The following is a 55,424-nucleotide window of genomic DNA, read 5'->3' as shown; positions in this document are numbered from 1 at the left end:
CGATCAGTCTGGCGAACATCACACCGAAGGCCGGCAGCAACGCGATCTCGCCGAGTGTCTCACCGAAGCCGCCGAGGACCACGTTCGACTTTGGGGCAGGTGGCGCGGTAGTCGGCCCGCCAGGCGGGGTCGGTTTGACGCGCCCGCCCGGCTTGCAGCGCGGCCTCGTGGGCACTGACGGTGATCGTGCGGCCGGTCTTCGCGGTGGTGCACTGTGCGGCCGGCGAGCAGGCGGCGCAGGCGGCGCCGAAGTTGGCCGCTTCGGCGTGCCGCTCGCGGGCGCGGATGGGGGCGGTGTGCCCGGCAGGGCAGGTCACGGTCTGCGTATCGAGGTCGGTGTCGAAGCGGTCCTTCGGGAAATGGCCTTTCGCCGCTGCTGGCGGCTGCACCTTCAGTCGTTTGTAGATGTCGGCGCCGTCCAGCCGTTCCAGCAACTCGCCCGTACCGTAGGCCGCATCCCCATACACCCGCCGCCAGATCTTCATCCGAAGCTTCGGCTTCGGCTTCGGCTTCGGGGAGGCAGGATGTCGGCCAGGAGAGTCTCGGCAGCCTCGGCGTCACCGCTGTTGCCGGAGCTGACGTTGGTGGCGGTGATGCTCTCGCTGTCCGGGTCGATGGCGATATGCCCTTTGTGGCCGTCGAAACCGTGGGCTTGGGTTTTGTGCCCGTGGCGGGTTTCGGGGTCGACGGTGTAGATGACGCGGTCGGCCGCGACCCTGCGGGCGATCCGCAACACCCCGTCATCATCATCGGTCAGGTCCTGGCCCAGCACCTTGGCCAGCAGTCGTGCCGCCTTGTCCGCGTCCTCAGCGATTTCCACGCCGTCGAGCAGCGCCAGCATCGCGAACCGGTCCTGGGCACGGGAATCGATTAGCGCATCCCGGGCGGCCTGGTCGTCCCAGTCGATCAGCGGTTTCGCCGTACAGACATAGTCGTCTTCGGAGGTGACAACGGCGCGCAGCCGGGCGGCCAAGTCGGCACCGGCGGCCGTCAGCAGACCACAGATCGCCGAGCGGATCAGGGTGATGGTGTCCATCGTCGCGACCCGCGTCATACAACGGGGTCGAGTTCAGCACCCGCCTCCGGCCCACCAACCCCGCCTCGCTCGCGACATCCAGCACTGCCTCGAAGATCCGCTCCGGCCGAGCCGAGCGGGCCAACCGGGCCCGCATGTCCATCAGCACCGTGTGCACGAAACCGGGATAGTCGAAATCCAGACCACCCGCGGCGTACTTCCAGCGGGCGTCGAAAGCGAACCGCTCGACCGCCTCCCAGTCCAACAAACCCTCAATACGCTGCAGCACCATCAACCGCAAATTGGGATGCGCTGAGATCATTGCGGATCCTGACCGCTCCGTACCAATCTGATCTGCGATCGCACCCGCACCCTCAACCGACTGTGCGAATCACCCTTGCCGTTCCGCACCGTCGAACCAGTCGCCTGTCAGCTGGTCAATAGTCCCTCCGGCCTCAGCGTCAGTGCTGTTCTCGAACCGTGCCTTGAGCAGATGAGCGTGTTGTTCGATCAGCAATGCGTGGAGTCGGCGGGCCGCGACGGGGAGATAGCGGCCGCGGACGTGTGCTATTCCGATGGTTCGTTCGGCGCCGGCGTCTGCCAGGTCGGTTTCGGGTGGGCTCCAGCGTCGTTCTGGTCCGGCGGCCGGGGGCAGGACGGCGATGCCCAGGCCGGCGCCGACAATACCTCGGACCGTTGGTACATCGGCCCCTTCGAACACGATCCTTGGCCGGATTTTCGCCTCCGCGCACAGTGCGTCAGTGATCTTGCGTAGCCCGTAGCCGGCCTTGAGCGCCACAAAGGGGCGGTCTCCGACATCGTGCAGATGTGTCGGCCCCTTCCAATCGGTTCTGGTCTCTCCGGGAGGAGTCACCAGTACCAGTCGCTCTGTCCATAGTGGAGTCCATTCGACACCGGGGCGTTCGGGATCGGGAGAGGTGAGGCAGAGATCGACCTGACCGCTCTCGAGCATCGTGACCACGTTCTCGGCCCCGCCTTGTGAAAGCAGGAATCGGACCTTGGGGTAGGTAGTGCGGAATTTCTGCACGAGTCTTGGGATCAAGGTTGGTCCGAGGCTGGGAACGAACGCCAGGGCGACCTCGCCCTGATCGGGATCTGTCGCGTCTGCCACTGCCGCGTAGCCGGCTTGTAACGATCGCAGTGCGTCCTCGACGTGTGTTCGGAACAGGTGGCCGTAGCGGTTGAGTCGCACGACTCGCCCCTGTCGATCGAACAGCGGGACCTTCAGCTCGTCCTCGACTCGACCGATCGCCTTGCTGATCGCTGACTGGGACATGTGCCGGGCGTCGGCCGCGCGGCCGAAGTGCTCTGTGCGGGCGCAGTCGAGGAAGACGTCCAGGTCTCGGAGCTCCATTGCCAACTCATTCCTGGTAGGAATCAATTCAAGGAAAATACTTCACTAGACGCAATGATAGCTGCCTTTTAGCGTCACAGACACAGTCACAACGACGACGTGTGAAGGCGGGAACCTCATGACGTTGGCCCAGACCGAGCGCAGCATTGCGGACCTCGTCGAGTACTACTTCGATCAGCCGTGGAGCGACGGGCTTCCGGTTGTTCCCCCTACTCCTGAACTGGTCGAGCAGATGGTCGACGCCCTCGGTGGCGATGGCTCGGTGGTCGAGGCGCGGGTTCCGCCGCGGTGGGGGACGCTGACGCGTCAGGTCCTCGCGGTGAACATGGTGCTGGCCGGCTGCAAGACCGACTACGCCCCGGTGGTGAAGGCTGCGGTGCAGGCCATCTGCGATCCCCGGTTCAACCTCAACGGAATCCAGGCGACCACTCACGTGACTTCGCCGCTGTTGGTTGTCAACGGTCCGATTCGCAGCGCGATCGGCATGAACTCAGGCGGCAATGCTTTCGGGTCGGGGAACCGCGCCAACGCGACGATTGGGCGCGCGATCCGGTTGGTCATGCTCGCTGTGGGTGGCGGCATTCCGGGAGATCTAGACAAGAGCACCCTGGGGCATCCGGGCAAGTACACGTTCTGTATTGCCGAGAACGAGGAAGTGAGCCCCTGGGCGCCCTACCACGTGGAGCACGGTTACGCCCCGGAAGACAGCACGGTTTTCGCGATCGCGGCGGAAGCGCCGCACAGCGTCACCAACCACGTGTCGGATGACCCCGAAGGCATCCTCGACAGCATTGCCTCGGGTATGCGCACCATCGCTCACAACAACAGTGTGCTGGGCGGTAGCTGCACGATCGTGATCGGCCCAGAGCACGCGGAGACCATCAACAGTCATGGCTGGACACGGCATGACGTGCGCAGTTACCTGTGGATGAACAGCGCGAACAAGTTTCGCGAGATCGCGCACGACCACCGCTACGGCAAGGTGTACAACCGCAACCTGCCCAAGTGGTACCGCCGAGATCTCGACTCCCCGATCCCGATCGTGGAGACGCCCGACGACCTGCACCTGTTTGTCGTTGGTGGCCTTGCCGGTCGCTTCTCTGCCGTCTTGCCCGGCTGGAGCCGGGCCACCGTGCCGGTGCTCAAGCCGATCGAGAATGCCACCGGCCAAACCCCACATCCAGCCGACGGACCTGACTGTTCCGACGGCACCTGCCGTCTCTGACAGCTCACTCGTTGCCCCAAGAACGGAGAACCACCAATGGACAACGCTGTCACCTTCGATCCGACCGGAGTCGTCGAGTCCGCTCGACAGTCGCTGACAGCTCGGGTATCCGAGATCAAGGGCAGGAGACTTGCTGTCCTGAATAACACCAAGTGGAACGCATCGAAGTTGTTGCGCCTGTCCGTCGCCGAGATGGAAGAGCACGGTGCGAAGTTCGACAGCGTACGGTACTACGACAAACACCACTTTTCCTCCGACGCCGATCCGGCGCTGCTCGATCAAATCGCCGCCGAGAACGACATCGTCCTTACTGCCATTGGCGACTGTGGCTCGTGCACCTCCTCGTGTGTGAACGACGGCATCCAGATGGAGTTGCGCGGCCTGCCCAGCGCCGTGATCGTGACCACTGAGTTCGAGCGCGAGGCTGGCCTCCAGAAGCGTGCGCACGGTATGGACGACCTCGAGCCTGTCGTGATCACCCACCCCATCTCCTCGCTCGCGCCGGACCTGCTCGGCGGTCGCGCACGTGAGGTGGCCCCGCAGGCGCTGTCGATCTGGACTACCGGCCGCCGCCCCGCCGCCAAGGTCTGACACCGGACGGGAGCCGAAATGCCCGAAGAAACACCGGAGAATGTGGACGTTCTGGTTGTGGGCGGCGGTCCGGCCGGATTGACCGCCGCGATCTACACGGCCCGGGCCGCGCTGAACGTGATGGTCCTGGAAGGTGAGCCGTCGTCTACCTCGGATCAGCCCGGCGGCCAGTTGATGCTGACCACGGATGTGGAGAACTACCCAGGATTCCCTGAGGGGGTGACGGGTCCTCAGCTGATCGCCGACCTGCGCGAGCAGGCCACAAAGTTCGGTAGCCGCCTCGTGCAGGGAAAGGCTGTCAGCGTTCAGCTGACGCAGCCGCCGTTTCGTGTTGAGGTCAGCAGTGACATTGGAAAGGTCATCGCGCGATCGGTGATCGTCGCAACCGGTTCACGAACCAGGATGCTCGGGCTGCCTCGCGAGGACCACCTCGTCGGGCGAGGTGTGTCGACCTGCGCCACGTGTGACGGGTTCTTCTTCCGGGACCGTGACATCGCGGTGGTCGGCGGAGGGGACTCCGCGCTCGAAGAAGCTCTGTTCCTGTCTCGGTTCGCGCGAACCGTCACGATCATCCACCGGCGCGACGAGCTGAGAGCCTCGAAGATCCTGCAGCACAGGATGGAGCGGGAACCCAAGATCTCGATGCGTTGGAACACGGTCATCGACGAGCTTTTCGGGAAACAACAGCTCGCCGGACTGCGCCTCCGAGACATCCGCACGGGCGCCCTCGATGTTCTCCCAGTGACTGGCCTATTCCTGGCGATCGGCCACTCACCGAACACCGCGGTTTTCGAAGAACATCTGAAGCTCGACGCCGACGGCTACATCGTCACTGAGCGCGGCACCTCGACAAGCGTGCCAGGCGTATTCGCCTGTGGCGACGTGCAGGATCCAGTGTATCGCCAGGCGATTACTTCGGCCGGCAGCGGATGCATGGCCGCGCTCGACGCCGAGCGCTGGCTCGGCGACTCCGACCACGACCTCGCATTCGAGCCGGCTGCATCGACGGCCCTCACCCCCGGGAGCGTGTAATGAGCGACCAGACGCCCCTCGGCCCGATGGAGCTCCTAGCACTGGACGAGCTACTCGGCGACGAGGACAAAGACATCCGCGACACGGTCCGCCGATTCTGCGACGACCGGGTACGGCCACATGTCGCGACCTGGTTCGAAGACGGGCGCCTTCCGATTCGGGACCTTGCGCTGGAACTGGGTGAGCTCGGATTGCTGGGTATGCACCTCGAGGGTTACGGATGCGCGGGCACCAGTGCCACCGCCTACGGACTGGCCTGCCACGAGCTCGAGGCGGCCGACTCCGGCGTCCGTAGCCTGGTTTCCGTTCAGGGGTCGCTGGCGATGTTCGCGATCCACCGCTTCGGTTCCGAGGAACAAAAGCTGCAGTGGCTTCCGGAGATGGCGGCGGGCCGGGCGATCGGCTGCTTCGGGCTGACCGAGCCTGACTTCGGCTCCAACCCGGCCGGCATGCGCACCATCGCTAAGCGCGACGGCGGTGACTGGATCCTCAACGGCACGAAGATGTGGATCACCAACGGATCGGTTGCCGACGTGGCCGTGGTCTGGGCACAGACCGACGACCGGGTGCGGGGATTTCTCGTCCCCGCCCGTATCAAGGGGTTCAGCACTTCCGAGATCACCCGGAAGATGTCGCTGCGTGCATCGGTCACTTCCGAACTCGTTCTCGACAACGTAAGGCTTCCTGCCGAAGCGATCCTTCCCGGAGCCGCAGGGCTTTCCGGCCCGCTGAACTGTCTGAACGAGGCGCGGTACGGGATCGTGTTCGGGGCACCCGGGGCGGCGCGGGAGTGTCTGGACACCGCCATCGACTATGCCATCAACCGTCCGGTGTTCGACCGACCGCTGGCCGGCTTCCAGCTGACCCAGGCCAAGCTCGCGAACATGGCTGTGGAACTGGATAAGGCCATGTTGCTTGCGCTGCGGCTGGGTTCCCTCAAAGACGCGGGGCGCATCACCCCCTACCAGATCAGTGTCGGCAAGCTGAACAATGTTCGCGAGTCACTCGCGATCGCCCGCGAGTGCCGGACCATTCTCGCCGCGAACGGAGTGACCCTCGAATACCCGGTGATCCGGCACGCCAACAACCTCGAGTCGGTCCTCACTTACGAAGGCACATCGGAGATCCACCAGCTCACCGTGGGGCAAGCGCTGACCGGTATCGGAGCGTTCAAATGACGGGGATCGGTGCATTGAGCGGCCTTCGCATTGCCGATTTCAGCCGCGTTCTGTCAGGCCCCTACGCCACGATGCTCCTCGGCGACATGGGTGCCGAGGTTATCAAGGTCGAGCACCCTGTGGCGGGGGATGAGACCCGTTCCTGGGGCCCTCCTTGGTATGCGGGTCAAGCCACCTACTACCTGGGCGCGAACCGCAACAAGACGGCCACGGGGATCGATCTGGGCACCGAGTCGGGCCGGGCACAGGCCCGGGCCCTGATCGGGCAGTCCGACGTAGTCGTGCAGAATTTCCGACCCGGCACGATGGAACGCTTCGGCCTCGGCTTCGACCAGCTCGCCGCAGAGTTCCCCCGGCTCGTCTACTGCTCGATCAGCGGATTCGGGTCCGCCAACGGCGCGGACCTTCCCGGTTACGACCTGATCGTCCAGGCGGCCGGTGGCCTCATGAGCATCACCGGGCCTGACGAGGAAACTCCCATTAAGACCGGCGTGGCCCTGGTCGACGTGATCAGTGGCCTGCACGCCGTCACCGGAATCCTTGCCGCACTGCGTTACCGCGATCACACCGGCGTCGGCCAGCACGTCGAGGTGAACTTGTTTTCCTCCTTGCTGTCGGCACTCGCTAACCAGGCGGCCTCGTACGTCGCCACCGGGCACCTCCCAAAGGCGCTGGGCAATCGGCATCCCAGCATCGCGCCCTACGAAACGATGAACACGGCGGACCGGCCGCTCGCTGTCGCCGCAGCCAACGACAAGCTGTTCACGAAACTGGCCCAAGCAATCCAACGACCGGATCTCATCAGCGACGAACGGTTCGCCACCAATCCCCAGCGAGTGGCCCACCGCGAGCAGCTCGTCAAGGAACTCGAGAAGACGCTGACCCGTGCACCAGCTGACCACTGGTTCGCTCTGTTCCGGCAAGAAGGCGTTCCCTGCAGCCCGATCAACGGCCTGGACCAGGCCTTCGAACTGGCCACTTCGCTCGACCTTGACGCCGTCGTCTCGATCACATGTCCCGACACCGGCACAACCTACCCACAGGTGGCCTGCCCGATCCGGCTGTCGGAAACCCCGGCAACCTATCGCCTCGTGCCCCCGCCGCTGCCTGGATAGGAAGGAGAGAGCAGCCACAACGACAGGCGCAGCACTAGCCGCACACCCAAACGTTCCTCTTCCCACATTGGCCACCTCCTTACCCCAGAAATGTCAGCGTCGACACTGGGAGCGCCAAGCGCAACCGAGTGTCCTTCCATCCGGAGGACCCACCCATGGCAGGCTCAATCACCGGAGTCAAACGTCCAGTTCGGCAATTATTTGCCGGCGCGGTTAGCCATTTCGTTGAATTCTACGATTTCATCGTCTATTCGTATGTCGCGATCTATTTCGCGAAAGAATTCTTCCCCTCATCGGGCTCAGAGCTGGCCCCTCTGCTGGATGCCTTCGGCGTCTTCGCGGCGGGCTTCCTCGTCCGGCCGATCGCCGGTCTGGTGGTCGGCGTCTTCGCAGATCGCTATGGGCGCCGAGCAGCCATGAGCCTGAGCGTGTGGATGATGGGCGCAGCAAGCCTCCTTATCGCGCTTACCCCCACATACGCTCAGATCGGCATCGGCGCGCCCATCATGCTCGTATTCGCTCGAATCCTTCAGGGCTTTTCCGCCGGTGGGGAGTACACGTCGGCTGCGGCCTTCCTCGTCGAGTCCGCACCCGAGAACCGGCGCGGGCTGTTCTCCAGTTTCATGTTCGTCAGCTCCAGTCTTGGCAAGTTGGCCGCGATCGGCCTGGTGGCGGCTGTGGCCGGGATTCTCGGCGACGAGGCCATGCGGAGCTACGGTTGGCGAATTCCATTCGCATTCGGTGCGGTAGTCGCGGTCGTCGCCTGGTGGATCCGTCACCGATCAGAGGAGACCCTTGCTTCCACCGCGGCATCGTCCACGCAAGAACAACCTTCCAAGCCGGGGTTGCTCGAGGCACTGCGTCGGCACCCGGTGCAGTGTATTCAGGTCTTCGGACTCGTCACCGGAATCGGCGGCAGTGTCTACCTCTGGTCTACCTATTTCCCAACCTACGCAGCCATATCGGCTCACATTCGACCGTCTGCCACGATGATCGCGGGCATGATCGGACTAGTCGTCTACACCGCCGTCACGCCCCTCGTGGGCCTGCTCGCCGACAGAGTCGGCACCCGGCCGGTCCTGTATATCTTCGCGATCTCGACGGCGATCGCCACTGTCCCGCTGCTTCAGCTCACCTCGGCCGGCTTCGGCGGAGTGCTCGCCGCGCAGATCATCGGCCTTGTGCTCGTTTCTTTCGGAACCTCGATCATGGCAGCGGTTCTCGTGCAATTGTTCCCGCAGCGCTTTCGCGTCACGGGAATGGGCGTCCCGTACTCGCTCTCGATCGCGATATTCGGTGGCACAGTCTCGACGATCGGGACAGCGTTGGCTAACGCGGGAGCCGAAATCTGGTTCGGCTGGTACATGGCCGGACTGTCGGTGATCACCCTGGTCACCACGCTCAGCCTGCGTGGCAACCGGCGGCGCGACGTGCCCGAGGACGGGCAAGCTCATGTCGCCGACGATCGGAAAGCGCCTGCGGAAACTGGCAACACCCGCCCAAGCGAGGTCGGCTGAGATCGGGCGGAGTCGCGCCCCGCCCATCCCCCCACCGGTAGCCCGGGTATTCACGCGGCTCGGAGCGCCACGGGGTTGTAGATGGCGGAAGTACCTGTCTCATAAAGGAATCTTGGGCTTGGGGCAAGCAGGCAATAGGGTTCTTGAGTCACATCACGACGAAGGAGGCCCCCATGTTTAAGTATGATGCCAACCACTCCGTGGGGATGACCTCGCGCCGGAACCGGTCGATGATCGTGCGCCAGACAGCGACCGGTGAACGACTCAGGGTGGCCCGCACCGCGATCGATCGGGCGCTGGCGCACCACACTAGCTATCGGTGTGACTTCGCCGTCAATTCCCGGATCAACAATGGAGATCGGTTTCGGAATAGGCGATCTGCGCGATCGCTTGCTCTGGTGAGCTGACCGTGGGGGACCACACCACGTCCGATGTGGATCACATGGTCGCGGCTCTCGCGCCGCGGCTGATGTTGTTGGCGTTAATGCTTGAAAACTGCAATGTCACGGAGGCCGCGGATCGTCTCGGGATACCCCAACCGACCGCCAGCAGGTGGCTCGCGCAGATGGGCCGCGAGCTTGATGCTCCGGTGGTGGTGAAGTCCGGTCGGCAGGTGCGCCTCACGCGGGCCGGTGAACACCTCGTGCGGAGTGCCGTTTCAGCGCTCGCGGATCTGCGCAGTGGATGTCGGCAGTTGATCGAAGAGCGCGATCCAGGTCGTGGACAGATTACCTTTGCGTTCCTGCACACGATGGGCCAACGACGGGTGCCGGACCTGTTGCGTGTGTTTCGCCGACGACATCCGCAGGTGCGTTTCGTCCTGGCACAAGGCTCGGGCGAAGAAGTTCTCGTACAGCTGGAAACCGGGCAATGTGATCTCGCCTTGAGCACGCACCACCCTGGTGATCTTCAGTTCGAGCAGGTCGTGCTCGACGCACAGCCGGTCGTTGCGACAATTCCGAAGGAGCATTGGCTGGCGCAGCGTTCCCACATTCGGATCGAGGAACTCGCCGATGAGCAGTTCGTTGGCCTCAAGGCGGGCTTCAGTTTCCGGAACTTCACCGACGATCTCTGTTCTGGCTCAGGGTTCATCCCCCGACTAGCCTTCGAGGGCGAGGAGGTCGACACCGTTCGCCGACTCGTTGCAGCCGGACTGGGTGTGGCTCTGCTCCCAGCTGACGAAGATTCGGTGCCGGACGAAGTGGTGGAAATTCCGTTAAACCCTGGAGTCTTCCGTGAGATCGCTCTGATGTGGCGAGCGCACGACAGCCTCGCGCCGGCGGTGCGTGAGTTCCGCGATCATGTCCTGCAGACCTATCACATATCCTGACCGCGCAGTGGATCTCGATGCTGTGGCTGGTCTCGTTGAGGTCGCCTGGGTGGTTCTTCCCTCCACCGGCCGCACGTTGCATCCCATAGGCATAGGAGATTCCCGATGAAGACCATCGGTGTTGTCAGTGGTATCGCATGGCCGAGCTCGATGATCTACTACCGCGTGATCAACGAGGCAGTCTCGCGACGCCTGGGCGGCAACGGCCTTCACTGCGCGGACCTCGTGATGGCACAGAACGACTTTGAACAGGTCGAGCTCCACCAGCGCATCGACCGATGGGACGTCGTCGGTGAACTGCTCGCGGAGCAGGGACGCCGGCTCAAGGCCGCAGGTGCCGATTTCTTCCTGCTGGCATGCAACACGGTCCACGTCGCTGGTGACATCGTCGAGAACGGAGTGGACCTGCCCTTCCTCCACATCGTCGACCCCACCGGCGAGCAGTTGATCCGACAGGGAATCCGCACGGTCGGCCTGCTCGGCAGCCGCTACACCATGACCGGCACCTACTTCGTGGACCGGCTCAAGCAGCGTTACGGCATGGAAGTTCTGATCGCCGAAGACGAGCACCAGGACAACGTCCACAACGCGCTCTACCAGGAGCTCGCCAAGGGGGTCTTCCTCGACCAGACGCGCGACAAATTCCGGGCGGCCATCGCAGACCTCGCCGCGCGCGGCGCCGAAGCTGTAGTGCTGGGCTGCACCGAGTTCGGGATGCTGGTGAGCCAGGAAGACAGCCCTGTGCCACTGCTGGACACCACCGTGGTTCACGCCGAGGCCGCCGTCGAGATGGCGTTCGCCGACGAGCCGGCCGTTGAGGACGCGATCATGGCGGTGCCCAAGTGACCGTCGCGTCTCCTCCCGCGATGACTCCGGAGCAGCGCCTTGCGGAGCTGGGGCTCCAGCTTCCGGTCCAACGCCCGCCGATCGCCAACTTCGTGCCGCGGCAACAGTGCGGCGACCTGCTCTACCTGTCCCGATCAGGGGTCCAAGAACGAGGCCGGGACAGTCAGCGCCGGCACGCTCGGTGCCGAGTGCTCCATCGAGCAAAGGAGTGCCGATGCTCGCCAGGTCGCCCTGCAGATTCTCGCCTCGTTGCGCTACGCGCTCGGCTCGCTCGACCACGTCGAGACGATCATCAAGCTGCTGGGCATGGTCCAGGCCACCGCCGACTCCACGGACCATCCGAAGGTGATCGATGGCTGTTCGGACCTTCTGATCGAGATCTTCGGCGAGCGCGGTCGGCATGCCCGCTCAGCCGTTGGCATGTCCTCCCTGCCGGGAGGCCTGACCGTCGAGGTCGAAGCCATCGTCCAGATCAAGTCGGACGTCCAGGTCCGGAGATTCGGAAGGGAGTAGGTCACGTGTCAGAGGTGGTGCAGCCCTGGCAGCTAAGGGCGAGCTTCGCGCAGCGTTTGTCGACGTTGTACGGCACGGAGGTCCCGGCCTACAACATGCTCTTGGAAGTCAGCGGCGAGGTCAACGCGAACGTGCTTCGTCAGCAGGGTGCCGAGGCCGAGCGTCTCGGCAGCATCGACCGGGTGACGGCGGAGCGACACGGTGCCATCCGGGTCGGTACCCCGCAGGAACTCGCCGAGGTGGCCCGGATCTTCGGTGCCCTGGGCATGTACCCCACCGGGTTCTACGACCTGCGCGACGCCGTGCCAGCGCCGATCCCGGTTGTCTCCACGGCATTTCGTCCGGTGGACTCCGTTGAGCTGGCGCGAAACCCCTTCCGGGTGTTCACCTCCATGCTGGTGCCGGAAGACCGCCGGTTCTTCTCCCCGGGCCTGGGGAAGCGACTGTCTCGGTTCTTGGCAGCACGGACGCTGTTCCCCGATGAGCTCCTGGCGTTGGCCGATCACGCCGAGGCCGAGCAGGGATTGCCGCAGGCTGATGCGGAGCGTTTCCTCGAGCTGGCGGTCCAGGCGTTCGCCCTGTCTCGCGAGCCGGTCGACCGGATCTGGTACTCCGAGCTCGAGGCTGTGTCCAGCGTCGCGGCGGACATTGGTGGTGTCACGACTACGCACATCAACCACCTCACCCCTCGAGTCCTCGACATTGACGATCTGTACCAGCGCATGTCGGATCGCGGCATCACCATGATCGACCGCATCCAGGGCCCGCCACGCTGGCGGGGCGCCGACATCCTGCTCCGGCAGACGTCCTTCCGTGCTCTGGCCGAGAGCCGACGGTTCCGCGAGCCGGACGGCGCCGTGGTCGAGGGCAGCTTGCGGGTTCGGTTCGGTGAGGTCGAGGCACGGGGCCTTGCACCGACCCCGGTCGGCCGGGACAAGTACGAAGCCATGATCCTCGAGACAGACCGTCGCGCGGTCAGCGACCCAGAGCGCTCGAGAGCGGAGCACATGGCGCAGGTCTGGCGGGAGCAGTTCCCGACGACCGAGCTGGACCTGGCCCAGCAGGACCTGGCCTACTTCACGTTCCGGATCAACGACGCCCGCCCACGCGACGGGCAGCCTCCCACCAGCCTGGCGACCCTGCTCAGCGAGTCGTGGATCATCGCCGAGCCGATCGTCTACGAGGATTTCCTGCCTCGGTCGGCGGCAGGCATCTTCTCCTCGAACCTGACCAGCCAAGGTGAGGTCGACACCTCCGCAGGCGAAGCGCCGCGGGACCGCGCCTGGATGTCCGGGGCCATCGCCCGGGACATCGCCGACCCGTCCGATCTGTACGCCGCTCAGCGCGACGCATCCCTGGAGCAGATCCAGCGGGAGTTCGGCCTGCAAAAGATCAACTAGATCGCCGACAGAGGCTCGCATGTGCACCGAACGCGCGTGAGGGGGCATCCAACACCAACGGGTAGGAGAACATGCGTGATGGCGAACCACAGCGATGGCATCGGGAGTGCTCTTGCAGCCCTGGCCCGCGAGGGCGTGCACGAGGTGGACACCTCCACACGTCGGCGGGCGGAGTACTCCTCGGACGCGTCCTTGTATCGGGTGCTTCCGTCCGCTGTGGTCTTCCCACGCCACCAGGACGAGATCGACGCAGTGGTCGAGGTATGCCGGTCGGCGGGCGTGCCGTTGACCGCCCGCGGTGCCGGTACCTCGATCGCGGGCAACGCGATCGGTGAGGGCATTGTCGTCGACTTCTCCCGCCATCTGAACAGAGTGCTCTCCATCGACGCGGAGTCCGCCGCCGCAGTGGTGGAACCGGGCGTTGTCCTCGACGACCTGCAGCGAGCGGCCGCCGTCCACCAGCTGAGGTTCGGGCCCGACCCGTCGACCTACAACCGCTGCACGATCGGCGGGATAATCGGCAACAACGCGTGTGGGTCGCGAGCCTTGGCGTACGGACGTACGTCGGACAACGTGCACGCACTGGAAATGGTCGCCGGCACCGGGGAGCGCCTGCCCCTTCCCAACGCGCAAGGCATTCACTCACCCACGCTCAGCTCGGTGGAGCATGTGGTCAACGCGCGGCTTGAAGTGATCCGCACCGAGCTCGGACGGTTCGGGCGCCAAGCATCGGGATATGCCTTGGACCACCTTCTTCCCGAACGTGGCTTCGACGTCGTCAAGGCCGTGGTGGGGACCGAAGGCACCTGGGGCCTGTTGCGTCAAGCTACTGTGCGGTTGGTGCGTCCCCCAGAGCACACGGCACTGGTGCTGCTGGGATATCCGGACATGGCTACCGCCGCTGATGACGCGCCCGCTTTGCTGAGATTCGATCCGGTGGCGGTGGAAGGGCTGGACGCCCGGATCGTCGATGTCGTCGGTCGTCGCCGGGGCACGGCGGAGATGCCTGATCTGCCGCGCGGCGAAGGGTGGCTGTTCGTCGAAGTTGCCGGGGGCAGCCGCGCGGAGCTCGAAGCCACGGCCAACTCGGTCATCCGCACCTCAGCCGCGATCGAGGGGCGCGTCGCCACTTCACCGGCTGAGATGTCTGCCATCTGGAAGATCCGTGAGGACGGCGCGGGGCATGCCGCGCGCATCAATGAGGCGAGGCCCGGCCTGGCCGGGTGGGAGGACGCCGCCGTACCTCCCATCAGACTCGGTGCATATTTACGTCGGTTCGAGAAGCTGTTGGGCGAGTTCGGGCTGAGCGGTGTGCCGTACGGCCATTTCGGTGACGGTTGTGTCCACGTTCGCATCGACTTCCCGCTCGGGGAGTCCAACGGCAAGCGCGTCTTCCGCGACTTCCTGGTAGAGGCGGCCAAGCTGGTGGCCGAGCACGGTGGGTCCATGTCGGGAGAGCACGGCGATGGTCGCGCCCGTGGCGAGCTGCTGCCGTACATGTATTCCAACGCAGCGCTCGAGGCTTTCGCCGCTGTTAAGGAAGTCTTCGATCCGGCAGGCATTCTCAACCCCGGTGTCATCGTCCGGACACGGCCCGTCGACGCAGATATGCGTCTCCCAGCGGCCACACCGATTCGGGCCAACCTCGGGTTCGCCTACACCCAGGACGCTGGGAAGCTGGACTCGGCAGTGCAGCGCTGCACCGGGATCGGCAAGTGCCGTGTCACATCGGGAGGCGGTGTCATGTGCCCGTCTTACCGAGCTACCCGAGACGAGAAGGATTCCACCCGGGGTCGTATCCGCGTGCTGCAGGAGCTGGCCAACGGCTCTCTCGAGAAGGGCTGGCGTGGGCCCGAACTGATGGAGGCCCTGGACCTGTGCTTGTCGTGCAAAGCGTGCTCGTCGGAGTGCCCCACGGGCGTGGACATGGCCGTGTACAAGGCCGAAGCGTTGCACCAGCGCTACAAGGGGCGGCTCCGCCCCGCATCGCACTACGCCCTGGGATGGCTGCCGTGGTGGTCCCGGATCGCCTCTCGGGCGCCCAAGGTTGTGAACCGGCTCATGGCATCGCGCTTCTCCAGCTTGGCCAAGCGGATGGGAGGTGTGGACAGCCGGCGACCATTGCCAGCCTTCGCCGAGAAGACCTTCCGTTCGTTGTTCGCCGAACACCCACATCAAAGCGGCACTCCGGTCATGCTCTGGGTCGACACGTTCACCGAGCACTTCACCCCGGCAGTCGCCGTGGCCGCGGCGCGGGTCCTCGAGTCCGCGGGCTACTCGGTGTCGATTTCGCCTCGCGGGACGTGCTGCGGTCTCACCTGGGTCTCGACCGGCCAACTCGGTGTGGCTCGTCGGCTCCTGGCGAAGAGCATCCGATCGCTCGCGCCGGTCGCCCAGAGCGGAGTGCCCATCGTGGGTCTCGAGCCTTCCTGCGCCGCGGTATTCCGTGGGGATGCGCAAGAGTTGCTCGGTGACGGCGAGGACGTCGCCGCGGTCTCTGGGAATGTCGTCACATTGGCTGAACTGCTCGCAGGCACTGAAGGTTGGCGGCCACCGCGCCTCGACGGCGTCAACGCCGTGATGCAGCCGCACTGCCACCAGCGTGCCGTGATGGGGATCGACCGCGACCGGCAGCTGCTGTCCGAGGCCGGAGCCAAAATTTCGACAGTAGACGGATGCTGTGGTTTGGCCGGAAATTTCGGTGCCGAGCGCGGTCACTACGATCTGAGCATCGCGGTGGCACGCAATTCGTTGCTACCCGCCGTTGAAGATGCACCAGAGGGCGCGGTAGTGCTCACCGATGGCTTCTCCTGTCGAGTCCAGCTCGACCACTTGGCGCAAGCGGGCGGGAAACATCTCGCTGAACTGTTGGCAGATCACCTGACGGCCGACGGTATAGATTCGAACGAGGGCGAAGGGCGTGCCCGCCGCCAGCGCTAACAACTCTCGTTCCCCCGAGATGCATACGAGAAGCCGAGGTTGTGTCACCCAACTTGAACGGGATCACGGCCTCGCGTCCGTGTTGATGCTGTGAGCATCGCGATGCTCACAGATGGTGCAAATGACTGCGCTGGGGCGGGGTGGGCGTCGCGCTGGCGGGTCGCGACGAGTCCGTGGCCCGGATGCCGTTCTACGACTTCGGTGCCCGCGCTGGACGATTCGGCATTCTTCACGCCGTTCATGCCGCACTTCGATCCCCGGTTCGGTCGCCCGTCGGTGCCGTTGGAGACCTATCTGCGGTTGATGTTCCTCAAGCACGTTACCCAGCGGCGCGCAGTCGAACACCGACCGGGTTTCGCAGACTCATCAAGTGGCGCACCGGCTGCGAAGGACGGATCAGCCACCTCAAACACCACTACTCATGGAACTGCACCCGCCTGGACGGCATCGACGGCGCCCGAACCTGGTGCGGCCACGGCGTCCTCGCCCACAACCTCGTCAAAATCGCCACGCTGGCCCACGCCAAGAGCGCATAACCCCTGCAGGACAACCCGCCCCACCCGGCACCGCCGTACCACTGACCCGCCATCCGACCGCAGCAGCGAACCCCTGCGCAGTCCATCACCACCACAACGACTTTTTCAAGTCGAAGTAGCTAGTGTCCTGCGCCGGAAATTCGTGAGATATATTTGTGCAGGGTGTTGAGGATCTCGTCTGCGGTCTTGGTCCAGGCGAAGGGTTTGGGGTCGGCGTTCCAGTTCCGCGCAGCGCAACACAATCCGCGCCCGCACCGCCAACCGCGACGACCCCCGGGACCATCGATGGAGCTGATCACGCTCGTCATCACTCAAAACGAACTCGACATCAGAATCCGCCATTCACGGACCATATCAAACTAACCAACGAACTTCCAGCGCAGGACACTAGTGCAACGTCCGCTTGTTCATTGGACGCCTGTCGGCGGCCTAGGTTCACTCGAACCGCGCGAAACCTGGGTGGAGCCAATGGACAGGACGGCCCCGGCGGGATCGCCCTGCTCGACCACACCTCGTTCGAGGTACTTGGCCGCTGGGAGACCGACCGCGGCGACCAATATCTCGCCTACGACGTGTGGTGGCACCTCAACCACGATGTGGCGGTGACCAGTGAGTGGGGCACGCCGTCAATGATCGAGGACGGTATCGTCGGCGAGCTGCTGCTCGGCCGCAAGTACGGCCACGCCCTGCACTTCTGGGACTTGCGGCGCCGACGCCACCTGCAGACCGTAGACCTCGGTGACCAGTACCAGATGCCGCTGGAGCTGCGGCCGGCGCACGATCCCACCAAGACCTACGGATTCGTCGGTGTCGTCATCAACGTCGAGGACCTGTCGGCTTCGATCTGGCTATGGCAGTGGGATGGCCAGGCCGCAACGGTCACCAAGGTCATCGACATTCCCGCAGAACCTGCCGACCCGGAAAGCCTGCCGCCGCTGTTGCAACCCTTCGGCGCGGTGCCTCCGCTGGTTACTGACATCGACCTGTCGGTGGACGACCGGTTCCTCTACGTCTCGGCCTGGGGTACCGGCCAGCTGCTGCAGTACGACGTCTCCGATCCGCTGCACCCCACGCTCACCGGATCGGTCCGGATCGACGGCATCGTCAACCGGAGCGCACATCCGGCAGCACCAAGTCTGCCGCTGGCCGGAGGTCCGCAGATGGTCGAGGTGAGCCGGGACGGGAAACGGGTCTACGTCACCAACTCCCTGTACGGCGCGTGGGACGACCAGTTTTACCCGGACGGCGTCGGAGCCTGGGCGGCCAAGCTCGATGTCGACACCGAGTCCGGAGGGCTGAGCTTCGACACCCAGTTCTTCCCACACGGCGAGGATTTCCGGGGCCTGCGCGTACACCAGATCAGGTTGCAGGGTGGGGATGCGTCGTCCGACTCCTATTGCTACCCGTGACCGGCGGGGAGATCGCCGCGTTGCTCGCGCTCGGCGCCTTCCACGGACTCAACCCGGCGATGGGCTGGTTGTTCGCGGTCGCACTCGGCTTACAAGAACGGAGCCGGACCAAGCTGCTGCGGGTGCTGCCCGCGATCGCGACCGGTCATGCGGCCGCGGTCGCGATCGTCGCGATGGCCGTCGGAATCTCCGGGTCGGTGCTCACCGGGCGGGTCGTCGGGATCGTCGGCGGCTTGTTACTCGTCGGGTTTGGGCTGTGGCGGCTGTTGTCCCGCAGACACTTCCGCTGGGTGGGTATGTGCCTGACAGGATGGCAGCTCGCGGCCTGGTCGTTCCTGATGTCCTCAGCACACGGTGCGGGCCTGATGTTGTTGCCTGTGTTGGTCGAGCGTCCGGCTCCGGTCACCCACCAGCATCATCACATGCCAGCGACCACGGTTGGGTCAGGTGGGCTGGCCGACGCCGTACTGCACGCCTCGGTGGCGACGGTGGTGCACACCGTTGCCATGGTCGTGACGGCTGGCGTGGTTGCCGTGGTCGTCTTCGAGTTCCTCGGCCTGCGAATCCTGCGATTCGCCTGGATCAACCTCGACCGTGTGTGGGCGATCGCGCTGCTGGGGGCTGGCGTGGCTGTCCTGTTCACCAGTTGAGCGGCTGGGGTACTGGCAGAAGGTCATTGCTCACACATTGATCTTGGACGCCCTCCTCCCATGTCCGCATCGCGGCCCCACTTCACATGATCTTCACGGAATCAATCATCTAGAAATGCAGCCGCAACGTGAGTGATCCGGCTGCGACCGGCTTTTGCCGGGGCTGAACGGCCGCACACACTGAGCCACATCCTCGTGCATTCCCACAAGCATCACCGCAGGAGGGACCCGGCGCTAGCGAAAAACGACATCAACGCCGGCGGACGATGGTCACTAACAGTGGTTACAAATAGGGGTCACAAACAGTGGTCACTGCGTCACGATGTGATCGAAGTTGGGTGGCGGGCCCACCGTGCGGCGCAGAGTGTCAATCACCCGGCGCTGGTTGTCATACGGGCCCGAGATGTAGCACGGCTTGCCCTGGTTGCCAAAGGTGATGCCGGACGGGCCTTCCCAGGTACCGAGGTGGTCGGCGGCCTTCAAGAAATCGGCATAGGGTTCGAAACCGAGGCCGCGCGCGTACTCGACGGCGCCGAACACGATCTCCTGTGCGAGTTCGATCGGAGCCTCCTTCCAACCGTTCGGGAAGGGTCTGAAGTATTCCGGCAGGAACTGCCGCAGGGCGACGTCGTCGGTGATGTCCGGCCCGAACGTGTTCTTGACTCCCAGGCAAAAGACGTCCACCAGGTATCCGCACACCGACACCTTGTCCCAGCGGTGCCTGCGCGCAATCAGCACGCTCACCAGCCCGCCGGTGTCGTCCTGTGCTGGTTCAATCACGTCGGGTCGGCCGACAACGGAAAGTCCCTGGCTCCAGCCCACGTTGATCCAGCAGCCAACGAGTTCCGGCAACTCGGCCGTGGCGCGACCTTGCGCCGCGACGGCACGCACCAGCGGAGCCACCGCAGACGGACGTACATCAAGAGCACGGGCGATTTCCTTCGGCGACTTGCCTTCACTGCGTAGCCGACGTACTTGTTCGAGAAGCTCGGTCTTTTCCACGGGACGGGACCTTATACCCGGTAGCTCGCGGCGCCGCACGGTCGCCACGACACCGTCGGGCACCTCGGCGATGTCGCCAACCCTCCCAGCATTCCAACCACGCAAAGGCCCGATCTCCGGCAAGTCAGCGCAAATCATGTTCGGTGAACGATGCCACGCTCGACAACAGCAACGGAGAGCATTACTACCGAGTGGCAGATACGGTCCTTCCCGTGACGGTCGAGCAGGAGCACCCGGCTACACCAGCCTCGACTTCCCAGGCCTCCGTTGCGTCCAATGATCAACGAGCCAGGTGAAGGTCTTCGGCGTGGGCGGCCACGACGGTTCCCGTGGCGCGGTTAACGGCTTTCCGGGCTCCGGCAAAGCTTGCAGAAATCTCAAAGTCCTGCGGTGTCGAAACGTTGCATCAGGCTCGGCTTGCGCCGGTGATCTTCCCGAAGTTGTTGGTAGCGTTCGGCGAACTTCGGTTCGTCGCCGCTCCGTGCACTGAGAGCATTGAGATCGATAAGGAGACTGACGGCCGCGTCGTATTCACGCTGGTTCTTGGTGGCGATCAGTGCATCCACCCGCTTCCACGCGGCTTCCTCGTCAGCGGCGAGCGCATCAAGCCGCTTCTCGCGAGCGACAGCGGCCTCGCGCTCACGGCGGGCGCGCAACCCTTCGGCGCGGCGAACCTCCTCTTGCAGCCTTTCGGCTTCGCGCTCCGACGCTGCCTCCAACAGCTCACCGACTGTGCGGGAACCTGCCACAGGCGAAGTCGCGTGCAGACCACGATAGCGCCGTCGGAGATCGGCAATGCCACTTCCATCGCCATTGGCAGCGCGGACGAGGAGCGCGTCTTTTTCTTTCTGCGGCATGCTTTTCACGAACTTGGCGAGCCCGTCGTCCGAAGGCCTGGCGCCGAGCGGCGGGCTGGCTTGTGCCGCAACGGCCAGCAGGTATTCATCGATCCGAAGGAACTCCACCAGTGCGCGCTGCGATCCGGTCAGCTTCGACAGCCCAGCGGGAACCGGAGGTTCGACCTCTTCGGCATCGATGTCCTCCCAATCAAGGTAAAGGCCGATCGTCGCCAGCCAAGCGAGATAAAGAGCACGGTAGTCGCCACCAGCCAACTCCTCGCGGATCGCAAGCATGGCCCCCAGCTTCGGATCGCTGGTGTATTCCCACTCGCCGCTTTCGTCGCGGTACGTGAAGCTGAGAATGACGTGGTCACCATGCTGCCAAGCGCTGGTCAGGTCGTCATCGACGCAGTACGGCTGCGCCGTCTCGAGATCAAGCAGCCGTGCGGGCAACCGAACCATCAGTTGCCGGTCTCCCCAGTTCGCGAAGTAGAGGAAAGCGTCGAAGTAACGCTCCATCAAAACGCGCGGACTGCCTCGGAAGTCGCTCCAGTGATACTCGTTGACGAACCTGGTCGCAGAAATGTCGGCCCGACTCGAAAGATCCCGAAGTTCGAGCTGCTGCTGTTCATCAAGCGGCTGATCAACAGCCAAGAACTCGTAGTACTGGTACTCGCTCACCGGTGCCCCGTGCTGCTGGAAGGTTGATCGTTCCTCGCCTGTGCAGGCTACGCGCCACCAACCCACCCGAGTCACGTGGCCAAGCGGGCTGCGTCCGCGCGGTTCGGGGCTACGAGAGCCGGTTCTGTAATGCCGGGACGAAAGTCACCCACTACGACGATTTGAACGTCAGCACGGCCCCACCGCGATCCTTCGAGTCCCTGACGCCGACAAGCTTCGCTGTTCTCGCCACCTCGACGCAGTTCGAAGTCGATCCTGACCTGCTTGACTTCCGCCACTCCGCGCGGGACCAATCCATCACTGTCGCTACCTCCGGAAACACTCTGAGGTTCAGCCGAACCGCTCAGCCTTGACGGCGGCTAAGAACGAGGCCCAAGCCTGCGACTGGAAGGCCAACGTCCCCCCGTCCCGGTCCTTCGTATCCCGAACCCCGACCACGTCGGTGCCAGCGCCAACCTCGACGCAGTTGGACTGGCTTGCGCTGCGAGTCGACTTCCGCCAGTGGGCGACCTCGACGCACATACCGCCATGTCCGTTGCTGTAGCTGGACTTCCGCCAAGTCTGGGACGTCACACTCGTCACCCCTCTAGCTCGTCGGCCCGTGCGGCGATCAGCTTCGCTGAATCGGCAGGACTCATCGCCACCCGTTGGAGTGTATCCAGCACGTTTGCGTAGTCGGCAACGTCGGCTGGCTCGTCGAGGAAGGCACCCAACCGGCGTTGCTCCAGGTGGACGATCGGTCGAGCCTTCGGGAATTCGAGCAGCACGAACGAACCTTCAAGACCGGGATGGGCTGCGACCTCTTCTGGGATGACCTGGATCATCATGTTTCGGCGCTTGGCGATTTTCGCGACATAGCGGAGCTGCTCAGCCATTACGCGTGGGCCTCCGACTACTCGTCGGAGCACACCTGCGTCGACGAAGGACCGGAACGCGACGCCATTGGGCTTGGTGAGGATCTCCTGACGGCCGATGCGAATCGCAACGCGTGTCTCGATGTCAGCGGGCTCCACACCGCTGCCACGCATGACGGCTCTTGCGTAGTCGCTGGTCTGCAAAAGCCCAGGTACCAGAATCATGTCGAGACAACGGATCAGGCTCGCGTCGCGCTCGAACTCAAGCAACCCGGTGAGCTGCTTCGGCAAGCCTGGAATGCCGGTCTCCCACCAGCCAGGCTGGTCCTGTTCGCGCGCGAGCTTCAGTAGACGGTTACGGTCCTCGCCTGTCACGCCGAGTATGGCGAGGATCGCGGACACGTCGGCTTCGGTGACTGTCTTCGTGCCGTTCTCGATACGACTCATCGTCGCCTTGGACAGGCCGAGTCGCTTCCCGACCTCCTCCTGCTTGTAGCCGCTCTGGTTTCGGAGCTGCCGCAGTTCGGCTCCCAGGCCTCGCGCACGAGCACTGCCATTCATGTTGAGCAGCCTAGATCCTCCGGTCGAGGATCTCGTTCACCCAGATCGGGAATAGATCAGTTTCAGAAACTGACGATAAATTCTGAGAAGATCCCAAGGAGGTTTTCGATGAGTGACTACTTGACCTACGTCTGGCGCCCGGTCACGGGTGGTCGCCACGCGTTTCCCATCGCAGCAACGAAAGCTCCGCAGGAGGAGCAGGTGAAAGCGTTCTGCGGAGCAGAAGCTAACGCGGCGGAGCTGCACGACCGGTCCGAAGTGGACTGGATTCGGGAGGACACCTGCATGCGCTGCTGGCACACCCTCACCACCCGCCTGTGACCACCCGAGGACGGCGCAATTTCGCGAGAAATTGACCGTCACCCCGGATGAACGCCAATTTCTCGCGAAATTGACACCCCTCGACCAACCGAAGGAGAACCACCGATGTTCTGGATTCAGCTCAGCACGTTCGTCCTGTTCAACCTGCTGATCCTCGCCCTGCTCACCACCCAGCTACCAGCAAGAGCCATTGCGTTCTCAACAGCCCAGCACGCCGGAGGCGGCGAAGGCGCCTATACGGTCTGGCACCTCATAGCCGATATCGAAGCCGAAACTCGCGCCGCCGCTGCAGAACACCGGACGGAACCAGAACATCCCCACATACCACCCCGCATTCCCCACCACAGACCCCGACGAACCCACCGGGCGTCACCATCTCCGGGCCTGACACCCAGACCGGGCCGGTGCGATGACCTTTCCCCGACCTCCGCCGCACCGGCCCGCGCCCGGTGGCGGTGCGAATACACCCTCCCGCGCGCCCGGTCACCGACCAAAAGCGTTCCATTGGAGTGATCTCGCCAAGAATGGTGTGGGGGGCTGTTTCTCGGTGTTCCGGTGTGATCGACTCGGGATCCGGTTGGGGGTGCTCAGGACGAGGGCAGGTCGTGGGGCCCCTGGCAGACGAAATCCGACGAAAGATGATCTTCGACCAGAGAAGGACCCACTGGTCACGTATCCTGCCAAACTCGATGTCCCCGTGTACTGGTCCTGTTCGTCAGCAGGCTCCAGGCCGCCGAACACCCGCCGCCGGGGCACTCGGCGGCAGCGCCAACAACTCTTGCCGCAGGTCCGCGGCCTGGTCCCCGACTTCCCGGTTCTTTGGGCCCCGGCCAGCACCGCGAACGCGGTCACCGCCAGCGCCGAACCAACCCGATGACGCCCCCCGCGCGGCTTGCGCCCATCAGGCACCCTACCCAGCATCTCCACCAGTGCGCCCACACCAGCAACTCCGACATCATCGACGCACCCGATCCACCGGCAAAAGGAGAACGCGACTCCCGGACATGCGACATTGACAACGGTGACCTCTCGCGCTGCGATCATGCTGGTGTAGAAACTCGCATCATTGCAGGCCAGACGCCCGGCTTCACGCGAAGATCACAGACTTTGACGTTCCCTGCCTCCCCAGTTCCCGCCGCCACTATCTGAACGTTCCGCGCCCCATACGCCGGGGAGTCCCTCACGGCTGCAATCCAGGACCTACACCGCTTCCATTGCGTTCACCCCGATCTCGAAGGGATCGCCGCTCCCTGCCACCACCCTCATTGGCGGATGAGTAACGACGCCGCAGATTTCGCCTCACGCTACGGACCGCTCAGTCGCTCCCCCCTACCAAGGGCTTTCGATACTGGTTCGACCCCACAGGTTTCCCCACAACGCCCCAGTCTGCTACCGGGCCTCCTGGCAGCTACCCGAACCGGACTTAGGAGTCGCGCAGATTGGGGTGGCGGAGTCGGCCCGGATGTGACGCAGGCACGGCCTCGGTGATCATGAGGTTGCTGACGCCCCGTGATCACTGGAGAGACCGTGCCTGCCGTTCCATCATGGCTTACTGACCCCTTGTGGGACCAATTCGCCGCGCTGTTGCCCGCCCGGCCTAAGTTCGCCACTGGGCGTCCGCTGCGTTGCCACCGCCGCCGCATCCCGGACCGAATCGTGTTCGACAAACTGCTGCAAGTGCTGCGGTTCGGCTGTCCCTACCAGGGCATTGCCGACACGACCTGTTCGGCGAGCACCATCCGCAACCCCACGATGAATGGATCAAGCTGGGTGTCTTCGCCCAGCTCAGACAGATCGTACTGGAGGCCTACGACCGCATCGTCGGTCTCCTGCTGGAAGACGTCTCCGTCGACGGGTGTATCACCAAAGCCCCTGGCGGCGGCGAGATCGCCGGACCTTCTCCGGTCGACCGACGCAAACAAGGCATGAAACGTTCCCTGTTGGTCGAGGGCTACGGCATCCCGCTCGGGCGCGAACTGGCCGGGGCCAACCGCCACGACTCCCCACTGCTGGCACCCACTCCGGACCACATCTAGAATTCCATAACCGGTAAGGTGATTAGCACATCTGACAGCTTGCGAACTAGGAAAATTGGCTCAGCAACGTTGATCACACGTCTGGGTTCTGGTTAGGCTAGGCAGTGTGACGGCATACTTCGCAAAGCAGCTACTGGGTTGGAAGGCGAGCAGAAAGAACAAGCTCGGCTGGAGCTTGGTCCCCAACAGCGCGGACGTAGACAGCGCTGAGTCGCTCCGACTGGCCGCCGGTGTCCTCGATGCACTTGGAGTAATGTCTGGGGTGCCGTCGAAGGTACCTGCTAGTCCGGGCAGCCCGTTGGAGCAATGCGTTGAAACAGATTTAAAACACGAACTACCGCGACTCGATGTGGGGCGTCACTGGGAAGTTCGAAACGGAGCCCTCATTACCGAGTTCGCCCAGTACACTCACCTCAAGGCAGTGGACGCACTAGTTCAGGAAAACCCAGAGCTGCGGATAACGATTGGTCGCGACTACCTGATCCGACCTGACGTCACAGTTGCCCTGCAGGATCTCGATGTCTTGGGGTCGCCTTCTTTTCTTCATGCAGCAGTGTCCTGCAAATGGACCATTCGATCGGATCGTGTCCAAAACATTCGCCATGAATACAGCCAAATGACCAGACACCGGCGCGGGCGCCAGCCGCACCTCGTTGCCGTAACAGCGGAGCCCCTTCCCAGCCGCCTCGCGTCAATCGCGCGTGGTACTGGCGAAGTCGATGCTGTCTACCACATCACTTACGAGCAACTGGATAAAGCTGTTTCAAATATTGCAAACGAAGATCAAAAAGCCGCATGGAAGGAGTGTGTGGGGCAACACAGGATCCTGCCGTATAGCACGTTGGCTAAGACATTGGCTCGATGGTGAAGGGCGACTAAAAGCGACCCTTGGTAACCTACGCCCACTTGCGGGCACGGTAAACCCGGTACCCTCTTCGTTGTGCGGACCCGCGCCCATGCAGCTGCGAACATATGGAGAGGCCAGGATGGAAGTAACTTGGGAGACATCTCCGGACCAATATCCACCGGAGGCATACGCCCCCAACGGCGAACTCTGGTGGCGACTCACGACCGCTCCGGGCAGGAGTAGGCAGCGATTTGGCGCGGAGCAAAAGATTGCCGCCTGGCTAGCCTTCAATCGCCAGGTCGGCGAGACCTTTACGATGCGAGCCCTCCGCGTTGCACTCGGTAACAACGAGATCCCCGACGATGCCGAGCACCTGAATTGTCGGCTTCGGACACTTCGCAACCGCGACGGGTGGGAGATACCGTCGCAAAGAGATGACGGCTCACTTGCACACAACGAGTACCGCGTCAATAGGGTTGGCTGGCATCCAGGCACTGACTTGCCTCGCCCACAGAAAGATCTCCCTTCTGACAGTACTCGACGAAAGGTACTGGAACGAGACAGCCGAATTTGCGCAATATGTGGAATTGTCGCCGGTGAACCTTATCCAGATCTTCCTGAAAAGAAGGCCAGAATGACAATAGGCCACAGGATTCCCAGCAAGAGGGCAACGAGCGCCGCCACTGTTGACGAACTGCAGGCTGAGTGCGCACGCTGCAATGAGACCGCACGGGATGAGATTCCTGATCCCGTCACACTTCCCGAAGTCATGCCGTCCATCCGAAACATGAAGCGCGCCGATAAGAGCGAGCTGCTGCAGTGGCTCGAAAACGGCAGAAGAAGGTCGGAGGTCGAGGCTGCTTACGTAACGACCCGTCAGCTTTCCAAAACAGAACGCGAACGCCTAATTGTCAAATTACGTGCTATGGTTGGACAGAAGTAAGCAAGCTAGCGGAGAAGCCGCCCAACTTACTTCAGACACATGTACAACACCCGGGCGGCTACTGCTTCACACATTACAATCCAAACCCAGACTCATACACAAGAACTGAGAGCGTTATTCACGTGAGTTACCAGCCGAGTCGATAGAATTCGAGCGCCGTGACGATGCGGATGATGTTGGAGAGTTCAGCGAGCCGCCCTCGGTACCCGGTGGCAAGTATCTTCCAATTCTTTAAATGTGCGAGGCATCGCTCGACGGCAGATCGTAGCGATGAGATCGTTTTGTTGTTTTTCTTATCTGCCGCCGAGAGTTCGCCGCCTTTCGGCTTCTTGCGAGGCGTAATCGCGCGAGTTCCCTGATAGGCAGGGTCTCCGATGAATGAGGTCTCGACTAGAAGATCTTCCCAGCCGGACTCGGTGAACGCCTTTCGGTCGTGCATGGATCCGCATAGAGGCGTCGATATTCCCAGCAGACCTCCCTCCGTATCGGCGGCGACCTGGATGTTCAGCCCAGCACGGCGACGTTTGCCGGAGTAGTTGTCCTCGTGACCAGCACGGTTACCGGTCGGCACATCGGTGCCATCGACCAGGACGAGCCGGCCACGAATGGCCTCCTCGAGGTCTGGCACATGCAGACACAACGCCTCTCCGATCAGCGGCAGTATGCCTCGATAGACCCGCGATACGGTCGGCTGACTGACGCCGAACAGATCACCCACGGCCGCCTGGTTTAAATTCTGTCGGACATACACCAGGGTGAGCGTGACCGCGCGATACAGCCCCACCGTCGGAGGCCACACTTGTTCTTTACGGCACTGGACGATCTGCCAGATCCGGGCAACAAACTCCTCAATCTGGTCAGCAACAAGCCCCGTAGTAGACTGGTAACGCAACGGCTCCACCTGTAAGTCGTGTTCTGTGAGAAGAAAACGATCTTACTCGATTGGGGCCGTTGCCCTATTTTTAGGTGATCAAGTCGCTAGAATAGCGCTCTGAATTTATAAAATCCGCGTCATTCAACTTATAAGCGCTCTGCGCTTCAAGAACAGATCGTGTCTATCATGGTTATCCTGCCCGACGAATGCCTTAAAACTCCCCAGTTTATAATAAGACTTGTTGCCGCGAATTTTAATCTCGATTTCAAAGTCCCGGCTTAGCAAGCCGATTCGGCGCTCAAACTCGGCGCAGTCAGAGATCTGGGCCGCTTTCATTAGACGCTCAGGGGTCGTAAAATCATGCGAAGATCGGAGCGCCTTGTACACCGGATCATGATCCGATGTTTCAAGTTTCCGCGGATCTCCTTTATGCTGAAAGGCGTCGATAATGGCATCGCCAACAGTACGCGCCACCGGCGGAGGAAACGCGTTTCCGATTTGACGGTAGCAAGACGTCTTACGACCTGTGAATTCCCACTGGTACTCATCCGACCAGCCTTGGATGCGCGCAACCATTTCGCAGGTGAGTTTTGGCCCAACCGCGAACGTATCAATGTTCGATGGAGCAGCATCTGCGATTCCGAGCGCGTCTACGCCCATTTCAGCCCATGCGCGCTTCGCGCGGGTCGGCCCCAGGTCGGCACCGCCGTGCTTTTTGGAACCGCCGACAATGGTAGGAGCGATCTTGTTGGCTTGCTTAGCCCACGCCTTGGCTCCAGGCCAGCCATTGCTCCCCATTAGATCTAGCAGCGTTTCACCTACAGTCGGCGGCTCACCCACGTGAGTTGGCCAGTGGAAGTACGGTGCATCTTCCGGTTTCAATGCCACTAGAATAAATCTGGGTCGTAGCTGAGGAACGCCGAAGTCGGAGGCTTGTAGAAGCTGCCACTCAGCCACGTAGCCGAGTTCGGCCAGACGATCAAGGACGTGCTGCCTGTAACCTGCAAAGCGTGGCATGCTAAGACCACGCACGTTTTCGAGCAGAAGCGCCCTAGGCTGCACGACAGAGACTTGTTCGACAGCCCAAGCGAAGAGATCGCGCTCGTCGTTCGCGCCTAGCTGTTTGCCGGCAATTGAGAATGGAGGGCACGGTACGCCGCCGGCGAGCAGCGACACCTCGCTGTAGTCAGCCGGGTGCCACACAGACTGGTCGGCAACATCTCCTTCGGCCACCTTCCACGTGGATCGGTTGGCACGCAGCGTGTTGCAGGCGTTGCCATCAAGTTCCACTGCGAGGGCGTGCTCGAAGCCTGCCTTCTCGAGTCCCAGTGCCTGACCGCCGGCGCCAGCACAGATCTCGACCACTTCGAACTTGCTCATCGAAGCTCCTCCTTGTCTGCGCTGCGCGGGAACATGCAGGTATCTTGCCTTACGCGGATCGCAGAGTCTGGGATGGTGTTGGTTGTTGGACGCCACGTCGCACGGTGACCACGGACGGCAACGGCCGGAGGGGCGCCAGCAGCGCTACCCCGGCGCGATGAATGACGGCCGATCTCGCAACATGCGAGCTAACCGCAGATCAGACACGAAGCCCGAGGTCGCTCTGCGTAGCGAGCTGCATCGGCAGGGGTACCGGTATCGCAAAGACCACAGATTAGACCTACCCACCGGTGTACGGGTACGCCCTGACATCGTCTTCACGCGGCGCAAGGTCGCTGTGTTCGTAGATGGCTGCTTCTGGCACGTATGCCCAGAACATGGCCGCCAGCCCACACGGAATGAGTGGTACTGGAGCCCCAAGCTACGGCGGAATGTCGAACGAGACCGTCGAGCGGATCAAGCTCTCGCGAACGCTGGCTGGCAAGTCGTGCGTATCTGGGAACATGAGATTCTGACGGACGCCGTGGCTCGCGTACGAGCAGTTATCGAACATGTAGTCGATTCTACGCCAGGAAGCTGCTGCGATGGTTGACACGATCGTGTTTTCTTGATCAGCTAGGAGGTCGACTGACTACCACCACAAAGAAGGTCAATCACTTCTCCGACGTCGAGAACTTCCGTGCGCTCGCGGAGCACACCTCTGATCTCCAGACCTGCAGCCTCCCGCAGGGAGAACATGGGAGTAGAGGGCGAGGCGTTCTCACACCTTTCGGTCACGCCCTTCCTACCGGGTAGCACGTAGGACAACAAGAATGCGGCCCCCGAGGTCACCGTCGCTACGACCAAGGCCGTTGTGAAACCCGCCGGTTCTGTTGTTCCGTCCGGGGTTCGGGGCTACCAGGACAGACAGGACTCCGATACCCACGGACGCTCCGAGGTTGAGCATTGTTGCGTTTAGGCCGGGCAGGATTTTTGGGAGGATTCCGCTGGGGCATAGAGGACACACATGCCGTTCAGGGCCGTTGCTACGCAGGCGCTGTACGACACTCCCATCAGCGCTACCAGGATGAACAGGAGCCACGGAGAGTTCACCACGAACACCGTTGCTGCGATCAGGGCCAGGTTGCCCACCAGGCCGATCCACAGCATGTTTCGGTAGCCGATCTTCGGGGCCAGCGATCCCGCTAGAGGCGCCATGATCCAGCCTGCCAGGGCCTAGGGCATCAGGAACATCAGGGCCGTTGTCGTTCCGTCGTAGCCGAAGCCCGCCGTCGCGTTCTGGGCCAGCGTTGGGTACACAAACGTCAGGACCGCGAAGATCGACGCCATCGTGCAGAACGTCGGCAGCAGCAGGCCCAACACACCTCGGCCGCGCAGCCGGTAGTGGCAGGAGCGGGTCGTTCTGTCCCCTCTCCACCAGCCAGAACACGAGCAGCACCAGGCCCGTCGCTAGGCAAGTCAGCGGCCACGGGGCGAACCCGCCCGCGGTTGGGCCGAGCGTCAGCCAGGCGTTCGGACCCAGCGGGGCCAGGCAGATCACCGCCAGTCCATTCGGGTGACCGTGCGCGCCGAGTCCGGGACCCAGGCCGCGATCACCGCCACCGCGATCACCTCCAGGACGAAGTGAAGCCGAAGATGCCGCGGAAGCCGATCGTGTCCGTGATGACGTCGCCCAGGAGCGTGTCCACTCCCGCAACACCGCTGTTCACCGCCGTCAGGATCCCAGGTAGCGGCCGAACTGCGAAGAGGCTCCGGCAATAGGCCCGGAAAGTTGATCTTTGGCTGGGGTGCCGGCAGGACGGGCACGGCCGCAGGTGATCATGAAGTTGCTGGCGCTTCGTGATCACAAGGAACGACCATGCCCGTGCTGCCGTCCTCTCTCATCGAGCCGGTCTGGGTCCCATTCGCCGCGCTACTGCCCGACAGACCCACTTCGATCCCAAGCGTCCGTTGGGCTGTCACCGCAGGCGTATCCCCGACCGCGTGGTCGTCGAGCACATCATCGACGCCTTGGTGCATGGGCTCGGTCTATGAGCGCATCGCCACCGAGAAGTGTATGGACCGCACGATCCGCCGCAGGCTCGCCGAGTGGGCCAAGCCGGGTATCGCCGCCAAGCTGCATGCCGTGTGCCTGGCCGCCTTCGACAGGATGATCGGCCTGCAGTTAGGCGAGATCGCGGTGGATGGGTACATCACCAAAGCCCCCTGCGGTGGTGAGAAAGCCGGACCGTCTCCTGTGGACCGCCGTAAAGCCGGGCTGAAACGCGCCGCCGCCACCGAAGGAACCGGTGTGCCGCTGGGCATCGTCACCGCCGGCGCCAACCGGCACGATTCACCACTGCTGGAACCCACGCTGGCCCAGACCCGCCAGCAGGTCGCCGACCTGCCCGCCGGAGGCCTGCCCGCGCACACACCCGCGTGCATCTCGACAGCGGTGATGACGCAGGCAAAACGCGGGACCTGCTCGGCGAACAAGGCTTGACCCGTGTGATCGCCCGCAAAGGCGTTTCCGCGCCGATCCAGGCCGGCAAGAGGGGGTGGTGGAGCGAACGCACTCGTGGATGAAACAACTTCGGGCAAACTGCTGCGCTGCACCGACCGCAACGGCGCCATCGTCGACTTCTACCTCTACGTCGCCGCCGCCATCGTCACAGTCCGTCGACTCATCCAACGCGCCAGAAGTCTCTACCGCTGGGACACCCCCCACCCGCCGCCTCAAATGATCCAATCGCCGGAGCACCTTGGTCGGAAGGATGTCGCGCAGCGTCAGGATGCCGAGGGAAATCTTTGCGCCGCAAGCACCTTGCAGCCCCGGCCGACCATCAGCTCCTCGACGTTCGGCGCGAGCGTGGCGATCAGGCTGCCCATAGCCGTCACCGCGATCGAGCCGAACAGCGAGCGACGGCGGCCGAGGATGTCGCTGTAGCGCGGCAGTATCACGCCTGCCAGGCCCGCCACGAACAGGAACACCGTTGCGCTCAGGACGACGTGCCGACGTCTGCTCATGCTGTCGATGGCTGGCGACAGCATGGTCGCGTTCATCTGGAAGCTGGCCACCGCCACCAGCAGGGGCGTGAGCACCAGCGGCGGGCGGGCCGCGACACGCGGCGGGGCAGTTGCAGTCTCTCAGCGCTCTCTCTTGAAGCGCGCAGTCAGGCGATTTCGCGGGCCGGGGTGGTCTTCGTGGCCAGCAGGCCCTTGATGTAGTCGAAGAACGCTTCGGCGTCGATCTCCTCGATCACCGTCGCGTTGGCTGCCAGGCCGTGGACTCCCCAGGACATCGCCGCGTAGCCGCGGGTCAGCTCGCCCGCCGTCTCGACGTCTACGTGGTAGCGGGCGCTGCGGCGGATCAGCTCGGGGTGCAGCAGGACTGCCGCCGTCAGCGAGTCGGGGTGGGTGGTGCCGTCGATGCCGACGCTGCGGTCGAATTCCAGCGTCGCCGCGCAGACCCGGGTGAAGAAGTCCGACAGCGGGGTGCCCAGCGCCGCGATCTCGTCCAGCGCGGGCTGCGCGAACACCGCCTGGTCCAGGGTCAGCGGCGCCCACGGGACCACCGCGATTTCGAAGCCCGCCGCGAACACCGTCTTCGCCGCCTCAGGGTCTACATAGAAGTTGAACTCGGCGGCTGCGGTGATGTTGCCACGGGCGTTGTTGGAACCGCCCATCACGTAAAGGGTTTTGACGTTCCGGACGAAGTCCAGGTCCTTCACCACTGCGGTCGCAATGTTGGTCAGCGGACCGATCGCGACGATCGACAGCTCGCCGGGGTTCTCCTCGGCCAGCCGGATCAATGCGTCCACTCCGTGCTCGGGTTCCGGGTCGCAGCCAGCCAGGTCCATCGTCAGTCCGCCCGTGCCGTCGCCATGCACGTTCTCCGCGCTCTCCCACCGCCTGACCATCGGGCGGCGACACCCCAGGAAGATCGGGACATCGCCGAGGCGATCGGCGACGTTGCAGGTCAGGTACGCGTTGCGGACCTGGTGGCCGAAGTCGACGTTGCCGGCGACCATCGTCACTGCGCGCAGGTCGGCTCGGGGGTCGAGCAGGCCCGCGAGCAGGGCGATGCAATCGTCCTGCGCCGTGTCGGTGTCGATCACCAATGGGATGCGCTCAAGCATGACGTCTCCAATGCGGCCATTGTTCACATCAGACCGGCGGCCGCAGCACGTTCGTCACCGCAGGGGTGCTGGAGCCGCGGATCGCGCAGCGGCTGCACTCGCTGTCCGAGGACTTCCCGCAAGGGTATGCACTGGATGCCCAGGTGATCGGCGCCCGGTTGGAGGGCCTGCAGATGACCGTGCAGGCCCTCCTCGGTGCGCCGCCCGGCACCCCCAGGCTGAAGCTGGTCCGGGTTTTCCGGGGCGCGCAGGGGCCGCTCGCCCACCTCGCCAACTGGGTTCGGGCGGATCTTCTGCCCTGGCATCGAAAACGTCGATTTCGAGCGGAATTCGCTGTTCGACGTGCTGGAGGCGTCCTACGGCCTGCCGGTCGCGGAGGGCCGGGCGGACCTTCAGCGCCGAGCCCGCCCGCGAGGACGTCGCGGAAGCCCTCGAAGTCCCGCCCGGAACGCCGGTGCTGTACCTGGAGCAGGTGACCTACACCCGCGACAGGCAGGCCGTGGAGTACTCCGACACGAGGATCAACAGCACGGCGGTCAAGGTCACCTCGCTGCTGACCCGCTGAGCACCAAGTGCCTGTCCTCGAATCCACGTTTGTGTCTTTGAAGCGCTGGAGGCACTTTGCCCACCCTCGCAACCGGCACCGCCGCGGGTTCTCAGGCTGTGCCTGCCCGAAGGGGCTCTTGGCGAGGACAGCCCCCGTTGGACCTGCATGAGTCGGGGATCCCGGAGTCCAAGCGGCGCCTGAGGTTCCGCGACCCGCACCGCTACGCAACACGGGTTCAGAGACAGTCATCGAGAGACGCAGGTCACATTTGTCCATGTCACAGGGCGTCGGACTACCCCGTCTCAAGGGGTGTAGCCATTGACGACCGCAGAGGAGCACACCAATGGACGCGAGACTGGACTACTTCGCCGACCCGACCGCTGGCAAAGTCCTCAAGTACGTCATGTCGACGGGCAAGGCGCTCAAGGACTCGCCGCTGCCAGCCGCGACGCAGGAACTGGTGGCGCTTCGCGTGAGTCAGATCAACGGCTGCGCCGTCTGCATCGACATGCACACCAAGGAGGCCGCCGTTGCCGGCGAGACGTCGGTGCGGCTGAACCTGGTCGCGGCGTGGCGGGAGGCCACGGTCTTCACTGAGGCCGAGCGCGCCGCGCTGGAACTGGCCGAGGAGGGAACCCGGGTGGCGGATGCGGCCAGCGGGGTCAGCGACGAGGTGTGGGTGCGCGCCGCCAAGCACTACGACGCGGGGCAGCTCACCGCCCTGGTGATCCTGGTCTCCTTCATGAACTCGGTGAATCGGCTGAACATCATCACCCAGCAGCCGGCCGGCAACTACGAGCCCGGGCAGTTCCACTGAAACGGCAGCAGTTGGCTCGGGGCCCGGCTGCGGGCCCCGGACTCAGATGTTGCGCCAGCCTGGCGGCGGTCCGGATGATCACGCGAGGTCGCCGGACGGGAGCGGTTCGAAGGGAGTGGAGTCGGCGTGAGCAAGGTCGAGGAGTTCGAGGAGCTGCGGCCGCTGCTGTTCTCGATCGCCTATCGGATTCTGGGCAGTGTCGGTGAGGCCGAGGATGCGGTGCAGGAGACGTGGCTGCGCTTTGACGGCTCGTCGACCCGGCCCACGTCAACCAAGGCTTTTCTGTCGGCCGCGGTCACGCGGATCTCGATCGATGTGCTGCGCTCCGCGCGGGTGCGGCGTGAGGAGTACGTAGGCCCGTGGTTTCCCGAGCCGCTGCTCAGCGATCCGTACCAGGATCCGGGCCGGTCGGCGGAGCTGGCCGACTCGGTGTCGATGGCGGCGCTGCTGCTACTCGAGCGGCTCAGTCCGCTGGAGCGGGCGGTTTTCGTGTTGCGGGATGTGTTCGCCTTCGGGTTCGACGAGGTCGCCGCAGCGGTGGGGCGGTCGGAGGCGGCATGCCGGCAGCTGCTGGTGCGGGCGCGGCGGCACATGGTGGCCGGGCGGCCGCGGTTCGAAGCGGACCGGCAGGTGCGGCAGGAGCTGGCGACGCGGTTCTTCGACGCGCTGAAGGACGGCGATGTGCGCGGGCTGCAGGATCTGCTGGCAGCCGATGTGCAGCTGGTCGGGGATGGCGGCGGCAAGAGCCCTCAGCTGGCCAAGGCCGTCGTGGGCGCGCAGAACGTGGCCCGGGTGCTGGGCGCGATCTTCCCATTGATGATCCGGATCGATGTGTCGTTCGAGCTGCACGAGGTCAACGGCCAGCCCGGCGCGATCTTCCGCGACCGGGACGGCAAGGTGCTCCACACCATGATCCTCGATGTGCTCGACGGGCAGATCCAGAACATCCGCACGGTGATCAATCCCGACAAGCTCGGCCACATCGGGCCGGTCGCCGACGCATGGGCCATCGACCGCGAGGTGAAGCAGGCCCGTCGAGAGCAGAACTGACCTCCGCCCGCCGATCGACCAGCTGCACGCCGCACCTAGAGCAGGTGGCCTGCACCTGCGACGGTCAGGTCGTGGCGTGCACCGACGTGCGGTCACCGCTGGGGCCGACCAGGCGAATGGCTTCAGCTGTTCGTCCAGCGGCGCGTCTACGAGCCGGTTGGCCAGGGTGGACATCGTGTAGGCGCCGATGCCGAGGACCTCTTCGAGCGCGTTCCGGGTCGTGTAGCCGTGCGTCAGGAATGCTTGCAGCGCATCGGCTTCCACTGCTCCGGCCCGCTCCACCACCTGGAGCGCGAACACCCCGACCGCCTCCCGACGGGGTCGCCGAGCGGTTGCCGGGCACGCAGTGCCGCGATGATCTCGGGGCTCGCGCCCATCTCGGTCAGCCTCGCGGTGTGCATCGCGACGCAGAAGTGGCACTCGTTGCGGGTGGCGATCGTGAGGATAACGACTTCGCGGGCCATCGCGTCCAGCGTGGACGCCTCGAACATGGCGCTGAGCTTGAGGAATCCGTCGAGCATGTGCGGCGACTCGGCCAGTCGCCCGATCGCGGCGGGCAGGCGGCCCAGGCGCTTGGCCGTGGCTTACATGGCTCGCCGCGACTCCGCAGGCGCGGTCTCCACCGTGTGGTCGATGAATACGTCAGGTTCCCGCGTTCCAGGTTGCGCCCTCCGGCGCCTAGAATCGACAACGTGGTTGACGAAAACGTAAACCATGTTGTCGAGTATGGCGATGCCTGAGGCGCAGGGATTCGAGCTGCCGCTGCTGCTGTTCGCGGGATTCCGCTCGCTGATCGACCAGCTGCACGCCGAGCTGGCAGCGCAAGGGCACCCCGAGGTGCGCTCGGCGCACGGGTTCGCGATGCAAGCGATCGGACGCGACGGCGCGACGGCCAGCGAGCTGGGCCGTCGGCTCGGCATCTCCAAGCAGGCCGCGAGCAAGACCGTGGACCGCCTGGCGAACCTCGGGTACGTCGAGCGGGTCGACGACGCCGCCGACGCCCGGCGGAAGCTGATCCGGCTCACCGACCGGGGCGTCGACGTGCTCATCCGCTCGGCGGCGATCTTCGAGGAGCTCAGGCCGCAATGGGCGAAGGGCCTCGGCGCGAAGCGGCTCCGCGAGCTGGAGGCGGACCTGCGCACCAAGACACCCGGAGAGACGTTCCGCCTCGACGTACCGGGATGGTTCGGCACGTCGTCGTGAGCGCTCGCTCCGGCGAGAACCGGCTTTAGCATCCACGAGCCCGGGTCGGCGAACCCGCCTTGTGGAGCGAACGGCCCGTTTGCGCCGCCTATCGAGGCGAACAGTCCCAAACAACTGAATCCGCTTGTGGACAAATACCGTCCTAAACGGCTCCTACGGTTGGTGTCACGACGGCCTCGAAGGAGACGGACATGGCGACCTACGTGCTGGTTCCCGGTGCCTGCCACGGCGGGTGGTGGTACGAGCCGCTGGCGGCCGAGCTGCGCGAAGAGGGGCACGCGGCGTACCCGGTGACGTTGACCGGGCTGGGCCCGCAGGACGCACCGACCGGCGGGATCAACCTGGACACGCACATCGACGACGTGGTGCGCCTGCTGGCGGAAGAGGACCTTCGCGATGTCGTCCTCTGCGGACACAGCTATGCCGGGATGGTCATCACCGGCGTCGCGGACCGGGTTCCGGAGCGGATCGCGTCACTGGTCTACGTCGACGCTTTCGTGCCCCAGGACGGGGATTCGGTGTTCTCCCTGACCGGCGGCGTCTGGCACGACTGGTACCTGAACGGGTCGAAGGCCGACGGCTTCTCGGTGGCGCCGCTGCCGGTGCTGAGCCCGCGGGCGACGCCGCATCCGCTGGCCACGCTGGTGCAGGGGATCCGGCTCACCGGTGCGCTCGACCGGGTTCCGCGGCGCGAGTACGTGTACCTCGCCAACTTCGAGAACACCCCGTTCACCGCGACTTACGAGCGCCTGCGGGAGGACCCGGCGTGGCACGTCCGGTCGCTGCCGATCGGGCACAACATCGTGGCCGACGCCCCGGACGACTTCCGCAAGATCCTCCTCGACGCCGCCTGACCACCCGGTCCGGTGACGCGTGAGGGGCACCCTTGAGCGACTCTGCCGCTCAAGGGTGCCCCTCACCTCGAGGAAATCACTCGGCGGGGGGGATTTTGAAGGACGTCTTGCGGGCGGCCTTGGCGATCTTCTTGTCCGGGTGCTGGTCGCCGATCAGCATCAGGACGTCGCGGACGGCCGGGTGGTCCAGGCGCCACATCTCCTCGAAGATCGTCGGCTCCTGCCCGGCGGGCACCATTTCCGCGAGCAGCTCGGGCAGCTCGTCGATGTCAACCGAGTCGAGCGCGGCCGCGAGCATGTCGGTTAGCAACCGTGCCGCGTCGGTCACCGTCGATTCGAGCTCCCCGGACGGATCCAGTTGGTGGAGCATCACTTTCGCGTAAGGCCGCAGCATCGGTTCGTCCAGCGCCTGCTGCCACCGCTGCGTCGCGGTTTCGGCGAGCGGCGCGGCGATGGAGACCGCGATCATCCGGTCTTCCGCTTCGCCCTCAGCCGCGGCGGTCAGCAGATCGTCGGTGGCGGCGACGGGTCCGCGGACCGCGAACCAGGCCTCGGTCTCGGCGGCCAGCTCCTCGTCGGTCGCGCCCTTGGCGAAGTCCACCAGGTCGAAGGCGCCCATCTCTTCGACCGGCGGCAGCAGCGGAACCTCGACGCCGCCGTCGGTCAACGCGCCCCCGAAGGTGTACTGGCCGAGCGGGGTGAGGCGCGCGACGCCCTCATCGACCTGCGCGGCACCCAAGTCGACCAGGGTCGCGAGCAGCCGCTCCGCCGGATCGCCGCACCGCTGGACCCAGGAGCCCCACGCGCCGTCCGAAGTGGATTCATCCACGGCGATCTCGCGGATCACGTCCCGCAGCTCCGCCACGGACGCGCCTTCGCTGCGGGCCAGGAACAACGACACCATCGCGTAGAAGGCGACGTCGTCGAGATCGAGCTCGGAGCACTCGTCCTGGAAGATCTCCTCCAGCAGCAGCCCCAGCGCGTCCGCCCAGACGTCCAGCACCGCTTCGTCGTCGCCGTCCGGCCAGTCTTCGAAGGTCGGGCCGAACTCGACCACTTCCGTTCCGGGGCCGATGAATTCCAGCTCGGCCGCCCATTCCCACAGCTTCGCCAGCTCCGGGATGTCCGCCATCCCTTCCACCGCGTCCGGAACCGGGAAGCCGAGTTCCTCGGCGACGTCGACGGTGTCGCCGACCCTCAGCTCACCGGCCTTGATCGGGCAGGCGACCGTGCGCAACGCCAGTCGCCGGGCGCGGTCGAGCAACGGGCTTTGCCGCGCCGCGGCGGCGAGCTCTTCGTCCGACGGCAACCGCAGTGGCGGCAGCCGGTCGGGCAGCCCGAGCTCTTCCCGGAGGTCGTAGGGCTGCGCTTCGCCGAGGGATTCGGCGGCCTCGCCGACCCAGCGGGCCACCGCAGCCTCGTCGGTCGGGTCGACGCCCTCGGCCATGAGGGCCTGTTCGAGGACACGGGCACCTCCCCAGTTCTCCGGGTCCATCGCGGTCTCGGCGAACCGCGGCGCGATCTCGTCGACCTTCCGCCGCAGACCGTCGAGCTGCTCCGCAGTCATCCGGCCCGTATCCCCAGCGAAGCTCAGCAGGTCGTGGAGGGTCGCGATCACCTCGGCCAGGTCCTCGCCCGGCTCGACGGCGACCTGGACGGGGAACAGCTCCAGCAGCAGTTCGTCGAGATCCGCCGGTCGCAGCTCCGCGAGATCGGCCAGCCCCGCGTGCTCGTACAGCAGCCGGAGCAAGATCTCGGCGTCGTGGCTGTTCCCGTGCACCGGTTGTTCCTGATTCTCAGCCCACTCGGCCAGTTCGGGCAGCAGGCTGTTGACCGGGTCGCGCTCCATACCCGAAGCCTACGGCCCCAGCCCGGGTGAGGGCACAAGGCCCGACGGCCAGGTTCCGCACGTGATCACCCGTGAGTGATTGGAGGCGCCGCAGAGCCTGTTTCCGAACTCATTTTGCGTGGCGGTGCGGGTAGCGGAACCTCGGACGGCCTGGCCTCCGGGATCCCCGACTCATGAATGCCAATTCACCAGGCCGGGGACTGGCCTCGTCAAGAACCCCGACGGGGTGGCGCGGCCTGAGAACCAGCAGCGGCGCCAGGCGCCTAGCTGTGGTGTCCGGGGAGGTCGTCCTGGGTTTGATCGCGTGACACGCGGTCGTGAATGACAGCGTGGGGACGGCCTCCGGTTGTGGAGTGGAGATGTCGAGTAACCACGTTCACGACCAGGAGCCCGCCCGCTCGGCGGCCCGGATGTTCATGGTCTCGTTCCAAGACCGCCGGGAAATGGGCTGCGCGCTACCGGGCCGAAGGGTGCGGCGGGGATGGCCGATCGCAGCTCACGACCGCATCACAGCCCGACGCGCACGCCCGTGCACGTGGTGCGCCGGATTGTGGGGTTGCGGATCTATGGCGCCCCAGTCCCCGGCTACCAGGCACCGCCCGGCGGCGGGCTCGCCGCCGAGGCCGGGCACCGGGCTTGCGCTGGCCGCACCGGCCTGGTGGCCGCTGCCTGGCCGCAGGCGGGCACCCGCCAGGCCGACGGCGACCACGACTGGTCGGACTTCGAAGCGCGCCTGGCCTACGAGGTCCGCGAGTCGTTCCCCGAACTGCCGCAGTGAGCCCGCGACGGCGGCCGGCGCGTCTGGCGTCGCATGCACGGGCCGGTTTCGCTGGAAACCTACGGCCGCCTGGGCCCCCAGACCAGGGAACCGGTCAAGCTCTACCGGGCCGAGATCCACGACCTGATCAAGTCCCTGGGCCTGACGCCACCGGGCTGAACAGGGGTCTTGACCTCGCGTTCGCTCGAAGTCCCTAGCGTGCTCTCGATCATCTTGGGGCGAGCGAGGGCATGAGCCATGACCAGCAACATCGATAGCCGACCGGCGGTGACCGTGATCGGTTTGGGCGAGATGGGCTTCGCGCTCGCGAGCGCGTTCCTGGCCGCCGGACACTGACCGCGGTGTGGAACCGCACGAGCGGGAAGGCGGACGACCTGGTCGCCAAGGGGCGCAGCGGGCCGCGACCGTTCATGACGCCGTCGCGGCCAGCCCGCTCGTCGTCGTCACGGTGTAGGGCAGCAGCACCGCGCGCGAACTCCTGGAATCGGCGGGCGACGCGCTCGCCGGCCACACCGTGGTCAACCTGACGGATGGCACCTCGGCCGAGGCCCGAGCGGTCGCGGAATGGCCCACCTCAGCGGGCGCGGAGTACCTGCACGGGCAGATCATGACGATCGCTCAGGTAATCGGGCACCCGGACGACGTGGTGTTCTTCGGCGGCGCCGAGTCGGCCCACGACCGCTACCGTGCGACGCTCGAACTCATCGGCGGCCGGGGCGGACTGATCTCGGCCGATGCCGGTGTCCCGGCCCGACGAGGTCGATCGCGGCGAGTACCCGGTGGAATTCGGGGCGCTGCAACACCACCTGTCGTCGGCTGAGGACCTAGTCAGCGAGAGCCGGGCGCGGGGCATCGACGACGAACTCCCGGGCTACACCGTCGCCGTGGTCTCCAGGGCGATCGAGGCGGGCCGCGCCAACGCCAACTACTCCCGGCTCATCGAGCACTTCAGGAAGCTGTGACGACGAGGAACCCCGCCCGGCACGGGGTTCCTCCCACCCGCCGCTACCGCCTGGCGAACGCCGGCGGCGCCCCGATCGGACTCAGCTGGATTCCGGCCAGCAGCCACCGGCCGTCGCGGCGGATCGCGATGTGGGTGGAGCGGAACTCACCGTCGGTGGCGTTGCCCCGGTATGCCGCCTTCTGGGTGTGCACGCCGACGACGACCGCGCAGTCCCCGTAGTCCCGAACCTCGGCGTCGTGCCAGTCGAGCGACTTCGTGACGAGGTCGCCGGTGCGGTAGCGCTCCATCCACTGCTGCTTGTTCAACATGAATCCCAGCGGGCCGACCAGCACGAAGTCATCGGTGGCCAACTCGGCCAGGGCGTCCGCGTCCCCGCGCTGCTCCGCGTCGACCCAACGCTGTTCGAGCTGGCGAATCTGATCCTCAGTGGACATTTCTTCCTCCTCGTGATTCGTTCCTCAGTTGGTGAAAGCGCTGACGTGGGCGCGTGCCCAGTGCGCGAAGGTGTTCGGGTGCCGACCGAGAAGTTCCGGCATGGCAGGCAGGACCTGGGCTCCGTCGTCGGTTTCGATGGTGCGCTCGATGACCTCGTCGACGACGGCCGGTGGCATTCCGGAGGCGAGCAGGCCCGCCTTCGCCTCCTCGGTGGAGGGCTCGATCAACCGGAGCCGGCGGCCGAGCGCTTCGCCGAGAATGTCAAGTTCTTCGACCGGTGTGAGCACCTGCGGCCCGGAGAGCTGGTACGCGGCGTTTCGGTGCGCGTTGGTGGTCAGCGCGGCAACGGCTATCGAGGCGATATCAGCGGGGTCGATCGCCGCCGATGGCCTGGTGGCGAACGGTATGCGCACCTCGTTGCCGTGCCGGATCATGGATGCCCAGTGCAGCGCGTTGGACATGAAGCGCCCCGGCCGCAGGATCGTGCAGTCGATCCCGGTGCCGATCACCGCATCTTCGGCCTCGGTGTGCCAGCGGGAGATCGCATTGTCTCCGCTGCGTGCGCCGTAGACCGACAGCTTCACGATGCGCGCGACGCCGGCGCGGCGGGCGGCTTCGGCGAGGTTGATGTCGTGCGTCGGGCGCGGTGCGCTGCCGATTTGCTGGGCGGTCATCAGGAAAGCACGGTCCGCACCCCGGAAGGCTTCGTCGAGGCTGCCGGGGTCAGCGGTGTCGCCGTAGACGACCTCGACGCCCGCGGGCAGGTGCGCATCGCGGGGCCGGCGGGTCATCGCGCGCACCGGGTGCCCAGAAGCCGCCAGCATTCCGGCCACCTCCGCGCCGACGTTGCCGGTCGCGCCCATTACCAAGATCATTTCGATCCTCTCCCTCGTTGCTCGGGTGCTTTGGCGTTGATGAGCACCGCGCTGATCAGCGCGCCGGCTGCGAGGGCCAGCGCCGCCCAGAACGCGGCTGCGGTGTATCCGGAGACGAGCGCGTCGGCGCGGGAAGCCCCGGCGGCGACCGAGCCCGCGGTGGCACCTGCAGCGGCCGCATTGAGGACCGCCACCCCGATCGACCCGCCGACCTGCTGAGCCGTGTTGACGACGGCGGCGGCGACGCCGGCGTCACGCGGATCGACCTGGTGGGTTGCCACGCTCATCGCGGGCGGGAACACGCATCCCATTCCGAGCCCCAGCAGGATTTCGACGGGCAGCACGTCAGCGGCGTAGGTACCCGTCGCGCTCAGCCCCGTCAGCAGACCGAGCGCCGCGGCGGCGACCAGCAGGCCGGAGGCGATCAGGACCCGAGGCGGCAGGTAGGGCTGAAGCCGGGCGGCGAGCAGTTGCGAACTAGCGAGCACTGCGGCCGACAGCGGCAGGAACGCGAGTCCGGCCTGGACCGGCGGGTAGCCGCGCACCTCTTGTAGGTAGTAGGTCAAGAACAGGAACACGCCGAGCATTCCGGCGACCCCGAAGGCGACGGCCAAGCAAGCGCCGACCCGGTTGCGGCTGCGGAGGATTCGCAGCGGCAGCAACGGCACGGGCGTGCGCGCTTCCCAAGCCGCGAATACCGCGAGGAGCACGGTTCCGGCGCCGACGAGCACGATGCCCGAGGGACCTTGCGCGCACCCGAAGACGATCGAGGTCATGCCGCCGATCGCGAGCAGCGCGCCCGGAAGATCCAGCCGCATCCGGCGAGCCGGCCCAGAGCGGCCAAGCACGTACCGGGCACCGGCGGCGGCGACCAGCGCGATCGGCACGTTGACATACAGGCATGCCCGCCACGTGAGGTTTTCGGCCAGAACGCCGCCCAGGACGAGCCCCACGGCGCCGCCGCTGCCCGCGATCGCACCGAAGATCGCGAACGCCTTGGCCCGTTCGCGTGGTTCCGCGAAGGTGGTGGCGACCAGGGACAACACCGTCGGGGCCAGGAGCGCGGCGAAAGCACCTTGCAGACCGCGAGCCGCAACCAGCGTTTCGAGGTTGGTCGCGGCGGCGCCGAGCACCGATGCAGCGGCGAATCCGAGGAGCCCGATGGGGAACGCGCGGGCCCGCCCGAGGCTGTCGGCGAGGCGGCCGCCGAGCAGCAGCAAGCCGCCGAACGCCAGCGTGTAGGCGGTGATCACCCACTGCCGGTGCGCGTCGGAGAAACCGAGGTCGGCCTGCGCGGATGGCAGCGCGATGTTGATGACGGTGGCATCGAGCGCGATCATCAGTTGTGCCACGGCGATGAACGCGAGTGCGATCCATCGGCGCTCGTCTCCTGCGGCCGCGATCGGCTCGGCGGGAGGGCGGGGAGTCGATTGCTTCTCTGTCATGAGATGACCCAGTCCTGTGCGACGACTGCGGTCAAAGATAGACATCTAATGATTAGGCGTCAAACGCTTAGTCGTCGATTCGTCGGTGCTAGACTGCGCAAGTGCCCGGACCCGCTCACCAACCACTGGGGCTGAACCTCACGCAAACCGCCAAGGCCATCAGCCGCGCCTTCGACGACGCGCTCGCCGCCGCAGGCGGCTCGGCCCCCGTCTGGCTCGTGCTGCTCTCGCTCAAGACGCGCCCGGTGAGCAACCAGCGCGAACTCGCCGAAGCCGTGGGCATCCAGGGCGCGACCCTGACGCACCACCTGAACGCGATGGAATCCGACGGCCTGCTCAGCAGGCGCCGCGATCCGTCGAACCGCCGAGTCCACCTGGTGGAGCTCACCGACGAGGGCGAGGCCATGTTCCACCGGCTGCGCAAGGCGGCAGCCGCGTTCGACCAGCGACTGCACGGCGCCCTCACCGACGCGGACGTGTCCCGGTTCGAACGGACGCTCGCCCAGCTGCGGGAGAACGTTTCCGCAGGCACGAGACCGCCGACCAGCCCGCTGGTCCCATGAATGTCTACTGAGGACGGTAAGCGCGCAGGAACACCTCGACGCCGGAGGTGATGATCGCCTCCAGCGCGTCCTCGTCGGTCGACAGCGCTCCCCAGTAGGTCCTGGCCTGCACTTCGCTGCCCACCAGCATGCCGCTGCTCAGCAGCCGGTTGGTCAACCGGAGTTCTCGCCGCGAGGACTGATCATCGCTGGGCTGCTGCTGATCGCGGTGGGAACCGAAGCCTGGCAGATCCTGCTGTGGGCGATCGCGGCCGTGACCGCCCTCGGGGCCCTGACCGCCGGGGCCCTGCTCGCCTGGGCCCTGCTCGCGCCGACGGTCAAGGCCGCGCACCCGAGCGCACCGGCAGTACCTGCGGTCCGACAGGGGCCCGAGCTGCGGAAGTCCGCGACGGTGGCAGGATTGCGGCGAACCGTCGTTCAAGGGAGCACCCACGATGACCCCTCCGGAGCCCCAGCGGATCACGACCTTCCTGATGTTCGAAGGCAACGCCGAGGAGGCGATGACCTTCTACACGTCGCTGTTCGACGACGGCGAGATCCTCGCCATCAGCCGCTACGGAGCCGAGGGCCCCGGCGACGAAGGCACCGTGCAGCTGGCCACGTTCACGATCCTCGGCCAGCAGTTCATGTGCATCGACAGCGCGGTCTCGCACGCCTTCACGTTCACCCCGTCGATGTCGCTGTTCGTCAACTGCCGCGAGGAAGCCGAACTCGACGCTCTCCACGGCGCCCTCGCCGAAGGGGGCCAGGAGCTGATGCCGCTGGACAACTACGGGTTCAGCACCAAGTTCGGCTGGCTGAACGACCGCTTCGGGGTCTCGTGGCAGCTCAACCTGCCCTGATGCGGACCCCTAGGTCAGGGCGGCTACTCCGTCGAGAATGCGGTCCAGGCCGAAGGTGAAGTCCGGGTCTTCCGCCGGGTCCTCGCCCGGCCCCGGGGACGCCTCGAAGAGGCCGGCGGCCAGCATTTCGGCGACTTCCGGGAACGTGTCCGGGTCGATCAGCTTCGCCAGGCTCGCGCCGTAGCGGCCGGTGGCCTCGGGTTCGTCGATGTCGCCGCGACCGGTCTCGAGCTCCTCCGACAGCACCGTCGAATGCCGGACGTAGCCGCTGAGAAGCGTGATCACGCCGATCTTCTGCGGCCAGTCGAGCTTGGTGGGGCGCAGGACGCGCAGGGCGGCTTCCAGCCAAGCGACCTGGTTCGGCCCGGTCGGCGGCTCCGAAACGGGCAACTGGGCCATCCAAGGGTGCCGGTGGGTGATCCGGCGTTCGGCCTTGGCCCACTCCCGCAGGCCGTCGCACCAGTCGTCCGCCGCGATCTCCGGGGGCGCGCCGATCGCGAAGTCCTGCATGAGGACGAACAACTCGTCCTTCGAGCCGACGTAGCGGTATAGGGACATGGTGGTGAAGCCGAGTTCCTTGGCGATCTTCGGCAGCGTGACCCCGAGCAGCCCGTGCTGGTCCGCCAGGTCGACGGCGGCATGCACCACCTGGTCCACGTCGAGCTCCGCCGGCCGCCCCAGCCGCGAGGTGACCGGAACGCGCCAGAGCCGACGCAGCCGTGCAGGCACCGCCTCGCCGTCCATGCTTCCCCCTTGGTGCTCCCACGTACCGACGCAATCATGGCACCAACGGAGTCGTGGCTGCTCCGACGGCCGCTACCCCCGGCGAGGTAGGCACGATCACGGCCGGGTGCGCGCAGTGGAAAACTATTGCGGGATAAGCCGTTCTAGCTGGATTGGATGCTTATGACGACCATCGTCAGCGAGCGCGTCAGCCGAACCGAGGAGGCTTTGGCCGCGCTCCGGCCGGACGTGCGCGAGCTCACCGCGAGCGTTGATGCCGCAGTGCTGCGCCCGTCGGACGAGTCTGTGCTCAGCCACGCCGACCGCGCTCGGATCGCGTTGCGCGTCGCGTTGGTGAACGAGCACTGTGAATACGCCGATGAGTTGGCCGACCAGCTCGATTCGCTGACCGGTGGCGGCGCTGCCGACGCGGTCCGGGACGTCGAGCGCTGGTCCGAGCTTCCGGATTCGTTGCAGGCGCTGCTCGCGCACTGCGAGCAAGTTGCGCTCGATCCGGCCGATGCGGGCTTCGACGAGATCGCCGAGCTGCGGGCGCAGGGGTTCAGCTCCGCCCAGGTGGTCGCCGCCTCGCAGGTCGTCGCGTACGTGAGCTACCGGATCCGGTTGCTGCTCGGGTTGTCGCTGGTCGAGCACGCCGGGGACGGGCCGGTTCCGGCCCGGCCGGTGAACGCCATCGAGGCCGGGGCCACCGCCGACGGTTGCGAGCTGCCGACCCCGGCCGAGGCCTTCCCGGTGCTGCGCTGGATTCCGTGGGTCGATCCGGTGGCCGAGCCGCCGGAGTCCGAGACCGAGTCGACCCCGTTCCACCTGACCCTGCTACACGATCCGCAGGTGCTGGCCGAGCGGACCGCGCTCCACAACGCGATCACCACCGGGACCAGCGCGTTGGACCGCGCAGACCGCGAGCTCGCCGCGCTCGCCACGTCGCTGATCAACGGTTGCGAGTACTGCGCCGCGGTGCACGGCCGCCGTCAGGTCCAGTTGTCCGGTGACCAGATCACCGCGGTCGCGTTGGCGACGGCTGGTCCGGCCGCAGTGGCGGATCCGCGGCAGCGCGCCGTCGTCGACGCCGCGAGCGCCCTGGCCCGAACCCCGGCGGCGCTGGCAGCCGCCGACATCCGGCGGCTGCACTCCGCCGGGCTCAACGTCGACGACGTCCGCGACCTGGTCGCGGTCTCGGCGATGTTCGCCTGGAACAACCGGCTGCTGATGACCCTCGGCAACGCGGCCGCCTGAAACCCGCAGTTTCAATGGAAATCGAAGGTCCGATTTCCATTGAAACTGCGGCAAACTGGGATGCGGGGACGTTCAGCTCGAAGCGATCGGCGGGGTTCGGGTTCGCAGCGGTGGCAGTGGGGCCTGGTGGCGCCGGACTTCTACCCTGCTCAGCTGCCCCGTGCAGCCCTGGGCCAGGCGGGATGTTCCGATGTCCCGGGTCACTGCGTTCGGGTTGCCGTGGATGCAGGTCGCAACCTCGGGGGCGCTCGGGTCGAACCAGGCGCCGGTCGCGAGCTGGACCACGCCCGGGCGGACGTCGTCGCTGATCACGACCGCCGCGAGGGCACTGCCCGTGGCGCTGCCGATCCGGACGATGTCCCCTGTGGACAGTCCTCGGCTCGCCGCATCGGCGGGATGGATGCGCAGCGGTTCTCGGTCGTGGAGCTTGGATTCCGCGCTGGTCGCGCCGTGGTCGAGTTGGCTGTGCAAGCGGGTTCCCGGGTTGTTCGCGACCAGGAACAGCGGAAACTCGCCGGTGCCCGGCGGGATCTCCAGCTCCTCCGGGACCAACCAGGTCGGGTGCCCGGGGCAGTCGGCGTAGCCGAAGGAGTCGATCCGCTGCGAGAACAGCTCGATCCGCCCGCTCGGCGTCGGCAGCGGGTGCGCGTCCGGGGCCGCGCGGAACCGGTCGTAGAGCACCTGGTCGTCCGGCCCGCCGGCCAACTCGATCCGGCCAGCCTCCCAGAACTGCCGGAAGTCCAGGCCGGGGTCGAACCTCTGCCGCCACTGCTCGTACAGGTGCTCCAGCCACCTCCACTCGTCGCGGCCCTCGGTGAACTCCTCGCCCAGCCCCAGTTCTTCGGCCAACGCGGCGAAGATCTCGAAGTCCGACCGGGACTCCCCGAGCGGGGGAACCACCTGGTGCATGGCGATCAGCGCGCGGTCCTCCCGTGCGCAGCCCAGGTCGTTGCGCTCCAGCGTGGTCGTGGCCGGGAACACGATGTCGGCGTGCCGGGCCGTCGCCGTCCAGAACGGGTCGTGCACGATGACCGCCTCCGGCCGGCGAAACGCCTCGGTCAGCCGCGCCAGGTCCTGGTGGTGGTGGAACGGGTTCCCACCCGCCCAGTACACCAGCCGGATGTCCGGGTACCGGCGCCGCTCGCCGTCGTACTCGTACTCCTGGCCAGGGTTCAGCAGCATGTCCGCGATTCGCGCGACCGGGATGTACTCGCGCACCGGGTTCTCGCCCTGCGGCAACGTCGGCAGCTGGTACGGAAGCGGGTGCGCCCCGATGCCGGCCATCGAGCCGTAGCCGTGGCCGAATCCGCCGCCGGGCAGGCCGACCTGCCCGAGCACGCAGGCCAGCGCGATGCCTGCCCAAAGCGCCTGCTCGCCGTAGCGGGCCCGCTGCAGCGACCAGCTCAGCGTCACCATCGTGCGCCGCGTCGCCACGGACTCGGCGAGCCCGACGATGGTGGCCGAGTCGATGCCGCAGATCTCCTCCGCCCACTGTGGACTCTTCGGGACGCCGTCCGCCTTGCCCGACAGGTACTTCCAGAACTCGTCGAACCCTGCGCAGTGCGTGCGCAGGAATTCTTCGGCGTGCCAACCACGTTCGACCAGCACGTGGCTCAGCGCCAGCATCAGCGCGGTGTCGGTGCCCGGCACCGGCGCAAGCCACCTGGCGCCGAGCTCCGGGGCGAGGTCGTCGCGCAGCGGGCTGATCAACGTGAACCGGGCACCGCGTTCCCGCGCCCGGCGCAGGTGCCCGGCCACCGCGTGCTTGCTGATGCCACCCGAGTTGACCTGCGAGTTCTTCGCCGGGATGCCGCCGAAGCAGACGAAGTGCTCGGTGTGCTCGGCCAGCACCGGCCACGCCGTCGGGCGGCTGATCGGGTCGTCGCTGCCGACGATGTGCCGCAGCAGCGGCGTGGAGGCGCCGAAGCTGTAGGAGTTCACCGAACGGGTGTAGCCGCCGATGACGTTCAGGAACCGGTGGACCTGGCTCTGCGCGTGGTGGAACCGGCCCGCGCTGCCCCAACCGTAGGAGCCGCCGTAGATCGCCTCGTTTCCGCAGGTGCGGCGGACCCGGTCCAGCTCGCCTGCCGCCAGTTCCACCGCTTCCGCCCAGCTGACCGGCACGTACTCGTCCCGGCCGCGCTCGCCCCGGCCATCCAGCCAGCCCTTCCGCACGTGCGGCGCGAGCACTCGCACCCGCTCGTCGAGCGCGGCGGGCACGTTGCGCAGCAGCGGAGCCGGGTCCGGATCGCCCGGGTCGGCGACCACGTCGAGGCCCTCCGGCGTGGTCGCCGCAGTGAACGAGCCCCAGTGCGAGAGTTGCTGTCGGTACATGGCCACCCCACCCGTTCCAAGCCTGGCACCGCCGGTTTCCACCACCCGGACGCGACGCATCGTCAGCAACATCGTCGCAAACCAACGCCGCGTATCGAAGCCCTGCGCCGGGCGGAGGCAAGGGTGTCAGCGGAGGCGGCGGGCGGCGCTGCCCTCTCGGGCTTTAACCACGAGGTCCAGCCATTCCGCCAGGGAACCACCGGAGAGGTTGCAGGCGGCATCGTCGGCCGGGTCGTAGAGGGGGCCGATCAGCCTCCCCCGCTTCGGGACATTGAGCCACGCGACACGACATTGGGCGACCCTGCAGGCGTGTCGCCGTCCGCGCGCCGGGGTAGTCGGAGCTTGCGGAACTGGAGGAGGCTCACATGGTTCAAGTCGCGACCGAGCCGGTGATCGTCAAGACCCCCAAGGGAAACCTGGAAGGGGATCTCGTCGTGCCACCGCCTGCCCGGGCGGTGGTCTTGTTCGCACACGGTTCCGGGAGTTCCCGGCGCAGCCCCCGCAACCGCGCGGTTGCGGAGTCGTTGCAGGACGCCGGGTTCGGCACCCTGTTGCTGGACCTGCTTACCCCGGAAGAGGCGAAGTTCGACCAGCGGACCCACGAACTGCGCTTCGACATCGAACTGCTCGCCGAGCGGCTGGTGCCTGCCATCGACCAGCTCGCCGAGTGGTCGGCCACCAGGAAGATGCCGGTCGGATTGTTCGGCGCCAGCACCGGCGCGGCCGCCGCGCTGAAGGCCGCCGCCCGGCGCCCCGACCGCGTCGCCGCCGTGGTGTCGCGCGGCGGGCGCCCGGACTGATCGTCGGCGGCAACGACCGCGAGGTGCTCAACCTCAACCGGCAGGCGGCGGAACTGCTCACGTCGCTGCCGCTGACCGACGTCAAGATCGAGATCGTGTCGCACGCCGGTCACCTCTTCGAAGAGCCCGGCGCGCTGGAGCGGGTCGCGGAACTCGCCGCGGAGTGGTTCCGCACCTACCTCGGAGCCGGTGTCGAGCGCTGGACCGGACCGGACGGAGGTCACTGGAAGCCGCCGGAACCCCGCCGACGGCCACCACCGATCGCGTAGTCCTGCACAGTCGAATAATCGGGGATGCCGACCGCCACGGCCGCACCCACGCGGATGTCACGCGCCGTGGCGACAGCGGCGTGCAGCGCGGCGCGGTAAAGCAGCGAGCCCATGCTGATGCGCTGAACGCCGAGCTCTGCCAGGTGCTCGATGCGTTGGCCTGGTTGGTAGAGGATGTTGATCGGCACGTCGATCGCGTCCCGCAGCGCGCGGATGTCGCCGTCGGTGGCCATGCCAGGCACGAAGACGCCGTCCGCGCCGGCAGCGGCGTAGCGCTCGGCGCGGTCGATCGTGTCCGCGAGCGACTTGGCGCCTAGCCAATAGGTGTCCGTACGCGCGTTGAGGAAGAGTTCCGGCACACGCTCCTTCACCGCGCTGATCAGCTCTTGGTGGCGTGCCGGATCGCCGAGCTCGTCTTCGAGGTTGATCCCGGCGATGCCGAACCCGGCCAGTTCCGCCGCCAGCTCCGCGACCTCGTCGGCGCCGCCGCCGAAACCCGACTCGACGTCGACGGTGATCGGGCGCGGCAGGTCAGCCAGCCGTCGGGCCAGTTCGATCGTCTGCGTCCGAGTGCACCCCGCGGCGTCCGGCAGCCCGTGGGACGCCGCGACACCGAGGCTCGTCGTGCCGATCGCCTCGAAACCGGCCTCGAACAGCGCCACGGCGGAGGCGAAGTCCCAGGCGTTCGGCAGCAGCAACGGCGAATCCGCGTGGTGCAGCGCGTGGAATTCTCGCAACATGTGGCTCTCCTGACGTATGTGTGGGTTAAGTGCGCCCGGGGAGGGGGAGATCAGCTTGTTGATCTCGCAACCAACAACCTAGCCCAAAGCGACGGCGTGCCTTCATCTTCCGGACCCAACCCCAGGCCACACGCCCACTAATCGATCACAAGAGCCCAACATGTTCGCACCGTAAGGCCGGGACGGTTCGGTGCCCGCCGAAACGTCGCCGCCGCAGAATGGCGGCATGACGATGGCACGCGATGTCGCCCAGCTGGCCGGGCTGCTCGCCGACCCGACCCGCGCCGCGTTCTGCCTGGCGATGCTCGACGGCCGGGCCTGGACCGCGACGGAGCTCGCGGCCCACGCCGGTGTCGCCGCCTCGACCGCCAGCGAGCACCTGAACCGGCTGGTAGCAGGCGGTCTGCTCGTGGAGCGCCGGCAGGGACGCCACCGGTACGTGCAGCTCGCCAACTCGCAGGCGGCGGACCTGCTGGAGGCGTTCATCGGCCACCTGGGGCCGAGCCGGGAGCAGCCGCGCGGCCTGCGCGCGGTCGGCGCGTCGGCGGCCCTCGCCCGGGGCCGCACCTGTTACGACCATCTCGCCGGGCGGCTCGGGGTCGTGATCGCCGACGGCATGACCAACGCGGGCCTGCTCAACCAGACCGAGGGTTTCGCGATGACCGACGCGGGCGTCGACTGGCTCACCGGCACCCTCGGCATCGCCGCGGCCGACCTCCGCGGCACCCGGCGCCCGCTGGCGCGCGCCTGCCTGGACTGGACCGAACGGCGTTCCCACCTCGCGGGGGCCGCCGGTGCTCACCTGCTGCGCCGATTCGTGGAGAACGGCTGGATCAAGCGCATCGGCACCGGCCGCGCGGTCCGCCTCACCCCATCGGGCACCACGGCCCTGCGCGACCTGCTCGCTATCGACGCAACCACCTACGACCTAGCGTGAAGGGCACATCTCCACGGCTCAGAGCCCGCGCGTACTTCGCATGGAAATTGCGGCCAAACAACGGCGGGAACCACGACCCGTACCCGTTTCGCGGGACCGCGCCTTGAAATCTCACGGCACGTGACCAGCGGGAACTTCAGCGGGGCATGCGGCGCCAGATCGTCTGCGGGACCAGGCGCATCGCCGCGAACACCCAGCGCAGGATCGGCGGCACCCACACCACGCGACGTCCCCGCCGCAGCGCGTTGACCGTCGCATCCGCGACCTGATCCGGCGTGCTCGACCACGGCGCGGGGCTCATGCCCTCGGTCATCCGCCCGATGACGAACCCGGGCCGCACGATCAGCAGCTCCACGCCGCTGCCGACCAGCGCGTCGGAAAGACCGTTCGCGAATCCGTCGAGCCCGGCCTTCGCCGACCCGTAGACGTAGTTCGCCCGCCGCACCCGCACCCCAGCGACCGAGGAGAACACGACGATCTTGCCGCTGCCCTGCTCGCGCAGCAGGTTCGCCAGGTGCGTCAGCATGCTGATGTGCGCGACGTAGTCGACGTGCACGATGTCGATCGCGTGCGCCGCATCCCGCTCGGCCCGCTCCTGGTCGCCGAGCACGCCGAAGGCGGTCACCGCGACGTCGATCGGGCCGTGCCGGTCGACGATGCCGCGTAGCAGCTCGGCGTGGCTGTCAACGTCCGCGGCGTCGAACTCCGCCCGCACCACGTCGGTGGCCCCGGCCTCGCGGAGCACGGCCTCCTCGGCGTCCAAGTCCGCCGACCGCCGCGCCGCCAGCACCACGGTGCCGTGTCCGCGCTTGACGAGGCGCACCGCCACCTCGACGCCGATCTCGCTTCGGCCCCCGAGGACCAATACCGCTCCGCTCATCGCCGCAAGTCTGCCACCGGCTCGCCGGCCCGGTTCGCGCCGGCGCGGTGTGGAGCAAAACCCGGATGTCCGCCCGGCCGAATAGGGTTCGCCAGGCGAAGGGAGAACCATGACCGTGCTCGGCCTGCGCGAGCTGAACCGCGAGCTGACCCGCGCGACCCTGGAGCGGCAGTTGCTGCTGCGGCGTTCGGAGCGGTCCGCCGTGGAGACGATCGACCACCTCGTCGGAATGCAGGCGCAGGCACCGTTCCCGCCCTACTTCGGCCTGTGGACCCGCCTCGCGCGGTTCCAACCCGACGACCTGGCGCAGCGCCTGCTGGACCGCAGCGTGGTCCGCATCGTGCTGATGCGCGGAACCGTCCACTTGGTCTCCGCCGCCGACTGCCTGCGCCTGCGGCCCCTGGTGCAGCCGATCATGGACGGCGCGGTGCGCACGAACACCCAGCACCGGGCCGAGATCGCGGGCCTCGACCACGCCGAGATCACTGCGCTGGGCCGGGAGCTGCTCGACGAGCAGCCGCGAACGGCTGCCCAGCTCGGCCCGCTGCTCGCCGAGCGGTGGCCGGACCGGAAGCCCGCGTCGCTGGCGTTCGCGCTCCGCAACCTCCTCCCGCTGGTGCAGATCCCGCCGCGCGCCGTCTGGGGTTGCAGCGGCCAACCGACCTATGCGACGGCCGAAACCTGGCTCGGGCGACCGCTGGCCGCCGAGCCGTCGTTGGAGGACGTGCTCCGCCGCTACCTCGCGGCGTTCGGTCCGGCCACGATCGCGGACATGCAGGCCTGGTCCGGTCTCAGGGGCCTGAAGGAGGTCGTGCCCCGGCTGGACCTGCGGACTTTCCGCGACGAGAACGGGCGCCAACTGCTAGACCTGCCCGACGCACCGCGCCCGGACCCCGACGTCCCCAGCCCGCCGCGCTTCCTGGCCCCGTTCGACAACGTGCTGCTCTCGCACAAGGATCGCAGCCGGGTCATGCACGAGGACGACCGCAAACGCCTGTTCAGCATGAAGAACGCCGTGCTCCCCGGCACGATCCTCGTCGACGGCTTCCTGCACGGCACCTGGCGGCTCGACCGCCGGAAGGACACCGCGACGCTGCTGATCGAGCCGTACCGGAAGCTGACCGAAGCGGGCGCCGACGCCGTGGCGCTGGAGGGCCGGCGGTTGTTGCAGTTCGCCGAGCCGGACGCCGCCGACCACGACGTTCGGATCACCTCGGTCGCCGCGTGACGCGGTGTTTACCTGTTGCCTTATCGGAATTACCCTGCTCGTGATCGTTTCTACTCCGGACCGAGCGGACCCTTCCCAATGGCAAGTGCTGACAGGCCGCAAATCGACACCACGAAGCCCAGCATCGCGCGGGTCTACGACGCGTTCGTCGGCGGCAAGGACAACTTCGAGGTGGACCGCGCGGTCCTGCAGCAGATCCTGGAGATCGCCCCGGAGGCCGTGCAGGTCGGCAGGCAGTGCCGGGCGTGGCTGATCCGCGTGATCCGGTTCCTGGCCGGCCAGGCCGGCATCGACCAGTTCCTCGACCTGGGTTCCGGGCTGCCGACCGCGGAGAACACCCACCAGGCGGTGCAGCGGCTCAACGCCGAGGCCTCGGTGGTCTACATCGACAACGACCCGTCGGTCGCAGCGCACGGCCGCGCGCTGCTGGAGGAGAACGAGTACACCCACTTCGCGGTCGGAGACTTGCGCAATCCCGCGGAGATCCTGGCGGACCCGACGGTGACCAAGTACCTGGACCTGAGCCGCCCGGTGGCGTTGATCCAGTGCAACACCCTGCACCACGTCACCAACGAAGAGGACCCGAAGGCGATCATGTCCGCCTACACCTCGGCCCTGGCCCCCGGCTCGTATCTCGCGATCTCGCACCTGCACAACCCGGCCGACGGCAGCTCGCGGGCCGAGCTCGCGGCCGAGTCCCAATTGCGGTTCAACGCGATGATGGGCAGCTGCTACTACCGCACCCGGGAGGAGATCCAGGCACTGTTCTGCGGCCTGGAGATGGTCGAACCCGGCCTGACCTACCTGTTCGACTGGTGGCCCGACGGCCCGCGCCTCACCGAGCCGTCCGACGCCGAGTACAACCTCGTCGGCGGAGTCGCCCGCAAGGCATGAGAAGGGCCGTGA

At 65.9% G+C, this 55,424-nt stretch carries 55 protein-coding genes and 5 pseudogenes; 35 read left to right on the top strand and 25 right to left on the bottom strand.

Annotated features, from left to right (window positions below):
• Positions 1–59 precede the first annotated feature (59 nt).
• The 3 genes from SSPN_RS58530 to SSPN_RS45030 form a co-directional block, all read right to left on the bottom strand.
• Entirely contained in the window at positions 60–485 is a 426-nt protein-coding gene (locus tag SSPN_RS58530) for a transposase (protein WP_010309104.1), read from the bottom strand.
• Complete coding sequence (locus SSPN_RS60125) at positions 482–1,036, bottom strand: transposase (RefSeq protein WP_237710685.1); 555 nt, start codon at positions 1,034–1,036, stop codon at positions 482–484. Before SSPN_RS60125 ends, SSPN_RS58530 begins: the two co-directional genes overlap by 4 nt.
• 370 nt (positions 1,037–1,406) lie before the next feature.
• Entirely contained in the window at positions 1,407–2,390 is a 984-nt protein-coding gene (locus SSPN_RS45030; protein ID WP_010309099.1) for a LysR family transcriptional regulator, read from the bottom strand.
• 118 nt (positions 2,391–2,508) lie between these two features.
• Between SSPN_RS45030 and SSPN_RS0122305 the strand changes: the two genes are divergently transcribed.
• The 14 genes and pseudogenes from SSPN_RS0122305 (at position 2,509) to SSPN_RS0122235 (ending at position 18,672) form a co-directional block, all read left to right on the top strand.
• On the top strand, positions 2,509–3,615 hold the full coding sequence (locus SSPN_RS0122305; protein WP_010309097.1) for a hypothetical protein: 1,107 nt from the start codon (positions 2,509–2,511) through the stop codon (positions 3,613–3,615).
• A 36-nt stretch (positions 3,616–3,651) separates the two neighbouring features.
• Entirely contained in the window at positions 3,652–4,206 is a 555-nt protein-coding gene (locus SSPN_RS45025) for a UGSC family (seleno)protein (RefSeq protein ID WP_010309095.1), read from the top strand.
• An 18-nt stretch (positions 4,207–4,224) separates the two neighbouring features.
• Positions 4,225–5,238, top strand: coding sequence for a thioredoxin-disulfide reductase (gene trxB / locus SSPN_RS0122295; protein ID WP_044574755.1), 1,014 nt, complete (start codon positions 4,225–4,227; stop codon positions 5,236–5,238).
• Positions 5,239–5,264: 26 nt separating this feature from the next.
• Positions 5,265–6,416 (top strand): acyl-CoA dehydrogenase family protein, encoded by a 1,152-nt coding sequence (locus SSPN_RS0122290; RefSeq protein WP_237710805.1) that lies wholly within the window; start codon positions 5,265–5,267, stop codon positions 6,414–6,416.
• Positions 6,413–7,531, top strand: a complete 1,119-nt coding sequence (locus SSPN_RS0122285; protein WP_029535615.1) for a CaiB/BaiF CoA transferase family protein — start codon at positions 6,413–6,415, stop codon at positions 7,529–7,531. The genes SSPN_RS0122290 and SSPN_RS0122285 overlap by 4 nt, the downstream gene beginning before the upstream one ends.
• Before the next feature lie 155 nt (positions 7,532–7,686).
• Positions 7,687–9,048, top strand: coding sequence for an MFS transporter (locus tag SSPN_RS0122280; RefSeq protein WP_010309083.1), 1,362 nt, complete (start codon positions 7,687–7,689; stop codon positions 9,046–9,048).
• A gap of 409 nt (positions 9,049–9,457) precedes the next feature.
• Positions 9,458–10,378, top strand: a complete 921-nt coding sequence (locus SSPN_RS0122270) for a LysR family transcriptional regulator (protein WP_010309075.1) — start codon at positions 9,458–9,460, stop codon at positions 10,376–10,378.
• Positions 10,379–10,483: 105 nt separating this feature from the next.
• Positions 10,484–11,224, top strand: a complete 741-nt coding sequence (locus tag SSPN_RS0122265) for an aspartate/glutamate racemase family protein (protein WP_010309071.1) — start codon at positions 10,484–10,486, stop codon at positions 11,222–11,224.
• A 39-nt stretch (positions 11,225–11,263) separates the two neighbouring features.
• A complete protein-coding gene (locus SSPN_RS45020; RefSeq protein WP_010309067.1) occupies positions 11,264–11,737 on the top strand; it encodes a RidA family protein in 474 nt (157 codons plus the stop codon).
• A 5-nt stretch (positions 11,738–11,742) separates the two neighbouring features.
• Positions 11,743–13,137: a 2-oxoadipate dioxygenase/decarboxylase gene (gene hglS, locus SSPN_RS0122255; protein ID WP_202798886.1), complete on the top strand. Its 1,395-nt coding sequence runs from the start codon at positions 11,743–11,745 to the stop codon at positions 13,135–13,137.
• 78 nt (positions 13,138–13,215) lie between these two features.
• Positions 13,216–16,077 carry an FAD-binding and (Fe-S)-binding domain-containing protein gene (locus SSPN_RS0122250; RefSeq protein WP_010309061.1) on the top strand — a complete coding sequence of 954 codons (2,862 nt, stop codon included), beginning with the start codon at positions 13,216–13,218 and terminating at the stop codon, positions 16,075–16,077.
• A gap of 299 nt (positions 16,078–16,376) precedes the next feature.
• Positions 16,377–16,613, top strand: a pseudogene (locus SSPN_RS51565) (ISNCY family transposase); the annotation flags it as partial.
• A 410-nt stretch (positions 16,614–17,023) separates the two neighbouring features.
• A complete protein-coding gene (locus tag SSPN_RS45010) occupies positions 17,024–18,022 on the top strand; it encodes a selenium-binding protein (RefSeq protein ID WP_010309055.1) in 999 nt (332 codons plus the stop codon).
• Positions 18,019–18,672: a hypothetical protein gene (locus tag SSPN_RS0122235; protein ID WP_010309052.1), complete on the top strand. Its 654-nt coding sequence runs from the start codon at positions 18,019–18,021 to the stop codon at positions 18,670–18,672. Before SSPN_RS45010 ends, SSPN_RS0122235 begins: the two co-directional genes overlap by 4 nt.
• Before the next feature lie 309 nt (positions 18,673–18,981).
• On the opposite strand, the gene SSPN_RS0122230 is transcribed toward SSPN_RS0122235, so the two are convergent.
• The 5 genes from SSPN_RS0122230 to SSPN_RS0122215 all read right to left on the bottom strand — a co-directional run bounded on the left by SSPN_RS0122230 (position 18,982) and on the right by SSPN_RS0122215 (position 22,609).
• The gene (locus tag SSPN_RS0122230; RefSeq protein WP_029535613.1) at positions 18,982–19,674 is read right to left on the bottom strand and encodes a helix-turn-helix domain-containing protein; all 693 of its coding nucleotides are present in this window, start codon (positions 19,672–19,674) and stop codon (positions 18,982–18,984) included.
• Positions 19,675–20,051: 377 nt separating this feature from the next.
• Positions 20,052–21,194: a hypothetical protein gene (locus tag SSPN_RS0122225; protein WP_010309046.1), complete on the bottom strand. Its 1,143-nt coding sequence runs from the start codon at positions 21,192–21,194 to the stop codon at positions 20,052–20,054.
• Positions 21,195–21,345: 151 nt separating this feature from the next.
• Positions 21,346–21,492 carry a DUF397 domain-containing protein gene (locus SSPN_RS51555; RefSeq protein ID WP_083822005.1) on the bottom strand — a complete coding sequence of 49 codons (147 nt, stop codon included), beginning with the start codon at positions 21,490–21,492 and terminating at the stop codon, positions 21,346–21,348.
• Between the two features lie 32 nt (positions 21,493–21,524).
• Positions 21,525–21,767: a DUF397 domain-containing protein gene (locus SSPN_RS45005; RefSeq protein WP_101377194.1), complete on the bottom strand. Its 243-nt coding sequence runs from the start codon at positions 21,765–21,767 to the stop codon at positions 21,525–21,527.
• Between the two features lie 5 nt (positions 21,768–21,772).
• Positions 21,773–22,609, bottom strand: coding sequence for a helix-turn-helix domain-containing protein (locus tag SSPN_RS0122215; protein WP_010309039.1), 837 nt, complete (start codon positions 22,607–22,609; stop codon positions 21,773–21,775).
• A gap of 108 nt (positions 22,610–22,717) precedes the next feature.
• On the opposite strand from SSPN_RS0122215, the gene SSPN_RS0122210 reads away from it, so the two are divergent.
• The 4 genes and pseudogenes from SSPN_RS0122210 (at position 22,718) to SSPN_RS60115 (ending at position 26,756) form a co-directional block, all read left to right on the top strand.
• Positions 22,718–22,930, top strand: coding sequence for an HC3 family zinc finger protein (locus SSPN_RS0122210; protein WP_010309035.1), 213 nt, complete (start codon positions 22,718–22,720; stop codon positions 22,928–22,930).
• A gap of 1,527 nt (positions 22,931–24,457) precedes the next feature.
• Positions 24,458–24,957, top strand: a pseudogene (locus SSPN_RS51545) (transposase); the annotation flags it as partial.
• A gap of 115 nt (positions 24,958–25,072) precedes the next feature.
• Positions 25,073–25,834, top strand: a complete 762-nt coding sequence (locus SSPN_RS51540) for an NgoMIV family type II restriction endonuclease (protein ID WP_010309026.1) — start codon at positions 25,073–25,075, stop codon at positions 25,832–25,834.
• An 88-nt stretch (positions 25,835–25,922) separates the two neighbouring features.
• Positions 25,923–26,756, top strand: coding sequence for an HNH endonuclease (locus tag SSPN_RS60115; protein WP_211301610.1), 834 nt, complete (start codon positions 25,923–25,925; stop codon positions 26,754–26,756).
• A gap of 127 nt (positions 26,757–26,883) precedes the next feature.
• Here the strand turns inward: SSPN_RS60115 and SSPN_RS51530 are convergent, their stop codons facing one another.
• Positions 26,884–27,657, bottom strand: coding sequence for a transposase family protein (locus tag SSPN_RS51530; protein WP_237710444.1), 774 nt, complete (start codon positions 27,655–27,657; stop codon positions 26,884–26,886).
• A 114-nt stretch (positions 27,658–27,771) separates the two neighbouring features.
• Positions 27,772–29,010 (bottom strand): DNA cytosine methyltransferase, encoded by a 1,239-nt coding sequence (locus SSPN_RS51525; protein WP_083822004.1) that lies wholly within the window; start codon positions 29,008–29,010, stop codon positions 27,772–27,774.
• 157 nt (positions 29,011–29,167) lie between these two features.
• Here SSPN_RS51525 and SSPN_RS51520 point away from each other — a divergent pair, with 157 nt between their 5' ends.
• Positions 29,168–29,602, top strand: a complete 435-nt coding sequence (locus SSPN_RS51520) for a very short patch repair endonuclease (protein WP_083822190.1) — start codon at positions 29,168–29,170, stop codon at positions 29,600–29,602.
• Between the two features lie 362 nt (positions 29,603–29,964).
• On the opposite strand, the gene SSPN_RS49155 is transcribed toward SSPN_RS51520, so the two are convergent.
• Together SSPN_RS49155 and SSPN_RS56940 are read right to left on the bottom strand one after the other, a co-directional pair.
• A complete protein-coding gene (locus SSPN_RS49155) occupies positions 29,965–30,207 on the bottom strand; it encodes a hypothetical protein (RefSeq protein WP_010309020.1) in 243 nt (80 codons plus the stop codon).
• Between the two features lie 18 nt (positions 30,208–30,225).
• Positions 30,226–30,369: a hypothetical protein gene (locus SSPN_RS56940; protein ID WP_158309611.1), complete on the bottom strand. Its 144-nt coding sequence runs from the start codon at positions 30,367–30,369 to the stop codon at positions 30,226–30,228.
• Between the two features lie 499 nt (positions 30,370–30,868).
• On the opposite strand from SSPN_RS56940, the pseudogene SSPN_RS51515 reads away from it, so the two are divergent.
• Positions 30,869–31,708 (top strand): annotated as a pseudogene (locus SSPN_RS51515) (IS5 family transposase); the annotation flags it as partial.
• A gap of 68 nt (positions 31,709–31,776) precedes the next feature.
• On the opposite strand, the gene SSPN_RS57775 reads toward SSPN_RS51515, so the two are convergent.
• The 3 genes from SSPN_RS57775 to SSPN_RS60110 all read right to left on the bottom strand — a co-directional run bounded on the left by SSPN_RS57775 (position 31,777) and on the right by SSPN_RS60110 (position 33,433).
• Positions 31,777–32,067, bottom strand: a complete 291-nt coding sequence (locus tag SSPN_RS57775; RefSeq protein ID WP_170121508.1) for an MFS transporter — start codon at positions 32,065–32,067, stop codon at positions 31,777–31,779.
• A 95-nt stretch (positions 32,068–32,162) separates the two neighbouring features.
• Positions 32,163–33,128, bottom strand: a complete 966-nt coding sequence (locus SSPN_RS0122165; RefSeq protein ID WP_010309011.1) for a nucleoside hydrolase — start codon at positions 33,126–33,128, stop codon at positions 32,163–32,165.
• 23 nt (positions 33,129–33,151) lie between these two features.
• Entirely contained in the window at positions 33,152–33,433 is a 282-nt protein-coding gene (locus SSPN_RS60110) for a hypothetical protein (protein WP_010309007.1), read from the bottom strand.
• Here SSPN_RS60110 and SSPN_RS60105 point away from each other — a divergent pair.
• From SSPN_RS60105 to SSPN_RS0122145, 3 genes are all read left to right on the top strand, one after another.
• Positions 33,403–33,693 (top strand): UTRA domain-containing protein, encoded by a 291-nt coding sequence (locus SSPN_RS60105; RefSeq protein ID WP_237710803.1) that lies wholly within the window; start codon positions 33,403–33,405, stop codon positions 33,691–33,693. The genes SSPN_RS60110 and SSPN_RS60105 overlap by 31 nt on opposite strands.
• 325 nt (positions 33,694–34,018) lie before the next feature.
• Positions 34,019–34,492, top strand: a complete 474-nt coding sequence (locus SSPN_RS0122150; protein ID WP_010309000.1) for a carboxymuconolactone decarboxylase family protein — start codon at positions 34,019–34,021, stop codon at positions 34,490–34,492.
• A gap of 126 nt (positions 34,493–34,618) precedes the next feature.
• Positions 34,619–35,542, top strand: a complete 924-nt coding sequence (locus SSPN_RS0122145) for an RNA polymerase sigma-70 factor (RefSeq protein WP_010308997.1) — start codon at positions 34,619–34,621, stop codon at positions 35,540–35,542.
• 233 nt (positions 35,543–35,775) lie between these two features.
• Here the strand turns inward: SSPN_RS0122145 and SSPN_RS51505 are convergent, their stop codons facing one another.
• The gene (locus SSPN_RS51505; RefSeq protein WP_010308994.1) at positions 35,776–36,063 is read right to left on the bottom strand and encodes a carboxymuconolactone decarboxylase family protein; all 288 of its coding nucleotides are present in this window, start codon (positions 36,061–36,063) and stop codon (positions 35,776–35,778) included.
• A 205-nt stretch (positions 36,064–36,268) separates the two neighbouring features.
• On the opposite strand from SSPN_RS51505, the gene SSPN_RS0122135 reads away from it, so the two are divergent.
• Positions 36,269–36,745, top strand: coding sequence for a MarR family winged helix-turn-helix transcriptional regulator (locus SSPN_RS0122135; protein WP_010308991.1), 477 nt, complete (start codon positions 36,269–36,271; stop codon positions 36,743–36,745).
• A 191-nt stretch (positions 36,746–36,936) separates the two neighbouring features.
• Complete coding sequence (locus tag SSPN_RS0122130) at positions 36,937–37,599, top strand: alpha/beta fold hydrolase (protein WP_010308988.1); 663 nt, start codon at positions 36,937–36,939, stop codon at positions 37,597–37,599.
• A 76-nt stretch (positions 37,600–37,675) separates the two neighbouring features.
• Here the strand turns inward: SSPN_RS0122130 and SSPN_RS44980 are convergent, their stop codons facing one another.
• Positions 37,676–39,448, bottom strand: coding sequence for a hypothetical protein (locus SSPN_RS44980; protein WP_010308984.1), 1,773 nt, complete (start codon positions 39,446–39,448; stop codon positions 37,676–37,678).
• Between the two features lie 432 nt (positions 39,449–39,880).
• On the opposite strand from SSPN_RS44980, the pseudogene SSPN_RS55150 reads away from it, so the two are divergent.
• The 3 genes and pseudogenes from SSPN_RS55150 to SSPN_RS44965 form a co-directional block, all read left to right on the top strand.
• Positions 39,881–40,013 (top strand): annotated as a pseudogene (locus SSPN_RS55150) (leucine zipper domain-containing protein); the annotation flags it as partial.
• A 246-nt stretch (positions 40,014–40,259) separates the two neighbouring features.
• Positions 40,260–40,385: a hypothetical protein gene (locus tag SSPN_RS61740; protein ID WP_010308979.1), complete on the top strand. Its 126-nt coding sequence runs from the start codon at positions 40,260–40,262 to the stop codon at positions 40,383–40,385.
• A gap of 575 nt (positions 40,386–40,960) precedes the next feature.
• The gene (locus SSPN_RS44965; protein ID WP_010308965.1) at positions 40,961–41,188 is read left to right on the top strand and encodes an imine reductase family protein; all 228 of its coding nucleotides are present in this window, start codon (positions 40,961–40,963) and stop codon (positions 41,186–41,188) included.
• Between the two features lie 43 nt (positions 41,189–41,231).
• On the opposite strand, the gene SSPN_RS0122095 is transcribed toward SSPN_RS44965, so the two are convergent.
• The 3 genes from SSPN_RS0122095 to SSPN_RS0122085 are packed head-to-tail and all read right to left on the bottom strand — an operon-like array spanning position 41,232 to position 43,945.
• Positions 41,232–41,624 (bottom strand): nuclear transport factor 2 family protein, encoded by a 393-nt coding sequence (locus SSPN_RS0122095; protein ID WP_010308962.1) that lies wholly within the window; start codon positions 41,622–41,624, stop codon positions 41,232–41,234.
• A 24-nt stretch (positions 41,625–41,648) separates the two neighbouring features.
• A complete protein-coding gene (locus SSPN_RS0122090) occupies positions 41,649–42,500 on the bottom strand; it encodes an NAD(P)H-binding protein (RefSeq protein WP_029535611.1) in 852 nt (283 codons plus the stop codon).
• Positions 42,497–43,945 (bottom strand): MFS transporter, encoded by a 1,449-nt coding sequence (locus SSPN_RS0122085; RefSeq protein ID WP_010308955.1) that lies wholly within the window; start codon positions 43,943–43,945, stop codon positions 42,497–42,499. Before SSPN_RS0122085 ends, SSPN_RS0122090 begins: the two co-directional genes overlap by 4 nt.
• Before the next feature lie 101 nt (positions 43,946–44,046).
• On the opposite strand from SSPN_RS0122085, the gene SSPN_RS0122080 reads away from it, so the two are divergent.
• Positions 44,047–44,508, top strand: a complete 462-nt coding sequence (locus SSPN_RS0122080; protein WP_010308952.1) for a MarR family winged helix-turn-helix transcriptional regulator — start codon at positions 44,047–44,049, stop codon at positions 44,506–44,508.
• Between the two features lie 4 nt (positions 44,509–44,512).
• On the opposite strand, the gene SSPN_RS0122075 is transcribed toward SSPN_RS0122080, so the two are convergent.
• Positions 44,513–44,839: a hypothetical protein gene (locus SSPN_RS0122075; protein WP_010308949.1), complete on the bottom strand. Its 327-nt coding sequence runs from the start codon at positions 44,837–44,839 to the stop codon at positions 44,513–44,515.
• Positions 44,840–44,942: 103 nt separating this feature from the next.
• Here SSPN_RS0122075 and SSPN_RS0122070 point away from each other — a divergent pair, with 103 nt between their 5' ends.
• Entirely contained in the window at positions 44,943–45,350 is a 408-nt protein-coding gene (locus SSPN_RS0122070; protein WP_010308945.1) for a VOC family protein, read from the top strand.
• A 9-nt stretch (positions 45,351–45,359) separates the two neighbouring features.
• On the opposite strand, the gene SSPN_RS0122065 is transcribed toward SSPN_RS0122070, so the two are convergent.
• Positions 45,360–46,094, bottom strand: a complete 735-nt coding sequence (locus SSPN_RS0122065) for a TetR/AcrR family transcriptional regulator (RefSeq protein ID WP_010308941.1) — start codon at positions 46,092–46,094, stop codon at positions 45,360–45,362.
• Between the two features lie 162 nt (positions 46,095–46,256).
• On the opposite strand from SSPN_RS0122065, the gene SSPN_RS0122060 reads away from it, so the two are divergent.
• Entirely contained in the window at positions 46,257–47,330 is a 1,074-nt protein-coding gene (locus SSPN_RS0122060) for a peroxidase-related enzyme (RefSeq protein ID WP_010308937.1), read from the top strand.
• A gap of 72 nt (positions 47,331–47,402) precedes the next feature.
• Here SSPN_RS0122060 and SSPN_RS0122055 read toward each other — a convergent pair whose 3' ends face one another.
• A complete protein-coding gene (locus SSPN_RS0122055) occupies positions 47,403–49,736 on the bottom strand; it encodes a molybdopterin-dependent oxidoreductase (protein ID WP_237710684.1) in 2,334 nt (777 codons plus the stop codon).
• 293 nt (positions 49,737–50,029) lie between these two features.
• On the opposite strand from SSPN_RS0122055, the pseudogene SSPN_RS44960 reads away from it, so the two are divergent.
• Positions 50,030–50,733: pseudogene (locus tag SSPN_RS44960) on the top strand (dienelactone hydrolase family protein).
• Here the strand turns inward: SSPN_RS44960 and SSPN_RS44955 are convergent.
• Positions 50,685–51,473 (bottom strand): isocitrate lyase/PEP mutase family protein, encoded by a 789-nt coding sequence (locus SSPN_RS44955; protein WP_010308927.1) that lies wholly within the window; start codon positions 51,471–51,473, stop codon positions 50,685–50,687. The pseudogene SSPN_RS44960 and the gene SSPN_RS44955 sit on opposite strands and share 49 nt — an antisense overlap.
• A gap of 226 nt (positions 51,474–51,699) precedes the next feature.
• Between SSPN_RS44955 and SSPN_RS0122040 the strand changes: the two genes are divergently transcribed.
• On the top strand, positions 51,700–52,410 hold the full coding sequence (locus SSPN_RS0122040; RefSeq protein WP_010308925.1) for an ArsR/SmtB family transcription factor: 711 nt from the start codon (positions 51,700–51,702) through the stop codon (positions 52,408–52,410).
• 136 nt (positions 52,411–52,546) lie between these two features.
• On the opposite strand, the gene SSPN_RS0122035 is transcribed toward SSPN_RS0122040, so the two are convergent.
• Positions 52,547–53,290, bottom strand: a complete 744-nt coding sequence (locus tag SSPN_RS0122035; RefSeq protein ID WP_029535609.1) for a decaprenylphospho-beta-D-erythro-pentofuranosid-2-ulose 2-reductase — start codon at positions 53,288–53,290, stop codon at positions 52,547–52,549.
• Between the two features lie 109 nt (positions 53,291–53,399).
• On the opposite strand from SSPN_RS0122035, the gene SSPN_RS0122030 reads away from it, so the two are divergent.
• Together SSPN_RS0122030 and SSPN_RS0122025 are read left to right on the top strand one after the other, a co-directional pair.
• On the top strand, positions 53,400–54,518 hold the full coding sequence (locus SSPN_RS0122030) for a winged helix DNA-binding domain-containing protein (protein WP_010308919.1): 1,119 nt from the start codon (positions 53,400–53,402) through the stop codon (positions 54,516–54,518).
• Positions 54,519–54,596: 78 nt separating this feature from the next.
• Complete coding sequence (locus tag SSPN_RS0122025) at positions 54,597–55,412, top strand: SAM-dependent methyltransferase (protein WP_010308915.1); 816 nt, start codon at positions 54,597–54,599, stop codon at positions 55,410–55,412.
• Positions 55,413–55,424: the final 12 nt, after the last annotated feature.

This window comes from Saccharopolyspora spinosa NRRL 18395 (assembly GCF_000194155.1).
Classification (GTDB): domain Bacteria; phylum Actinomycetota; class Actinomycetes; order Mycobacteriales; family Pseudonocardiaceae; genus Saccharopolyspora; species Saccharopolyspora spinosa.
The sequence above is the reverse complement of the archived record's forward strand: the minus strand, read 5'-3'. Positions and strand labels throughout refer to the sequence as shown.

Excerpts from the sequence above, each read along its gene's own strand:
- SSPN_RS58530 (WP_010309104.1), bottom strand. The coding sequence starts at position 485 with ATGAAGATCTGGCGGCGGGTGTATGGGGATGCGGCCTACGGTACGGGC.
- SSPN_RS60125 (WP_237710685.1), bottom strand. The coding sequence starts at position 1,036 with ATGGACACCATCACCCTGATCCGCTCGGCGATCTGTGGTCTGCTGACG.
- SSPN_RS45030 (WP_010309099.1), bottom strand. The coding sequence starts at position 2,390 with ATGGAGCTCCGAGACCTGGACGTCTTCCTCGACTGCGCCCGCACAGAG.
- SSPN_RS0122305 (WP_010309097.1), top strand. The coding sequence starts at position 2,509 with ATGACGTTGGCCCAGACCGAGCGCAGCATTGCGGACCTCGTCGAGTAC.
- SSPN_RS45025 (WP_010309095.1), top strand. The coding sequence starts at position 3,652 with ATGGACAACGCTGTCACCTTCGATCCGACCGGAGTCGTCGAGTCCGCT.
- trxB (WP_044574755.1), top strand. The coding sequence starts at position 4,225 with ATGCCCGAAGAAACACCGGAGAATGTGGACGTTCTGGTTGTGGGCGGC.
- SSPN_RS0122290 (WP_237710805.1), top strand. The coding sequence starts at position 5,265 with ATGGAGCTCCTAGCACTGGACGAGCTACTCGGCGACGAGGACAAAGAC.
- SSPN_RS0122285 (WP_029535615.1), top strand. The coding sequence starts at position 6,413 with ATGACGGGGATCGGTGCATTGAGCGGCCTTCGCATTGCCGATTTCAGC.
- SSPN_RS0122280 (WP_010309083.1), top strand. The coding sequence starts at position 7,687 with ATGGCAGGCTCAATCACCGGAGTCAAACGTCCAGTTCGGCAATTATTT.
- SSPN_RS0122265 (WP_010309071.1), top strand. The coding sequence starts at position 10,484 with ATGAAGACCATCGGTGTTGTCAGTGGTATCGCATGGCCGAGCTCGATG.
- SSPN_RS0122250 (WP_010309061.1), top strand. The coding sequence starts at position 13,216 with ATGGCGAACCACAGCGATGGCATCGGGAGTGCTCTTGCAGCCCTGGCC.
- SSPN_RS51555 (WP_083822005.1), bottom strand. The coding sequence starts at position 21,492 with ATGGATTGGTCCCGCGCGGAGTGGCGGAAGTCAAGCAGGTCAGGATCG.
- SSPN_RS0122215 (WP_010309039.1), bottom strand. The coding sequence starts at position 22,609 with ATGAATGGCAGTGCTCGTGCGCGAGGCCTGGGAGCCGAACTGCGGCAG.
- SSPN_RS0122210 (WP_010309035.1), top strand. The coding sequence starts at position 22,718 with ATGAGTGACTACTTGACCTACGTCTGGCGCCCGGTCACGGGTGGTCGC.
- SSPN_RS60115 (WP_211301610.1), top strand. The coding sequence starts at position 25,923 with ATGCAGCTGCGAACATATGGAGAGGCCAGGATGGAAGTAACTTGGGAG.
- SSPN_RS51525 (WP_083822004.1), bottom strand. The coding sequence starts at position 29,010 with ATGAGCAAGTTCGAAGTGGTCGAGATCTGTGCTGGCGCCGGCGGTCAG.
- SSPN_RS51520 (WP_083822190.1), top strand. The coding sequence starts at position 29,168 with ATGAATGACGGCCGATCTCGCAACATGCGAGCTAACCGCAGATCAGAC.
- SSPN_RS49155 (WP_010309020.1), bottom strand. The coding sequence starts at position 30,207 with ATGGCGCCTCTAGCGGGATCGCTGGCCCCGAAGATCGGCTACCGAAAC.
- SSPN_RS0122165 (WP_010309011.1), bottom strand. The coding sequence starts at position 33,128 with ATGCTTGAGCGCATCCCATTGGTGATCGACACCGACACGGCGCAGGAC.
- SSPN_RS60110 (WP_010309007.1), bottom strand. The coding sequence starts at position 33,433 with ATGCCAGGGCAGAAGATCCGCCCGAACCCAGTTGGCGAGGTGGGCGAG.
- SSPN_RS0122150 (WP_010309000.1), top strand. The coding sequence starts at position 34,019 with ATGGACGCGAGACTGGACTACTTCGCCGACCCGACCGCTGGCAAAGTC.
- SSPN_RS51505 (WP_010308994.1), bottom strand. The coding sequence starts at position 36,063 with ATGCTCGACGGATTCCTCAAGCTCAGCGCCATGTTCGAGGCGTCCACG.
- SSPN_RS0122135 (WP_010308991.1), top strand. The coding sequence starts at position 36,269 with ATGGCGATGCCTGAGGCGCAGGGATTCGAGCTGCCGCTGCTGCTGTTC.
- SSPN_RS0122130 (WP_010308988.1), top strand. The coding sequence starts at position 36,937 with ATGGCGACCTACGTGCTGGTTCCCGGTGCCTGCCACGGCGGGTGGTGG.
- SSPN_RS44980 (WP_010308984.1), bottom strand. The coding sequence starts at position 39,448 with ATGGAGCGCGACCCGGTCAACAGCCTGCTGCCCGAACTGGCCGAGTGG.
- SSPN_RS61740 (WP_010308979.1), top strand. The coding sequence starts at position 40,260 with ATGCACGGGCCGGTTTCGCTGGAAACCTACGGCCGCCTGGGCCCCCAG.
- SSPN_RS44965 (WP_010308965.1), top strand. The coding sequence starts at position 40,961 with ATGCCGGTGTCCCGGCCCGACGAGGTCGATCGCGGCGAGTACCCGGTG.
- SSPN_RS0122095 (WP_010308962.1), bottom strand. The coding sequence starts at position 41,624 with ATGTCCACTGAGGATCAGATTCGCCAGCTCGAACAGCGTTGGGTCGAC.
- SSPN_RS0122090 (WP_029535611.1), bottom strand. The coding sequence starts at position 42,500 with ATGATCTTGGTAATGGGCGCGACCGGCAACGTCGGCGCGGAGGTGGCC.
- SSPN_RS0122085 (WP_010308955.1), bottom strand. The coding sequence starts at position 43,945 with ATGACAGAGAAGCAATCGACTCCCCGCCCTCCCGCCGAGCCGATCGCG.
- SSPN_RS0122070 (WP_010308945.1), top strand. The coding sequence starts at position 44,943 with ATGACCCCTCCGGAGCCCCAGCGGATCACGACCTTCCTGATGTTCGAA.
- SSPN_RS0122065 (WP_010308941.1), bottom strand. The coding sequence starts at position 46,094 with ATGGACGGCGAGGCGGTGCCTGCACGGCTGCGTCGGCTCTGGCGCGTT.
- SSPN_RS0122060 (WP_010308937.1), top strand. The coding sequence starts at position 46,257 with ATGACGACCATCGTCAGCGAGCGCGTCAGCCGAACCGAGGAGGCTTTG.
- SSPN_RS0122055 (WP_237710684.1), bottom strand. The coding sequence starts at position 49,736 with ATGTTGCTGACGATGCGTCGCGTCCGGGTGGTGGAAACCGGCGGTGCC.
- SSPN_RS44955 (WP_010308927.1), bottom strand. The coding sequence starts at position 51,473 with ATGTTGCGAGAATTCCACGCGCTGCACCACGCGGATTCGCCGTTGCTG.
- SSPN_RS0122040 (WP_010308925.1), top strand. The coding sequence starts at position 51,700 with ATGACGATGGCACGCGATGTCGCCCAGCTGGCCGGGCTGCTCGCCGAC.
- SSPN_RS0122035 (WP_029535609.1), bottom strand. The coding sequence starts at position 53,290 with ATGAGCGGAGCGGTATTGGTCCTCGGGGGCCGAAGCGAGATCGGCGTC.
- SSPN_RS0122030 (WP_010308919.1), top strand. The coding sequence starts at position 53,400 with ATGACCGTGCTCGGCCTGCGCGAGCTGAACCGCGAGCTGACCCGCGCG.
- SSPN_RS0122025 (WP_010308915.1), top strand. The coding sequence starts at position 54,597 with ATGGCAAGTGCTGACAGGCCGCAAATCGACACCACGAAGCCCAGCATC.